Here is a 57,671-nt window from a genome sequence, read left to right on the forward strand (position 1 = left end):
CACAAAAAAGGCGCCAATAAACGACAGCAATAACTTTAGAAACAGCCAGCCAAACCAGGACAACAGGCCCAGAAAATAATCCGGTTGCTGTTCTAAAATCGCTAGGTTTGCATCAACACTTAAAGGAATGTGCAGCTGTTCAACCTGCGTGGTCAGGCCAAAAAAGCCATAGACAAAATCTTGCTGTACAAAAAAAGCAATAATGGAGGCAATGAACACCGTGCTGGAGGTTATACCCAGCAACATCAGATTGCGCTGGCGCTTTTTCAGCGCCAGCACACCGCTATTGATGTGCTCGGTCGGTACCGCATAATCATCTAAGGGCAATGTATTCTCCTTACGTTTGCAATACTCCCGAGCCAGAGTTTACTCAGGAAGGATTGGAACCGCTCGAACTTGATTCAAGCACCAGATGATTCAGGTTATCTTGCAGCACACGTAAACGCGTGGTTGCTTCGGCACGCTTTTGCATTCCCTCTTTTTGCACCTGAATCACATCATTGACTGTTTTAATGAGGGTGTTTTGCACATGTTCAAGCGTTTCAATATCAATCACTGAACGCTGGTTGGCTTTGGCGGTATCGACCGAGTTCTGATGCAGCAGGTCGGCATTACGGCGTAGCAGCTCATTGGTGGCATCATCAATACTGTTGGCCAGCTGCACACTGTTCTTTTGCTCATTTAAGGAAATTGCCAGACTAATCTGGTTTTTCCAGGCCGGTAAGGTAATGTTTTTAATCGCATAAAACTTGTCGACCAGCATCAGGTTATTGGACTGGATAATCCGGATCATCGGCAAGGTCTGCATGGCCGATTGCTGCAACACCTGTAAATCACTGACGCGTTTTTCCAGATTATTGGCCAGATGATTTAGATCATAAACTTTCTGGGTGGTACTCTGGTCCTGCTCCTGCGTGGTTAACTGGCCAATCTGCTGCTGAATTTCCTGCTGTTTGAGCTGACCAGCGGCAATATAAATCCCTAGCTGTTTATATTCTTCCTGCACGCCTTCAAACATTTTATCCAGGGTATCGACCCGGGTTTTTAAGCCGTTTTGCGAGGTTTCAATTTCCTTGACCAGTACATCAATCTGTTCTTTGGTGCTGTTAAAGTGCTGGTCAAAATTCTGCTTGGCACCTTTAAACTTGCTGATCAGGCTGCCAAAAAAACCGGAGCTTTTCGATTTGTTGAGAATACTGCTGGTATTTAACTGCTGCGCCACCTGTACCACCTGATTCAGCTTTTGCCCGGTCGCATCCAGATCTTTATTCTGCACCAGATGAAGCAGTTCATCAGTATAAGTCGAAGTTTTGGTGGCAATATTTTTCCCATATTCCGCCACCGAATTATGGCTTAAGTCGGCCAGTTCTTTACGCGCGGCCATGACCTCATTGAAATCGGATGGCTGCAAGCCAATTTCCTGTAAATTGAGCGCCTGGAATTTCTGCTGATTTTCTTCGGTTGTGGCTTCCACCACGGCATTTACCTGTTCAGGATGGGTCATACGTCACCTTATATTTGATTCTATTTAGAGCTGTTTTCGAGTGATTTTTTTAGCGTTTTAATCAGATTTTCCCGACTATTATCAAGCTTTTCCAGCTCACTTGTCGAGCTGCTTTGCTGACTTTGTTTGACATGATATTGCCAGGCCGGAATCAGCACCTGCTGCGCTTCCTTAAACCGGTCCAACAAGGTAAATGACAGCTGCTGGCTCAGCTGCATCTGGGTAATGGCAATATCATTACTCGCCTGCAGTGTGCGCAGTGTATTTATTTTTTTAGATAATCGTTCCGAGAAGTTATCTAAAGGATGTTGATGTTTCACAAAACTTGGATATTCAGTCAAAAATTCTTCAGCGGCGACAATATGCTGCGCCATCTGCTCTCTTAAGCCACGTAACTGCTGAAAACGCGCTTGAGATTTCTGAATTTCGATCTGTAATTTCTGGCTTAAATGATTGGCCTGATCGAGTAAGCGGTCCAGCTTTTTATAATATTCCACCTGACTGGAACCATATTCCAGATCAATCCCCAGCCATTTTTGCAGCGCATTAAATTTGCGTTTTTTCAGATATTTTTTGGAATCCGCCAGCATGCGGATCAATTCTTCAATGGTTTGACTGAGCTGCTGGGTCATGTGCGGATCAATCCCGTTTAACAGCACTGCCTGCGACTGAATGAGGGCATCGGCATAATGATTTAATTTGTACTGGTCATTTAATACCGGCACCAGCTCATGACGCTTGATCGAGAGAATGGTATCCCGGTTCAGCTCCAGCTCTGTTAATGGTTCTAACACATCTATTTGCGGCATAACATCATCAGCTTGATCAGTTCATTTTTTATACTAAGACTTTTATATAAAGCAAGCTGTAGCTTTTTGCAAATGCAGTAAAAGCGGAATATTTAAAATTAACAATATTTTACCGATCAATGACAGAGAGTGAATCCTCTCCTTTTCGCGCATGCGCATCAATTTTTTAAGCCAAACCGCAAAGATGCAAAAGCCCTCAACTGAGGGCTTTAATTTTTCACGCAGCGGAGATTATAAATAATCACCTTCACGTTCCGGCTGATACAACACTTTATCAATACGGACTTTCATAATATGGCCATCTGGTTGTGGCCATTCAATTTCCTGCCCTTCAGCCAGACCCAAAATGGCAGCTCCCACCGGCGCCAAAACATTGACCTGGCCTTTATCACCACGGAAGTCATGCGGATACACCAAAGTAATTTCGGTCGGTTCCGGGAAAGGTGCGATGGTCACCAGCACACGCGCATTCATGGTCACCACATTGCTTGGCACATCTTGCGGTGCAACCACTTCGGCACGCGCCAGCTCATCTTCCAGATGTTCCATGGTCGGGGTAAGTTTAGACTGATGTTCAAGCATGGTTTCTAAACGGTGCAAGTCTTGTTCAGACAAAATAATTGTCGGTTTATCCATTCTTTGTTCCTTTATCACTATCAGCCAAAAATAAAAATAATTGATCTATTTCACAAGTGCTATGCAACTGTTATAGCAGAATTTAATCCGGCTGAATAATTGCAATTTGTTTTTTAGCACCTATAAAAAAAGCTCCCTTGAGGGAGCTTTTTCTCAAGTGCGGGCTTATTTCGCGTAAACCGGGAATTTCGCGCAAACAGCTTCAACTTTTGCTTTGACATCAGCAATTACAGCTTCATTCCCTTTGCTGTCCAGGATGTCAGCGATCCAGCCAGCCAGTTCACGTACTTCAGCTTCGCCGAAACCACGTGTGGTTACTGCTGGTGTACCAATACGGATACCAGAAGTGACGAATGGAGAACGTGGATCGTTTGGTACAGAGTTTTTGTTCACAGTGATGTGAGCAGCACCTAACCAAGCATCCGCATCTTTACCGGTGATGTCCTGTTTAATTAAAGATAACAGGAACAAGTGGTTTTTCGTACCGCCAGATACCACATCGTAACCGCGTTCGATTAACACTTCAGCCATCGCTTGTGCGTTTTTCACCACTTGTTGTTGATAGGCTTTGTATTCAGGCGCCATTGCTTCTTTAAAGCAGATTGCTTTTGCAGCAATCGCGTGAACCAGTGGACCACCCTGGTTGCCTGGGAACACAGCAGATTGTAATTTCTTCTCGATTTCTTCGTTGGCTTTAGCCAGGATTAAACCAGAACGTGGACCACGTAGTGTTTTGTGGGTAGTGGTTGTAGTAACGTCAGCAATTTGTACCGGGTTCGGGTAAACGCCTGCAGCAACCAGACCAGCCACGTGTGCCATATCCACAAACAGGTAAGCGCCTACTTTGTCCGCGATGTCACGGAAACGCTGCCAATCTACGATTTGGCTGTATGCAGAGAAACCAGCAACGATCATGCGTGGTTTATGTTCTAAAGCCAGACGTTCAACTTCTTCATAGTCGATTTCGCCAGTTTCAGGGTTTAAACCGTACTGAACCGCGTTATATGTTTTACCAGAGAAGCTAACTTTTGCACCGTGAGTCAAGTGACCACCGTGAGCCAGGCTCATACCCAAAACCGTGTCGCCCGGGTTCAGTAATGCTAAGTAAACTGCAGAGTTTGCTTGAGAACCTGCGTGTGGCTGAACGTTAGCATAGTCAGCACCAAAGAGTTCTTTAGCACGGTCAATAGCCAATTGTTCAATAACGTCTACATATTCACAACCGCCGTAATAGCGTTTGCCTGGGTAGCCTTCTGCATATTTATTGGTCAGTTTTGAACCTTGAGCTTCCATTACTGCAGGTGAGCAATAGTTTTCTGAAGCGATTAGCTCAATATGTGCTTCTTGACGCGCATCTTCATTAGAGATTGCTTGAGCTAAATCTGGATCAAAGTCAGCAATAGAGATATTGGCAAACATTAGCGAGGTCCTATTCATGTAGGGCTTTTAAGCCGTGCTAAGATTGGCGCATATTGTAACATGAACTTTATATTTTTTACCCATCAACTTTAATCAGTTTTGCATAAAAATAGCTCATGTTTTTATAAAAACATGAGCTATATCATTAATTCTATCTTTACCGGAATTGAAAAAATTATTGGGTAGGCATGATCGATTTCACATCCGCCACAATCTCATCCCAATTATCGACATATACAGAGCCATGATCCCATTTCTGATCTATAGGTAAGTCCTGATCGGTGACATAATGAATTCTGGTTCCCTGCTGGCGTGCAGACTGCACCAGAAAATCAGTGACCTGTTTTGGAATGGTCGGGTCGGCAGAGCCTTGATAAATAAACACAGGCGTTGAAATCTTAACGGTTAATGGCTGTGATGCCTGAGTCAGGAAATCTTTAATTTCAGGAACCGTAGTCATAAAGTCGGTCTGGGTACGTGGATAAGCGGCCAAGTTGCCATAGGTCTGCGCATACTTCATCATTTCTCCACCGAATGCTGCGCCAAGATCAGCATTACACAGCGACTCGGCTTCTGCCGCGAGCAGGTCTGTCGGGTTCTTGAACACTTCAGAGTATTGCAGGGTTGGATGGCTATTTCTGAGACCTGCCGTAATTAATGCAGTGAAAGTATCTAATGGAGCCAGAATCTGTATTTTTTTGCTCAGATCCGGTTCTGCTGCTGCCTGCTGTTCTCCACCGCTAAGAATCATGCTCAGGGAAGATGCCGGCGCTATGGCTACCGCACCTTTATAATTTAATTGCGCCCGGGATGCATATTGCGCTGCACCTAAAGCCGCCTGTCCACCTTGGGAATGACCGACCACGGTCCAGCGTGTTTCAGCGCTATTGTTAAAATGTTGATGTGCCGCCACAACCGCATCGGTAATGGAGTAAGCCTGACTTTTTAAATTCAAGAACGGATGCAGCTCTTGTCCACTCGGTTCGCCCAGCCCTTCATAATCTGGAGCGACCACGGCATAACCTTCAGCCAGCAGGCGCGCAATAAAATATTCATTGCCTTTCAGGCCCTGACGGCTTGGTGCACAAATATCGGCGACGCCCGTGGTGCCATGTGCCCAGACCACAATGGGCCATCCACCAGCCGGTTTAGGCTGATTGGGTTCAAACAGCAAGGCCGTAGCTTGTGTTTCCTGCCCATTCACCCCCAGCATTTTATATGTCATCAAGGTTTGTGAAGCACTAACCGACTGTAAGACCATATTTGCATTTGAATCCTGGTCTAAATAAAGTTCAGCTTTTACTACTGGCTGGCTAATATTATGCTTCGGAATACCATCATCAATGATGACTGCGCTGTGGTCATTGTCATCATTACATGCCGTTAAAAATAAACTGCTGCTGGCCAACGCCACGCTAAGCCATATTTTTCTCATCTGATTATCCTTATACAGGTATTATTCTAAAGTTGCGTCCTTCGCAATTTTCACTTTTACGCTGTTTGCTGCGCTCAGGCAATATCAGTGCAATTAATATATAAGTGTATTGTATTAAAATAGAGTCACTTATCTTTAAAATAGATAAGCTGAACGGCCCACAAATGCCGATTATTCGCCCGACAGCCCTGTAACTTTCAACATGATAGTGTTAGATTGCTTTTTAAATCCCTTAACAAGCGAATGAGCACATGCACGCGATTATTCTCGACACTGAAACCCATACCCTGAATGGTTATCCGATCGAAGTTGCCTATGCGCCCATTCAATTACAACAGGGCAAAATCAGCCTGGATAAATCGCAAATTTTTGACCAGTTTTATCAGGTCGATGAACCGATTTCCTATGCCGCGATGGCCGTGCATCATATTCTGGAATCCGACCTGATTGATCAGCCGCATTACACCAGCTTCTGCCTACCTGAAGAAACGCTGTATATCATTGGTCACAATATTGATTATGACATTCGCGCTATTCAAAAATGCGGTGTTGATACTTCTCATATTAAGGCGATTTGTACCCTTGCTCTGGCGCGTCTGGTCTGGCCCGATGTTGAAGCACACAACATTTCTGCCTTAATTTACATGATTAGCAAAGGCAGCGAAAAAGCCCGCGATATGATTAAAAAAGCGCACCGGGCCGATATGGATATTATTTTGACCGCCAATATCCTGATGCATATTGTGCATCATCTGCAAATTGACAGTATTGAAGCCTTATATGCTGCATCTGAAGACGCCCGTATTCCACGCGTCATGAGTTTTGGTAAGCATCGTGGTACGGCCATTGCCGATTTACCAAATGATTATCTCCAATGGTTGCTGCGTCAGGATGAACTTGACCCTTATTTAAGAAAAGCCCTTGAGAACGCCAACATCGTCACACTCTAAGCCCAACAATGTCATAAACCCTTCATATTAGTGTAATTTTCATTCTTTATAGTCAGCCTTAATTTATTTGGGGAATAAATTAAGGCATGATTCATTATCATAAAACACAGTTGGGCATTGACGCCCTGCAACAACGCCAGCTGCAATTGAATGCACGTCAACGCCGTCTTCTGGTGCTAATTGGAACCGAAGATTTCGAGCAATTGGGCGACCAGTTTAAACAGCGTATTGCTACGCCAGAATTAATTGAACAATTGCTGGAGATGGGTTTAATCAGCTCTGCTGCGACCGAGCCAGCCGAAGCAGAAATTTTGGTGCCAGCTCAAGCCGAACCGCAAAGTGAAGCAGCCTCTACCCTACGTTCAGAAATTAAAACCACCTTAAATACGCCGGTACCAAAACTGGTGGAAAAATGGGTCGAACATATTATTGCCCCGTCTTCAGCGGCCAAAGTGGCTGAAGCCGAACCCGCCGCGATTGCTCCAGAAATTCCGGTCCTGGAAATTGAAGTACCACCAGAAGTGGAGCCAGAGCCAGAACCGCTGGTTGCCTTGAGCTTTGAAGACACCAAGCAATTAATGGCCAGCTTGTTGCAGCGCTATTGTGGACTAATGGCCAAGCAGCTTATTCTCCGCATTCAGGCCGCACCAGATATTCGTAGCCTGAAACTGTGTCAAATGCAGTGGATCACCGAATTACAGGAATCGCGTTTGCCACCAAAAGAACTGAACCATGCTTTACAGCAAATTAACTTTTCGCTGCAAAGCCTGCAAAGCACCTGAAGATTCATATAATTTTGCTTCGCTTTAAGTCTTTTTTCATCTAAGAATTTTCTTTATATACGCTAAAAACCTTTATAAATAGCGGTTATTGTTCAGCTTTTAGAAAAATAATTAAAAATAAGCAATCCTTTCTTAAAACACTAAGACTTAAGACCAATAGTGAGATTGGCCACAGCACGGCATAACAACAGCTCTGTATTCTGTTGGGAATGAAGCATGTCTGCCCTGCACTACCTGCAATTTGAACCCTTTGATAATCCGATGCAACTCAGCAAAGTCGGAAACTGGGTCATCACCTTTTTAAGTCCTAAAGACGAACTCAAGCAGATTCAGCTGGCCATTACCCATGTCATTCCACGTCAGGTTTCTGCACAGTTACAGCCCCGCCGTATCATCATTCACAGCACCGAACATGAACAGCGCTGGCTGATTCAGGCGATTGAATGCTTCGACAGCACCCGCAATCAGGAAATCATCCTGAACGCCGCAGATGAAACCGCCCAACAGATGCTGCGCAGCATTTTGCAGGAATTTCATAAATACGATGTGGATGTCAGCCTGATTTAAAGCGGTTAAAGTGAAATCATCACCTGTTTTGAAGTCCTTGAAGATCAAGCATCGCTTTTTACAACTTTATGCATGCAAAATGGGCACAAGTCTTTTAGAATCAGGTCACTTATAAATAAAGAGTAAAGACGTATGAGTCGGCATATCCCTAAGTCTGCGAACCTCACCGCCTTAACCATTTCTCATTTTTATCCGAGCTTGGATCAATGTTTGCATGCCTTGTTTCATTATCATCAAGGCCCACAATTAACGCTTAAAAATGATCCGGTATCTTCGCAGCATGTCTGTGTACAACAACGTACACAAGGTCGTTTGAAAAAAGAAATCCGCTTAAATAAAACAGAAGTTGAGCAGGCCAATAAAAATCGTCTGGCGCTTTATCAACTGTTGGCGCATGTGCTGAATCAGTTTGAAACCGCTTAGGCCAGCTTAAAACAAGAAACTTAGCAAATGCTAAGTTTCTTTCTATTCAATAATTTTATAAATATTATTGCTCTTCTGGCTTTCAAAAAATAATTCAATACTTGGCAGGATAATTTCATCCTCGACAATAATATGGTCAATTTTCTTAAATAACGGCAATTCAGCTGTTTTGGCATTTTCAGCAATCTGACGCAGCTGTGCTTTGGCATCATAACGGTGCTGATACTGATCTTCTACTTTAATATCAATTAATTGGCTCATGGTTATTTCCTCTTATCATTGGTTTTCTTGAAGACAATTTGTTATAGCATAGCTGATTCAAGTTTGACTAAACAGAGTTGTTAATTTGTTTGACAATGTTAATTCCATGCTTTATTAGGTCAGTATAATTAAAAATAAGTGATTGATTTTTATGGTTTAACATTTTATCCGATTTTTCTTATTCTTAACAATTTGCTCAATGTGACGCTCAATTCATCGTGATTTTAAGCAAGAAAAAGCTCGCATTGCTGCGAGCTTTTTTATGTTGGAAGGCTAGTGCTAGATCTATTGTTTGAACCGGAGTTACAAACTCAACAAGCTGTCATTGATCCGTCCAACTACATCGTAGCGTCTTTGTTTTGCGACCTACTGTAGGTTCACTATAGTCCCCTTCGGCTTGGATTGGCAAGCCTTCTAACATTTCTCAGCATTTGTATAGCAAAAAGACTATTGAACAAAACTTAATCATGCTTATTATATTGCTGTCGTGAAGTTCAGCCTTATTTTTTCAGCGCATCTGCTCTCATTTTCACCCTGCTCTATCGCTAGATTGATAGCAAACAATCGCCGGCAACAGAATGAAACATAAGTCTTTTTCTAAATTCTGCGTTATCCGTTATAGTGGACTTGAGACATTAAATTAAAAAGAGGAATTGAAGATGCAAAAATTTATTATTCTGTTTGCATTCTGCCTGTTTGCAGTTTTAGGTCTAGGTTTTATCGTGTATCAATTCTTGAGCAACATGCCAAGCGTCGAGTACTGGATTATGCTGTTAATTCCAGCCTTCGCAGTTCCTATTTTAACGGCCCTGATTGTGTATCAGGAACCGAATCATCCATAATGAATAAGCTAGATACGACTCATTGATCCCCTATTTATCAAAAGGACGCTCAATTCAGCGTCCTTTTTCTGTGATTATTTTTCTTGGATTATGTCTAGCTTTACTTGAGTTGCACCGGATCTTCGCTGGTCGATTCAATGATGTAATCAATATTTTCAACCAGGTCTTTATTAAACAGCCTGACTTTTGCCCGCGCATTGGCATATTCGAAAAACAGACCCTCTACAATTGCTTTTTCACGCGATTCTGTCATGCCAATTTCATGATCATTCGGCACAAAATAGACTTCTTCAGGAATTAATTTAACGATATAACCCATTGTTCTGACTCTTATGGTGTTTTAGTAATTTACCCTGCGACATTTATAGGCTGAAAAATCGCTTCCGGCTATGGCGAATTCATCCGACAGTTATGCTTATTTTTGATATGCCATCTCAATGCCAGTCATATAAAGAAAAAATATTTTAAAATCATATAGATTATTTAAATTTAGGTGCTTCTATATTTCACTAAACTGATCTGATGTAGTGACGAGATTTTTCTGATTAAACAGATTTTTTATTCAGCCTTTCTGTCCTCATGTAAAGCTTAAAGCGGATGTGTCTGTTTTGCCGGTGATGAGGCTGTAAAAACCTAAAAGTGATATTTTTTAATCAGAACAAAGATAAAAATACAAAGAAAATGCAGTCCTATGACTACTTTTTAACCACAGATAGAAAGGCAAACCAATAAGCACTGTCCTACGATGATGGTTCAGCATTCGTTATTCAAGCCAGATTATGGAAAGGATTTTGGTTCAAAACTGAAGTAAAGAGTTTTAAATGATTGAATCTTGGTAATTTTTATAGTTTTTTATTGATCAGAATTTGGTGCGCCCGGCGGGAATCGAACCCACGACCCCAAGCTTCGGAAACTTGTACTCTATCCAACTGAGCTACGAGCGCGCGTCGCACATCATAACAAAAAAATGCACAAGGTAAAGCAACTATATATAAGTTCTTTATTTTTATGCTTATGCTTTAAGCAATCGTTCCAAATATACGATGCAGAATTCCCGGTAGATTACTTGGTTTATTGGGCAATATCGCTCACAATAGCCTCTCCCTACACCATGCGAGATTTTCATGACTGATGCATTGACGTTAAGAGACTTGTCTAAAACCTATCGCAACGGGTTTCAGGCCTTAAAAGGTATCAATTTGACCGTACCTGAAGGTGAATTTTATGCGCTGCTGGGTCCCAACGGTGCAGGCAAATCTACAACGATCAGTATCATTAGCTCCTTAACCAAGAAAACCTCGGGCACCGTGGAAATTTTTGGCCACAATCTGGATACCCATCCTTCACAGGCCAAACAGTGTCTGGGCGTGGTGCCACAAGAATTTAACTTTGGTCACTTTGAAAAAACCTTTGATATTCTGGTGACCCAAGCCGGCTATTACGGTATTCCCAAAAAAGTGGCGCAGCAGCGTGCCGAACTGTATTTAGAAAAACTGGGGCTGTGGGATAAACGTGCCACGCAAGCGCGAATGCTGTCTGGCGGGATGAAACGCCGCTTGATGATTGCCCGCGCCATGATGCACGAACCGAAATTGCTGATTCTGGATGAACCGACCGCCGGGGTCGATATCGAACTGCGCCGCTCGATGTGGGATTTCCTGATTGAAATGAACAATAGTGGCACTTCCATTATTCTGACCACCCACTACCTGGAAGAAGCGGAAATGCTGTGCCGCCGGATTGCCATTATTGACCGCGGTGTGATTAAAGAAGACACCACCATGAAAGGCTTCCTGAACCAGCTGAATGAAGAAACCTTTATTTTCGATCTGGTTCAGCCGATTCAGCCCATTCATCTGGATATTATCGGGGTACGTTTTAATCTGGTCGATCCGCTGACCCTGGAAGTGACTATGGACAAGGCCCATACCGTGAATGAGCTGTTCCAGTTACTGGAATCACAAGGGGTACAGGTGCGCAGTATGCGCAACAAGGCCAATCGTCTTGAAGAATTATTTGTGAAGATGGTAGAGAAAAATCTTGCAGGAGTCGCGCAATGAACTTTAATCAATTAAGAGTTGCGCTGTATACGCTGGTTCATAAGGAAATCCGCCGTTTTATGCGGATCTGGCCACAAACCCTGTTACCACCGGCCATCACCATGAGTCTATATTTCGTGATTTTCGGTAATCTGGTCGGTTCACGTATTGGGGAAATGGGCGGCTTTAGCTATATGCAGTTTATTGTGCCCGGCCTGATCATGATGGCGGTCATTACCAATAGTTATGCCAACGTCTCCTCTAGTTTCTTTAGTGCCAAATTCCAGAAAAGCATTGAAGAACTGATCATGAGTCCGGTGCCATTACATGCCATTTTGTGGGGCTATGTGCTGGGTGGAGTGTGTCGTGGCGTACTGGTCGGCATTATTGTGACCTTAATGAGTCTGTTTTTCACCGACCTGTACATTACCAACTGGTTTGTGACCATTTATACCGTCCTGATCACTTCATTATTACTGTCTTTAGGCGGTTTTATTAATGCGGTCTATGCCAAATCATTTGATGACATTTCCATTATTCCAACCTTTGTGCTGACACCGCTCACCTATTTAGGTGGTGTGTTCTATGCAATTAGTGCATTATCGCCGTTCTGGCAAAACCTTTCTTTAATTAACCCTGTAGTGTATATGGTCAACGCCTTCCGTTATGGCATTTTAGGACATAGCGATGTCAACGTGACCGTTTCCTTAGGCGTGATTACATTATGCTGTGCTGTGTTATATGGCATTGCCTATCATTTACTCTCCCGTGGTTCAGGAATGCGTGAATAATGAGCGTAGAAAATTCTTTATTGGGTAAAGACACTCAGTACCCAACAACCTATCAACCTGATGTGCTGTTTCCGATTGCGCGTGCTGAAGCGCGGGAAAAATATGCGCATGTGGCTGGTGTTCAACAAGGTAAAGACTGGTGGCATGTCTTTGAGATGTCTTGGTTAAATGCAGCCGGCGTTCCGCAAGTTGCTATTGGCCGGATTCACTTGCCTGCCACCTCACCAAATTTAATCGAGTCGAAATCTTTAAAGCTGTATTTCAACAGTTTGAACTTTAGCACCTTTGCTTCAACAGACGCGCTGATCAATACCGTCGAGCAGGATTTATCAGCCGCGGCACAGGCACAGGTCAATCTGGAACTGTTATCTGTCGATGATCTGGCAATTAGCCATCCTGAAGGCATATGTATTGATGACTTAAGCCCGACCCGACTGGAAAATCATCCGGATGCGTCCTTATTACAGCACGATGCCGAGCAAGACGAACAGGTCGAAGTGCAACTGTATTCACATTTACTGAGAAGTAACTGTCCGGTCACCGGTCAACCTGACTGGGGCACAGTTTTTATCCGCTATCAGGGTAAAAAACCTTGTTATCGCAGTATTTTGGCTTATATTATTTCTTACCGTCAGCATAACGGTTTTCATGAGCAATGTGTTGAACAGATGTTTGCCGACATCTGGCAAAACCTGAATCCTGAAAAACTGATGGTGTATGCCACCTATACACGTCGTGGCGGATTAGACATTAATCCATGTCGTGTATCGGATTTAACATGGATGCCTCGCCCTATTCGTTTAGCGCGACAATAAAAAAACATTGAGGTTAACAGATGCCATTTTTTGGTTTTATTCCTTCCGAGGAACTTTTAAATACCATTCAAACTGCGCAGCAGAAAAAAAATTCAAGCGAACCGCTGTATCCATTACGTGATAAAACAGCATTAATGATTAATGATGAAATCATTGATGCCATTTTAACCGAGCTTGTCCGCCGTTTCCCGCCAAGTGACAAACGCGATACTGCGGAAAAACTGGCCGGTTATGTCAAATCCACCGTAGCGGTGTTACTCAAGCAATTGTTGAGTAAAGCCCCGAACGATGTGGTCAAGCAATCAATTGAATTTTCTGAACGCAGCCTATTTAAAGATGTAGACGGCAATACGCGTGTCGGTGAAAGTTTAGATGCCAGCCTGGTGACCAATCTAAAAAACACCTATGCCGAAATTAAAGCCGGCAATGACATTAACAAGTCTGCTTTGGCCGAGTTGTATAAACAGTTTGCTGAAGCTACTGTGCGTCATTTTATGAATGACTTTAATAAAACCCTCGATTTGGGCATGATCAAACGTAAAGCAGCTGATATTGGCTCAGCTGCGGTTATTAAAGCTGTACATATTGCGGTGGATAAAATTATTCCAAATCTGACCAAAGATGAACTGGTCGCGCTGGCGGAATATCACGACACCCTGTTTCATGCATAAGTAGAAACACCTTCAATAAACCTGACTCCGGTCAGGTTTTTTTATGCCACTTTTCCCGCAACATTTCTCTATAAAGAAGGGATGATGAAGCCTCGGTTGAACTTTGTTACAAACAGCGCACATTTTTTAGACAGGCTTTGTCACTTTTTGTATATGCGCTTGCCTGTAGCGCCAGAATGAATGTTATCTTAATTGCCTGTGTGAACTGTCTTTTTAAATCGACACTTTTGCTCAACCTGTTTTAATTTTTAAACACCATCTGCTTTTTGTCACTAAATTGATAATACATTGGGAAATTGAACCAATATGTTGAATCGTTATTTCTATAAAAAATTACAGCGTCTTTCTTTACTTGTTGGTGCTCTTTCCTTATCCAGTGTTGTTCAGGCCAATGACTTCCTCAGCCATCCGGACTATCCAAACTTTAAGCAAAAAACCATGCAGCAGTATGGGCTCAGTTCCGAGCAAATTGATCGCGCCATGAGCGGTGCCAAAAATCTGCCGAATATTATCAACATCATGAATCGTCCCGGTGAAAGCAAACCGTGGTATGCCTATAAAACCAATTTTCTGGCTGAAAGCACCATTCAACGTGGTGTGCGTTTCAAACAGCAATATGCCGATACCCTGAATCGTGCCGAACAGCAGTTTGGCGTGCCGCAAGCGATTATTCTGGGGATTTTAGGCGTTGAAACCGGTTTTGGTTCCAATAAAGGCTCTTTTATTACCCGGGATGCGCTGGCCACTTTAGGTTTTGGCTATCCACGCCGGGCCGAATATTTCCAGAGCGAACTGTCTGCACTAATTGCCTGGAGCTATAAAGATGGCGTTGCCACCCATTCTGTGGTCGGTTCCTATGCCGGTGCAATTGGCTATCCGCAGTTTATGCCAAGCAATATTCCTAAATTTGGCGTCGATTATGATGGCAACGGACATATTGATTTAAGAAATTCAGCAGTAGATGCGATTGGCTCGATTGCCAACTATTTGGCCCAGCATGGCTGGCAGCGTAATCAGCCGATTGCTTTTCCAGCTCGTTATAGCGGCTCAACTCCAGATGCAGTGATTGCCAAAGATCTAACCTTGCCTACCCCGTATGGTGTGCTGAAAAATCAGGGCATCAGTCCGCTGAACCCGATTGTGAAAATTGATGACCTCGATCTGGTCAATGTCATTCAATTACAAGAAAATTATGGTCCAATTTATTACATCACCTATCCAAACTTTCAGGTGATTACCACCTATAACCGCAGCCGTATGTATGCCACTGCACTCTGGTTATTGGGTACTGAAATTGTCAGTCGATAAGAACTTATTTTTACTCAAAAGTTACAAAGTCAAGATTTTTTTACGAGATTTTGCGCACAAAAACGACTTTTCACACACCTTGTTACAATATTGGTTATTTCTTAATCAAAAGAGGTAAAAGTTTGGTATTTTTTGTCATTATTTCCGTGTAAAGACTAGACACCTTTAGTAAACGATGAATATTATCCATTTCGTCAAATATGGTTGCAAAAGTGAAATAACAGGCATGATGTCTGCTATATCAACCACTTAGGGTTGATTCACGGCATCAAGCTGCAGGAGTTTTAAACATATGCATTCTTCAATTAAATATTTACTGGCGCTGTCGACGGTATTTACCTTAAGTCAGTCGCAAGCCGAAATGGTACAGTCATCATCGTTCAATAACGACAATGAAAGTTCTAGCCTGGCTGCCCGTGTGCTGAACAAAGAAGCACAAAGCTTTAATACTCACTTCTCTAATTTAAATAGCCTTTCAATTACAGAACGTTCTGGCGATAAAATCCGCCGCGAAACCATCGCTGCAAAAATTGAAATCCCAGAAGAAGAGCCTTCTGTCATTGAAAAGTTAAACACCGTAGCATCGAATACTGTTCGTAAGTTCAGCCAGACTGGTATGGCTTCCTGGTATGGTCGTCAGTTCCACGGTCGTAAAACTGCCAGCGGCGAAACATTCGACATGAATGCCATGACTGCAGCACACCGCAGCCTGCCACTGAACTGCTATATCCGTGTGACCAACAAGAACAATGGCAAAAGCGTAATCGTTAAGGTTAATGACCGTGGTCCATTCCATGGTAACCGTGTAGTTGACTTATCTTACGGTGCTGCGAAACGTTTAGGCATTACCAATGCCGGCGTAGCCAAAGTCAGCATTGAACGTGTAGATGGTCCAAACTCCTAATACCCGTTTAAGCTCCTGCACCATATGACCCAAAAGCCACCTCAGGTGGCTTTTTTAATGCCCAAATTCAGGGAAAGACGCTTACTTCCCTATCTATTTTTTGGATTTTAAATACGCTGATCTGGTCATCAAAGTGAATGATCTGTTCTAAAAATACAGATTTGCATTCATTTCCACGCTTAGCGTGCTTTTCATCCTTTTTGAATCTTAGGTAGCTTTTTATTTTTTTCTGCGCTTAAAACGCATCCTATGCGCATTTAGCCCTATTCCTTTATACAGGAATTTCCCTATTTCCCTCATTTTGAGATTTTCAGGTATTTTTGCCGGCCAATTTTGACCGTTTTCTGTTTCTCGTTTATAGTGAGAACATTCTTGAAAACTCAGAAAAATAATGCAAAAGGAGTGCTGCATGAAAACAATTTCAGAATGGCTGGATGAATATAGCGAAAGTCATCAAAACAAGACCAATAAACTGATTCACTGGGTCTGTGTACCGACCATCTATTTTTCCATTATTGGCATCATTGCGCATTTCAGCGCCCTGCTTACTGCCCTGTTACTGGTGCTGGCCTTTATTTTTTATGCACGCCTGGATCTGGTACTGGCCGTGGCCATGGCAGCACTGACTCTGGTGATGGCCTGGTTAATCTGGATTTTACCGGTTGGTGTTGGTTTTTATATTGCGCTGTTTGTTTTTGCCTGGATTGGACAGTTCTATGGCCACAAGGTCGAAGGCAAAAAACCATCGTTCTTTAAAGATCTGCAATTCCTGCTGATTGGACCGCTCTGGTGTATGGATGCCTATTTAGGCAAGATTTTACCATCCTGGAAATCTCGCCAGCACACCACGCATCTGGATGTCCAAACCTAAAGATGCTTACACATCAGGAAGCATTTTGCTCCAGTGCTGGAGGGCTTATTGATAGATGCTTCCCTGATGCTTTAACCAGCCATCAACATGGCGTTTTTGCGGATCATGATGGGTCCAGTGAATCACGCCACCTTTGTCGGTATATTCATATTCACCAAAGAACTCGACAGTATCGCCTTTTTGCAGACGGTCGATGTGTGGAGCCAAATCAATATTGTGGGCAACCAGCAAGGTTTGCCCATTGCCAAGTTCCAGAATAAAACGCTGATGGCGCGAACCTTCATTGTCATCACTTAACAGAGCCACTACTGTACCAGTAGCTTGTACCTGTACATCATTTTTTCGTTGCTGAAAGGCTTGGGCAATTTTGGCGGTATCATCCTGAACGGGAGCTTGAAGTGTGGTTTCAGACTGCTGTTGAGTGAAGGTATTTGAACCGGAGTTTTGCGGTTGTAGGTCGATACCTAAATAAGCCGCAACCAGCAGCGCAATTACTGCGCCAATGCCCATATTGGTTTTCTTCGACATTGTTCTTCCTGTTGTTGTCTTGGTCATAAAAAAAGCCCCGAAACGGGGCTTTTTCGCAAAATAAATTATTTTGCAGCAGCTTGAGCAGCAGCAACTTCTTCTGCGAAGCTCATTTCTGCTTTCTTCTCAATACCTTCACCTACTTCGAAGCGAACGAATTGAGCAACAGTTGTGTTAGCAGCTTTCAATGCATCAGCAACTTTCTTCTCGTTGTCGATTACGTACATTTGACGCTCAAGAACAACTTCGTTCAGGTATTTTTCAACTGAACCAGTTACCATTTTTTCAACGATGTTCGCTGGCTTACCAGATTCGATTGCTTTTGCTTCAGCAATTTCTTTCTCTTTCGCGATCAGCTCAGCAGGAACCTGTTCAGCAGTTACTGCAACCGGGTTGAACGCAGCAACGTGCATTGCAATACCTTTACCAGTTTCAGCTTCACCTGTGTAAGCAACAACAACACCGATTTTCAGACCGTGTTTGTAAACTGCAAGGTTTTCACCTTCAATAATTTGCGCACGACGAACCTGGATGTTTTCCCCAATTTTTTGAACAAGAGCAATACGCGCTTCTTCAACAGTTTGGCCATCTTCAAGTTTCAGTTCAGCAATTTTTGCAGCGTCAGTTTCGCCAGCAGCAAGTGCAGCAGCAGCAACTTTCGCAGAGAAGCCAGCAAAGTTTTCGTCTTTAGCAACGAAGTCAGTTTGGCAGTTTACTTCTAGAAGGATTGCTTTGTTACCTTCTTGAGCGATTGTGATCGCACCGTCAGCAGCAATGTTACCTGCTTTTTTAGCAGCTTTTGCTTGACCAGATTTACGAAGGTTGTCAATCGCTAATTCGATGTCACCACCCGCTTCTGTCAAAGCTTTTTTACATTCCATCATTGCTAAACCAGTACGGTCACGCAATTCTTTAACCATGCTTGCAGTAATAGCAGTCATGTGAATCTCCTAATTCGGTAGAAAATGAATTCTTTTTAGAACAGAAACGGCCCAGAGGATACTCATGGGCCGCCTGCATACATGACGCTTACTTTGCCACCATCACATGTCGCAAAAATGACAAGCTTGCGTCAAAAACGCATTAAGCCTCAGAAGCTGGAGCTTCTTCGCCTTTCGCTTGAGCATTTGCTTGGGTTTGAGCGTACTCTTTACCAGCAATGATCGCATCAGCCATAGCAGAAGCGTAAAGTGTTACTGCACGGATCGCATCGTCGTTACCCGGAATAACGTAGTCTACGTTGTCTGGGTTAGAGTTTGTATCAACGATACCGATTACAGGAATACCTAGGTTTTTCGCTTCTTTGATCGCGATTGCTTCGTGGTCAACGTCAATTACGAATAATGCGTCAGGTAAACCACCCATGTTTTTAACGCCGCCTAAAGCACGTTCAAGTTTTTCCATCTCACGGCTACGCTCTAAAGCTTCACGTTTAGTCAGCTTAGCGAAAGTACCGTCAGTAGATTGAGTTTGAAGATCTTTTAAACGGTTGATAGATTGGCGAAGTGTTTTCCAGTTCGTCAACATACCACCTAACCAACGGTGATCTACGTATGGTTGACCAGCGCGTTGAGCTTGTTCACGGATGATGTTAGAAGCAGCACGTTTAGTACCAACGAACAAAACTTTGTTCTTTTTGCTTGCTAATTGGTTAGCGAAGTTCAAAGCATCATTTAACGCAGGAACAGTGTGCTCAAGGTTGATGATGTGAATTTTGTTGCGCGCGCCAAAGATGTATTGACGCATTTTTGGGTTCCAGAAACGAGTTTGGTGACCAAAGTGCGCGCCAGCTTGTAGAAGGTCGCGCATGCTTACGTTGTAATCTGCCATTTTCTTTACCTTAAAGTTTGGGTTAGGCCTCCATATATCCGCATTCTCCACCCCAAAGGGCACCCAGAGTAATGTGACGATATATGTGCGGATTTTGTTGCCCCATCGTACAATGCCCGCGAAATTTATTCACGAAAAAGCATTTGATAAAATGGGCGGCTATTTATACCATAGTCACATATAAATTTCCAAAAGTTTTTAGAGATCATGAACAGTACTTATCAAGCGCCTCGTCGATTAATTAAAACCGCAGATGAAATTGAGAAAATGCGGGTAGCGGGACGACTGGCAGCGGAAGTTTTGGATATGATCAAGCCACATATCAAACCGGGTGTAACCACACTTGAGCTTGATACGATTTGTCACGATTATATTGTCAATGTACAAAATGCCATTCCAGCCTGCCTGGGCTATGGTGCAGCCCCAGGTCGTCCAGCCTTCCAGCATACCATCTGTACTTCGGTAAACCACGTGGTGTGTCACGGTATTCCATCTGAAAACAAGACATTAAAAAAAGGCGATATCCTGAATATTGATGTCACGGTCATTAAAGATGGTTACCACGGCGATACCAACATGATGTACATCGTTGGTGGTGAAACTTCTATTCTTGCCAACCGTCTATGCAAAGTAGCACAGGAAGCTATGTACCGCGGTATGGAAGTTGTAAAACCGGGCGCGACCATTGGTGATATTGGCCATGCCATTCAGAAATATGTCGAATCTGAGCGCTTTAGTGTGGTGCGCGAATATTGCGGTCACGGCATTGGAACAACCTTCCATGATGAACCGCAAGTGCTGCATTATGGCCAGCCAGATACCGGCATGATTTTAGAAGAAGGCATGACCTTTACCATTGAACCAATGGTAAACGCGGGTGTTTGGCAAACCAAATTACTTGGCGATAAATGGACCGTGGTGACCAAAGATCACAAACTTTCAGCGCAATATGAACACACTATTTTAGTGACTAAAGGCGGTCTGGAAGTCCTGACTGCACGTCCTGAAGAAGACCTGTCACGTTTCCAGTCTTAAGCTGTCATTGGCGTAAAAACTAAAAAAATTGTCAGAAAGGTCACATTGATGTGGCCTTTTTTATCGCCTAAAACTTCAACTTAAAATAAATAAATCAAATACTTATATCAATATTCAGGTTTCATCCCTAAAAACCGTATTACCATTTCTAGCTACACAAGTCATAAATAAGTCACAGAGCAGCAAAGTTATTTCAAGAATGTTACAAATGTAATAAAACAATCTTCTTCAAAAACAACAGTCTTGCTTTATCTAACTATTAAATAATGGCCCTTATAAAAACGAGCAACAAATTGGACATGGAGTCCCTTATATGAAGAAGACCTTATTATTTGCCAGCACGCTGTTGGCCTTACCTGCTGTTTCTTATGCCTCACCGTATTTTAGCCTGCAAGATGGTGATGGTTTTAAACGTTTTTCTGTTTCAGTCGGGGCATTGCATGTCATGCCACAAGGCAAGGCACAACCCTTTCAGGTTAATACCGCGGTAAAAGAAGGTGAAACTGCAAGAGTGGGTGATATTTCAATTGATGCAGTTAAAAGTAATATCGACCCCAATATGGACCCAAATCTCTCATCAACCTTTGTTAATCTCTTAGATCAGCTTAACATCGAGACATTGCCTGCAGCCATGAGTGGTACAGCGGAGATTCATGGTCTGGAAAGCTGGAATAACCCGGGTACCGGCCTGGAAGCCGATGATGTGACTACCCTCGGGATTATGACCAACTACTTCTTTACCGATAATGTCTCTTTTGAAGTTAAAGCCGGAATTCCACCGAAAGTCGATTTACAGGGTAAAGGCAAGATTTATGCACCCTTCTCTGCCGTTGCCACCCCGAGTATCGATTTAATTGAACAAATACCGGGCGGTATCGACTTACCGGCAATCTCAATGAAAAATGATCTATTAATTACCGATCTAGAAGCGCATGGTCCTGCTGCCTCGGCACGTGCCTGGACACCAGCATTTGAGTTTCAGTATCACTTCGGTAAAACCGGTGTAAATAAATTCCGTCCTTATGTCGGCCTAGGTTTAATGTATGCCTACTTTAACGAACTGGAAATTAACCCGCGTACCGAACAGGATCTGATTGCCGCCGGTCATATGATTGCCAATATCAAACAGGGTCAAGCCGGTGCATCCCTGGAAGGTACACCAAGTAATGCCAATCCGAAAGTTGAACTTGAAGCATCCGACGCATTCGCACCGGTAGCCACAGTCGGTTTCACCTATGACTTTAATGAAAAATGGTTTGTGGTTGGTTCGCTGTCCTATGCACATCTGCAAAATGACACCACCATTACCGTGACCGATGCCACACATGGCGAACTTATTCGTTCTAAGGCCGATATTGAAGTGAATCCGATTCTGGCCTATGCCGGTATTGGTATCCGTTTCTAGGCTTCAATTTTTTAGTCCATCATCAGGCAGCCTTTCGGGCTGTCTTTTTTGATGCAGCCATAAAAAAATTTTATCTTTTATTTAATTTTTATTCTATCGCCTCCCGCGCGGCAATCTACTAACATAAGCAGGTCTTTCCTGGCTGCCGGACTTTTTATGTCAGATACCCGTTTTTCCAAAGCCCTGATTTATATGCTGATGGGAAGTGCCATTATTCTGGCGCTGTCATTGGGGGTACGACATGCCTTTGGCCTGTATCTGGTGCCAATGAGCCATGAATTTGGCTGGGGGCACAATGTCTTTAGTCTGGCCATTGCCATGCAAAACCTGATCTGGGGTGCGGTACAACCAGTTACCGGTGCCTTTGCCGACAAATATGGCAGTAAAATTGTGGTCGCCGTTGGTGGTGCCTTATATGCACTGGGTTTATTGCTGATGGCGGTCAGCTCGACTGGCTGGCTGCTGAATTTAAGTGCCGGTTTAATTTTAGGTCTGGCGCTCTCTGCCACCTCTTTTCCGATTTTACTGTCTGCAGTTGGCCGGGCTGCACATCCTTCAAAACGTAGTCTGGCGATGGGAATTGCCAGTGCAGCGGGTTCTTTCGGTCAGTTTATTATGCTGCCGACCACACTGCTGTTATTGCAGAATTTAGGCTGGAAAGGTGCACTGGTGGTTAGCGCCATTCTAATGACCTTGCTGATTCCTTTGGCATGGACTTTAAAAGCACCGATGTATACCGACCCGAATGCAGCGACCACCAAACCGCAGCCGGCGTTAACATTTAAGCAGATTCTGGTGATTGCCAAAAACCACAAGCCGTTCTGGTTTTTATCGTTGGGCTTTTTTGTCTGCGGCTTTCAGGTGGTGTTTATTGGTATTCATTTGCCGGGTTATTTAATTGATCATGGGTTTAACGCCACCACCGGCACCATCTTCCTGGCTTTAGTCGGTTTATTCAATATTGTCGGCACCTATACGGCTGGCTGGCTGGGTGGCAAATATTCCAAACCGCATTTACTGATGTGGCTGTATGGCTTGCGTGGTCTTGCCATTATCGCCTTTTTACTGTTACCGCTCAGTACTTGGACAATTTATGGCTTTGGTGTCATTATGGGACTGTTATGGTTATCGACCGTGCCACTGACCAATGGCATTGTAGCCAATATGTTCGGGGTGAAATATCTGACCATGCTCAGTGGGATTGTATTCTTCACCCATCAGGTTGGTTCGTTCCTCGGTGGCTGGCTGGGTGGCCTGAACCATGACTTAACCGGTAACTATAATGCCATCTGGATGTTCTCGATTGCGCTAAGTGCTTTTGGCGTCTGGGTACATTTCTTTGTGAATGAACAGGCGGTGGTGCATGACTAATTCAATGTCGCTGTTAAAAATTCTGATTGGCCTGTGCATCATCAGCTTTTTTATTTTATCGCTGCTGTTATGGATGAAAACCCCGCAGCTGTTTGAATACTTTAATCAGGCGTTTTGTGCACATTGATGTTTAAAAACTCGCAGCATCAACAGCAAATCCCGAAACAGCAAATTCAGTTATTTAGTTTGCTGTTTTAATTAAAAGAATATAAATCATATATTTAATTATTTTTATAGCCTTTTCATAAGTTTAGCATTTCTTCTGATTTTATTTGGCCTGCGGTTTTTTCTAAATTTTCTTGAGGCAATAACACTGAGAGAAAAATTTAAACATGACCAGTCTGACCCCACTTTCCCAAGCCATTCATGATGCACCGCGCTGGCATCAGGCCGATCAATTTCAGGACGGCAGCGAAATCCGTATTGTTCCACACACTGACCAGGCTCTTGGTGCGGTGGTGTATGGATTAGATGCGCGCAAGGCTCAATCGGGTGAAACCATTTTCCGGCTGAAACAGGCCTTGGCAGAACATTTAGTTTTAATTTTCAAACAGCAACAGCTGGATGATTTACAGTATCTGGCCTTTGCCACCTATTTCGGTTCAATTTTCCGTCCCGCTGCCGACACGCCTGTACTGGCCGCGCAGGATGATAGCGGTGTACCACCCGATATCGTGCCTGTTTCCAATGCAGTAGGACAAGGCGATTATACTGGTCATGGTGAATTAAGCCCGCATGCCGATCATCAATGGACACCGCTGCCCTCCTTTGGCTCTTTGCTCTATGCTATTGAACTGCCACAAAATGGTGGCCAGACCAGCTGGATTAATACCATCAAAGCTTATAATGCCCTAGATGCCGACACTCAGGCACATATCAACCAGCTACAATTAATTACTTACAACCCTTTTGTTCGCCGGCAGAAAACCCAAGCCTCGTCGCAAGACGGCGTTTATGGCAACAGTCCGCTGTATCGCTTTAAAGATCAACCGGTTTTAAGCCATGCCTATCCACATCCTTTGGTGCGCACCCATCCAGAATCCGGGCGTAAAGCCTTGTGGCTCAATACCCATACCGAAGTGGAACTGGAAAACTATGACGATCAGGCTGGTAGCGAACTGATTGCCCAGTTACGTGCCCATCTGCTTCAACCAGAATTTGCCTATGAGCATCAGTGGGAAGTCGGTGATATTGTGTTCTGGGATAATCAGGCCACCCTGCATTCCCGCCGTCCATTTCCAGCCGAGCAGCGCCGTCTGTTAAAACGTATCAGCCTTGCCGGAAGCCGACCTTTTTAAGCAGGAACTGAACTAGAGATACTGAATATGCACCCGTGTTCAGGACTTTGACTGCAGGATATTTATCCTTTTCATCCAACCATAAAAAAACCCGCAAACTGTGTTTACGGGTTTTTCAGTATGAGCAACCGCTTAGAACAGACGGTTCATACCATTTAAGGTCGCCACACGATAGGCTTCTGCCATCGTTGGATAGTTAAATGTGGTTTCCACAAAATATTTGATGGTATTGTTCGGGCTGTTCATTACCGCCTGACCAATGTGAATAATTTCTGCCGCGTTATTCCCGAAGCAATGTACACCTAATACTTCTAAAGTTTCACGGTGGAACAGAATTTTCAGTTCACCAACCGTATCACCGGTAATTTGCGCACGTGCCAGATGACGGAAAGAAGCCTGACCCACTTCGTACGGAATTTTTTCTTCAGTCAGTTCCTGCTCGGTCTTACCAATTGAAGAAATTTCCGGAATGGTATAAATACCGGTTGGAATATCAGTCACCGGTGCCACATTTTCTTCGCCACTCATGTTGGCCCCTGCACAGCGACCCTGGTCATAGGCAGCAGACGCCAGAGATGGCCAGCCAATCACGTCACCAGCAGCGAAAATATTTTCTACTTCAGTCTGATATTGCTCATTTACCGTCAGCTGACCGCGGCTGTTTGGTTTTAAGCCAACATTTTCCAGGCCTAAACCATCGGTATTGCCTGAACGGCCGTTACACCACAAGATGGCATCGGCTTTGATTTTCTTGCCACTTTGCAAATGCAGTACCACGTGATCATCAAAGGTTTCTAAATGATCAATCTGCTCATTGTGACGAATCAACACACCCTGTTCACGCAAGTGATAGGACAAGGCATCGGAGATTTCATCATCCAGATAGCTGAGCAATTTATGCTGGGTGTTAATCAGGTCGACTTTATGGTCCAGACCAATGAAGATCGAGGCATATTCACAGCCAATGACACCGGCACCATAAATGATGATTTTCTGAATCGAGAAATCCAGATCCAGAATCTTGTCTGAATCGAATACACGTGGATGGTTAAAGTCTAAAATTTCTGGACGATACGGACGTGAACCGGTTGCAATCACCAGCTGTTTAAAAATCAGGGTTTCCTTAATGCCTTCCGGACTGAATACCAGCACGGTATTTTTGTCCTGCACATAGGCACGACCATGATAGATATCAATTTTATTGCGGTCATAGAAGCGCGAGTGGGTATCGACCTGCTGCTGAATCACTTTATGTGCATTACGCAGCACCTGTTTCATGGTGAACTGTTTCCAGTCGCCCACTTTCTGGAACATCGGATCACGCTGGTAACGGATAATACTGGATACCGTCTGACGCAGCGCCTTACTTGGGATTGTGCCCACGTGAGTACAGTTACCGCCGAGTTGCTCACGCATATCCACCACAGCAACACGCATGCCTGATTTGGCAAGTTTCATTGCTGCGCCTTCACCTGCAGGACCAGAACCTAGGACCACCGCATCATATTTAACGAAAGTTCCGGCAACCACCTCTTTTTTACGTGGCATTCAACGCTCCTTAAACTAATCTATTCTGTTTATATCTCATATGCATATTATGACTGAAAACATCATGATTTTCTGTATTTACCTAGCATATATTGCGTGATAGCCACATTTTTTAAATGAATATCGTTTTTTTCCTATTTGCACCCAAGTCCGTTATAATGGAGGCGCTATTTTTCGAATATCTCCCCCGTCAAAACAGTGGAAAAGTTGAATATGTCTGAAAACCGTAAACCAGAACAGGGTGTTAAACTTCGTGGCGCAGAAAAGGTCGCTCGTATTCCTGTAAAAGTTGTGCCTACGGTTGAAACGCCGCGCAAACCGGACTGGATTCGGGTCAAGATGGCGGCGCCAGAAGAAGTTCAACGGATCAAATCGACACTGCGTCAGCAAAAACTACATACCGTCTGTGAAGAAGCAGCCTGTCCGAACCTGCCAGAATGTTTTGGTGGTGGTACTGCAACCTTTATGATTATGGGTGATATTTGTACCCGTCGCTGTCCGTTCTGTGACGTTGCCCATGGTCGTCCGAATGCACTTGATCCGGATGAACCGCGTCATATGGCTGAAACCATTGCCAACTTGGGTCTGAAATATGCGGTCATTACCTCGGTAGACCGTGATGACCTGCTTGATGGCGGTGCACAGCATTTTGTTGACTGTATTAAAGAAGCCCGTGCCTTAAGTCCGAATACCCTGCTGGAAATTCTGGTTCCGGATTTCCGTGGCCGTATGGATATTGCGCTGCGCATTATGACTGAATGTCCGCCAGATGTGTTTAACCACAATATTGAAACCGTGCCACGTTTATATAAAGCCATGCGTCCAGGTTCAGACTATCAGCACTCTTTAAACCTGCTGAAAATGTTTAAAGAATACTGCCCAGAAATTCCAACCAAGTGTGGCCTGATGGTGGGTATTGGTGAAACTGAAGAAGAAGTGATTTCATTATTGGATGATCTGAGAGCACATGATGTAGATTATGTGACCATTGGCCAATATTTACAGCCATCAAAACAGCACGCACCAATTGACCGCTTTGTAACACCAGAAGAATTTGAGCGTTATGCAGAACATGGCCGCAAACTGGGCTTTAAAAATATCTGGTCTGCACCAATGGTGCGTTCAAGTTATTTTGCAGACCGTCAATACTACGGCGAGCCAGTTCCAGCAGTACGTCGCAAGACTGATCCTGCCAAGAAAATTAGTGTACAAACCATCGAAGCATAAGCTGAGAAAACTAAGCTTAGAAAACAAGGCCCCGGATTCGGGGCTTTTTTACAAGGTCATCTTTTACTTAAATTTTTACATCGTCCTCGGATCAGAATTTTTAGCCCAGAGAGATCATCTGTTTCCTCTTAGATCCAAAGACGGCTCATCTTTAAAAAACACCCCATTTAAACCAGAAGTAAATTTCTATCATTCTTTTACCTAGCTGCTAAACCCTTACTTATCTTCACATTTCGTTGCGCGTTTTTACTTGAATATCGATCATTTTTCAACCAATCTTCATCCATAGAGTTTGTTTTTAGCAATCGTTTTGATGGTCTTGATATTTAAAAAAACGATACCGAAGTTCCAAGAACAGCCTTCACCGGATGACTTCAGACAAAATGAAGCAGCATTTCTTTCATTTTTCCTTGCAGGCACGGTGATGCTGTAGCAGCCGGGAGAAATACAATAATGCTTTTTATACTCAGTATCGTCATTCTTGTTTTTACACTGTGGGCGATTTTCTATTTTCAGCTGTCTCGCAACAGCGGTGCCATGACCCTGATCGCGGTCAGTATTGTCTCTGCCTTTATTAATCCCTGGTCCTTAATTTTAGGCATTCCGTTAATTGTGCTGAGCATAATTGTGATGGTGGATGCCTTGCGCATGAAAATCATCACCCAACCCGCGTATAAGGCTTTGTCACAAGCCATGCCAAGCATGAGCAGCACCGAACGTGAAGCACTGGATGCCGGCACCAGCTGGTGGGAAAAAGAGCTGTTTATGGGTGCGCCCAACTGGGATACCTTTGAGCAATATCCCTATCCTACGCTCAGTGCGGAGGAACAATCCTTTTTAGACAATGAAGTGGAACAGCTGTGCAACATGCTGGATGAATGGGAAATCCATCATAAGCACAAAGATTTATCTCCTGAAACCTGGCAGTTTATTAAAACCCATGGGTTTTTGGGCCTGATTATTCCCAAGGAATACGGCGGCAAGGCTTTCAGTTCTTTTGCGCAAAGCCGGATTATGAGCAAAATTGCCTCACGCTCCCTAACCGCCGCGGTCAGCTGTATGGTGCCCAATTCCTTAGGCCCAGGTGAGTTGCTGCTGCACTACGGTACCGATGAGCAGAAAAAACGTTACTTGCCCGGTCTGGCCAAAGGCGAAGAAATTCCCTGCTTTGGGCTGACCAGCCCGGAAGCCGGCTCCGATGCCGGTGCCATCCCCGATACTGGCGTGGTCTGCTATGGCCAGTTTGAAGGCCGGCACGTACTGGGTCTGAAAATGAATTTCTCCAAACGATGGATTACATTGGCACCCATTGCCACCGTGATTGGTCTGGCTTTTAAACTGTATGATCCGGAAGGCTTACTCGGCGATAAGACTAAAACCGACTACGGCATTACCTGTGCGCTGCTGCCGGCCAATCACGCCGGAGTGAAAGTCGGGCCGCGCCATCATCCCGGTTCACCATTTATGAATGGCACGGTCGAAGGTCAGAATGTGTTTATTCCGCTCGACTGGATTATTGGTGGTGTGGAAAATGCCGGTAAAGGCTGGCGCATGTTAATGGAATGTCTGGCCGTCGGTCGCGGGATTTCCTTACCGGCACTGTCAACCGCTGCCGGGGAAATGACCTATTTAAATGTCGGTGCTTTTGCGCGAATCCGCCAGCAATTCAAGTTGTCGGTGGGGAAATTTGAAGGCGTACAGGAAGTCACCAGTGATATTGCCAGTGAAACCTATATGCTGGAAGCCTTTCGCTATCTGGTGACCTGTGGACTGAATCAGGGCGGCAAACCTGCCGTGATGACCGCGATGGCCAAGTACTATGCCACAGAGTCTATGCGCCGTGTGGTTAATCATGGTATGGATGTGGTCGGTGGCCGCGCCATCCAGTTGGGTCCACGGAACTTTCTGGCGCTGACCTATCAGGCCATTCCAGTTTCCATTACCGTTGAAGGGGCCAATATTTTAAGCCGCTCGCTGATGATTTTTGGCCAGGGTTCGATGCGTTGCCATCCGTATTTGTATGAAGAATTACAACTGCTACAAGCCCCTGATAAAGATGCCGCGCTGACACAATTTAATGAACTGTTCTACCATCATCTCGGTTATACCTTTAACCGGACTGCGCGCGCATTTGCCTTTGGCTGGTTTGGCGGTTCATCCGATGCTCCGCAACAAGCCGATGAATTTAGCCGGCCTTATTACAAAACCATCAACCGTTTTAGTGCGGCCTTTGCCCTGACTGCCGATATGTGTCTGGGTTTATTGGCCGGTGATATTAAACGCAAGGAAATGCTGTCCGGACGCCTGGCCGATATTCATGCGCAGCTGTTTATTGCCACCGCCATCTTAAAATACTATGCACATGGGCAAAAAACCGCAGATGAGCAACTGCATGCGCAACTGGCTTTAGACAAAGCACTGTTTAATGCACAAGAAGCCTTCTTTGGACTGTTCAATAATTTCCCTATGCAGCTGGCGGCTGGCGTCGTGAAATTGATCTGCTTCCCGTGGGGCCGTGCCTTGCAGCCACCAAGCGATCAGCTGAAACGTGATGTGGCCATGAGCATGATGCAGGACAATGCTTTTCGCCAGCAGCTGAAACAGCATGTTTTCTATAACACGGACCCGGATGATGTCTTTGGCCGGATGGAAAGTACCTTCCAGAGCTTAACCGAGATTGAACCGCTGTGGGATCGCTTTAAAAAAGCTGAAGCCAAAGGCAGTTTTGATGGCCTCAGTTTTGAAGAACACATTGCCGATGCCCTAAATACCGGCGCGATTCAACCCGAAGAAGCTAGCCAGCTACTCAGTTATAACGCGCAGCGCTTTGACAGTATTCTGACCGATATTTTCGATATGCAGCTGGAACAGACCCTGCCACTAGACAATCCGCATTTAATTGAACCTTTAGGTGTCGATACGGAAGCTCATCCTCCGGCAGCATCGGCAGAACCGAAAACCGGTGGCACCGCACAACTGGCCACAGATCATCATAAAGAGGATCCGGAACCGTTTATCCGTTTTTAGTTATATGCTGAATATTGAATAAAGTGGCTTTCGGGCCACTTTTTTTATGGACTGGAGACGAGGCTTCTAACAGACATTCTACGACCATCTTCCAATGGTATAGACTGCATAAGCCGTTAAGCTACATCGAAAACAATATTGAGGGAAACAAGATGTCACAACAAGATTATGACAATGGTTTAAAAGTACGTACAGAAGTCATGGGTGAAAGTTTTGTGAAACGTGCGCAGGACAATACCGTGCCGTTTACCCAGCCTTTGCAGGACTGGATTAATGAACATGCCTGGGGTTCTACCTGGCAACGTGAAGATGTATTGCCGCGCAAATATCGTTCACTGGTGACAATTGCCTTTTTAACTGCGCTCAAAAGCCCGACTGAATTAAAAGGTCATGTACGCGGGGCTTTAAATAATGGCGCGACAGTGGAAGAAATTCAGGAAGTGCTGCTACATAGCCTGCCCTATTGCGGCGCACCGGCTACGCAAGAGGCCTTCCGTGCGGCGTTAGAAGTCATTCAGGACTATCAGGCCAACTCGTAAATTTCGGACGAGTTTAAATCCAGTACACATTAAAGCTGTAAAAGAATTCACTGACTTCAAAACGTACCTGATAACCAAGCTGGGTCAGTTCGGCAGAGAGATTGCGAATTTCTTCCAAAGGCAAATGTTTGGGCAATACCGTAAATACTGCAGTGTTGCCCTGCTTGGCATTCTCTTCAATTAAACTGGCTAAACGCGCTTTATACAGGTTGATGTCCAGATTGGCATGCGCCGAAAGCACTTTTGCATCTTCTGCGGTTAGAAAGTTCACCATTTTTTTCTTCTCTTTTTTTGTTCCGTTGTATGGGTCTAACTTAAAAAATGCTACGGCTCCGCTCAACTCTATTTTTGTAAGTAATTTAAATTAAAGATGAATTGGTTTACATCGACTGCTGTTATCCATCCTCTGATAAATCAAAAACTCCCTTATCCTGGTTTTCTCTCTAAGTCATAACAGACGCAAACAAGGAATATTTAATCTTCATTTTATAATTAACGCATGATCAGGTTCTGAGAGGTAAAAGAGATTAAATAACTTAGGCTATTTTGATATATGGGTTCCGTTAAACTTCCATCGTTATTACCTAACTCTCTCCTGCTCAATTTTATATTTCAAAGCGGATATTTGATTGTTCTATCTATGAGCCATAAAAAACGGAGCCGATTTGCTCCGTTTTTCTCTTGAGTTTTATAGGTTCAAGACCATTATTTTTTAGCCTTCCATGCACTTTGTACCTGGCTGGCAACTTTTGGATAATCCAGAATAAAACGCATATGCGACTCTACCCCGGTTTTTAAGGTTTTATCATCGACAATAAAGTACGGGTTATGGTTCGGTGCGGCTTTACTCATATCCTGATCAGCTGGTGTCGCACCCAGGAATACAAATAAAGATGGCATCAGCTGGCCATAATAAGAAAAGTCTTCACTGGCGCTCTGGTTATGTTCTAAAACATGCGCCTTACCTTCACCCGCGGCCTGAATTAAAGATGGCGCCATCAATTCAGTTAAGGTTTTATCATTGGTGGTGACCGGCGCATACGGTGAAATTTCCACTTTGGCTTTTACATCATTGGCTTGCGCGGTGTGATCAATCATGGTTGGCAGGTTTTTGTAGATGCTTTGACGGATATCTTCATGATTGGAACGAATGGTTCCGATCATCGAAACCTGTTCAGGCAAGATATTACCACTGGTACCACCCTGAATCTGCCCGATACTGACCACGCCCATGCCTTTACTCAAGTCGGCACGGCGCGACACCATGGTCTGTAAATTCTGGATAATATCAGCCGCGGCGACAATAGAATCACGTCCTTTCCACGGCATTGAACCATGTACCTGCTGACCGGTTAAAGTCACTCGAATATTGTCGGCACTGTTTAAAGCCACACCATCTTTATAGAAAATATTGCCACTTGGCATACCTGCCATCACGTGCATCCCAAAAATCACTTCAGGTTTTGGATTATTCAGCGCGCCATCGGCAATCATTTTACGTGCACCGACCTGATCACCATTCAGGAAGTTATCAATATCGGCACCACCTTCTTCCGCAGGCTGAAATACAAAGACCACGGTACCGGCAATTTTATCTTTATTCTCTGCCAATGCTTTAGCCGCACCTAATAGCATGGCAGTGTGGGTATCATGTCCGCAGGCATGTGCGACCGGTGTTTCTGCACCCTGATAAATACCTTTGGCTTTACTGGCAAAAGGCACTTGGGCTTTTTCTTCCATCGGCAAGGCATCCATATCGGCACGTAAGGCCATAATTGGACCCGGTTTTGCACCTTTTAATACGCCAATCACACCGGTTTTGGCAAAGCCTTTTTTCACTTCAATGCCGTAAGAACGTAATTCTTTTTGCACCAGTTCCGACGTTTTAAATTCCATATTGCCAAGTTCAGGATTGGCGTGAATATGATGACGCAATTGAATGGTATGCTGCTCGACTTTTGTAGCGGCATCATCCACCCAATCTGCAAAAGCAAACTGAGAGATACTCATGGCTAACCCCAAGCTAAGACAGGTTTTAGTGAGCTGCATGGAAACTCCATTTTTATAACCGTTTAAAATCTTATCTTCGGAGAATTTAGGGTTAAAATACAAGGCTATTGTTGTAATTTTATATAGTCATTTGCACTATACTTGATATTTTAAAAGTTGAAAATTACCACAATTTAGCGAGCAATTTTGCGCTATGACTCAAAACATTTCATTTCAGATTGGCTTTTTTCCGGCAGACCTTTTAGGCTTATAGCAAATATTTTCTGGATATGACCATGTCGGACGCCATCACAGTTCCTCCCGCCCTGATTAACCGTGCGCTTGCAGGCCAAGCCGATGCCCAGTTTGAGCTGGCTGAATTGTATATGCAAAGCGAGTATGAAGATGACAATCTGCTGGCTGAAGAATGGGCCTTAAAAGCCGCTGAAAATGGTCATTTGGAAGCCATGTACTGGTTGGGCGAAGGCTACACCGTTTATGCCAAAGACGTGCAGGAAGATGATCCTGAAGATTCCAAAACTCACTTTGAGTTAGCCTATTACTGGTTGAAACAAGCAAGCGAACAGAAACATGCAGGCGCAATTCTGGAGCTGGCTGGCTATTATCGTCGTGGGAATGTGGTAGAAAAAGATATTCCGACCTCGGTAAATTTGGTTCAGCAAGCGGCTGAACTCGGTGATGCACAGGCCATGCGCGATTTGGCTTGTATTTATGAACATGGCCTGGGGGTCGAGATTAATGAAGCACAGGCAGATTACTGGGCCGAAAAAGCCAAAGCTGCCGATTAACCCATTCAACCCGATCAAAACCTCATCAGATGATGGGCTTTTTTATATTGATGCATGGAGATAGGCGCTGGATTAGCCGGAATTTTTAATTGTTTTGGAGATCAAAGAACACTACAGTGAGAAACCGGAACAGTTTAGCCAGATATTCAACAATTTCAGATTGGAACTCTGGGCAATTTCCAAGTACAATACTGCGCTAGTCGAGGGATGCTGCGACGTTTTACAGGTACGAAATGTAAAAGCGCTAGGCTCGACCATCGGTCAAACATCCGCTTTGATCAACAACGGCATCCGCGAACTGAATGATCAATTGTTTTTATTAAGGAGATCGTGATGAACGCGGTTAATGCTTCATTTACTGATTACAAAGTAGCAGACATCACTTTAGCAGACTTCGGTCGTAAAGAAATCAAACTTGCAGAAGCTGAAATGCCAGCCCTGATGGGTCTGCGTAAACGCTACTCTGCGGCTAAACCACTTGCTGGCGCTAAAATCCTGGGTTGTATCCACATGACAATCCAAACAGCAGTTCTGATCGAAACTTTGGTTGAACTTGGCGCTGAAGTACGCTGGACCTCTTGTAACATCTTCTCGACTCAAGACCACGCTGCTGCTGCCATTGCTGCGTCTGGTGTTCCTGTGTTCGCTTGGAAAGGTGAAACTGAAGAAGAATACGTGTGGTGCTTAGAGCAACAAATTAACGTAAATGGCACGCCTTGGGATGCCAACATGATTCTGGACGATGGCGGTGACTTAACTGCACTTGTTCACGAAAAATACCCAGAAGTTTTGGCGAAAATCCACGGTATTACTGAAGAAACCACCACAGGTGTACAACGTCTGCTTGAAATGTGGAAAGACGGTTCTCTGAAAGTACCTGCAATCAATGTAAACGATTCAGTAACCAAGTCTAAAAACGACAACAAATACGGTTGCCGTCACTCACTCAACGATGCCATCAAACGTGCAACCGATATGCTTTTATCTGGTCGTCGTGCGCTGGTCATTGGTTACGGTGACGTAGGTAAAGGTTCTGCGCAATCACTTCGTCAAGAAGGCATGATCGTACGTGTTTCTGAAATCGATCCTATCTGTGCAATGCAAGCCTGCATGGACGGTTATGAAGTGGTTTCTCCATACAAAAATGGTGTTCAAACCGGCAAGAAAGAAGACGTTAACGCTGACCTTCTTTTAAACACTGACCTGATCGTAACAACAACGGGTAACTACCACGTTTGTGACGCTGCCATGCTGGATACATTAAAAGCAGGTGCTGTTGTATGTAACATCGGTCACTTTGACACTGAAATCGACACCAACTACCTACGTGGTTACAAGTGGGTTGAAGTGAAACCTCAAGTTCACCAGGTGTATCGTTCAGAAAATGAAAACGATTACCTGATCCTGCTGTCTGAAGGTCGTTTAGTGAACCTGGGTAACGCAACAGGTCACCCATCACGCGTGATGGACGGTTCATTTGCCAACCAGGTTTTAGGTCAAATGCACTTGTTCGCTGAGAAATTTGCTGATCTTCCTGAAGATCAAAAACAAGCCGCGATTCGCGTTGAACTGCTTCCGAAGAAATTGGACGAAGAAGTTGCAGCTGCAATGGTTGCAGGTTTTGGCGGCGTTCTGACGCAATTGACGCAAGAACAAGCGGACTACTTAGGTGTAGCGGTTGAAGGTCCGTTTAAATCGGATGCTTATAAATATTAATTAGCCCTCACCCCATCCCTCTCCCATAGGGAGAGGGTGAACTCTCAAATCATTTACATTACGAGTTTTACTTGTGAAATTTAAGTAATTTGAGCCAAGACTCTGCGTTATTCAGTAATGAATACTCCTCTCCCTTTGGGAGAGGTCAGGGAGAGGGTGAATAAAAAGTATTTATAAAAAGGATTTCAACATGTCAAAACAGATTCCGATTTCATTCGAGTTCTTCCCAACCAAAACTGATGCCGGTGCAGAAAAACTCAAGACCGTACACCAAGAGCTTCAGCTTTTAAATCCAGAATTTTTCTCGGTGACCTATGGCGCTGGTGGTTCAACTCGTGAACGTACCTTATCGACCATTAACGACTTCAATGGCAAAGGCACACCGGTTGCGCCTCACCTGTCTTGTATTGGTGATGATAAAGCCCGTATTGCCGAATTGCTGGACCTGTACAAATCACAAGGTATTGACCGTATTGTGGCACTGCGTGGTGACTTGCCATCCGGTCAGGTTGGCTTGGGTGAATTGCCATATGCACAGGATCTAGTCCGCTTTATTCGTGAACATTCCGGTGATCATTTCCATATTGAAGTGGCTGCCTATCCGGAAATGCACCCACAAGCGGAAAGCTTTGATAAAGATATTCAGCATTTTGTTGAAAAAGTAAATGCCGGCGCCAATGCAGCCTTAACGCAATTCTTTTTCAATCCGGATGCCTACTTCTACTTTGTTGAGCGTATTCAGCAAGCCGGTGTCAATATTCCGGTGGCGCCGGGTATTATGCCAATTACCAATGCCAGCAACCTGATTCGCTTTGCCGATAGTACTGGTGCTGAAATTCCACGCTGGATTCGCAAGCAACTGGCGACATATGGTGATGACACGGCATCGATTAAAGCCTTCGGTCATGAAGTGGTGCTGAAATTCTGTGAACGCCTGATTGCAGGTGGTGCGCCAAGTCTGCACTTCTACACCATGAACAATACCGAGCCTACCCGTCAGCTTGTGACTGATCTTGGTTTAGCCTAATTTTCTTTTTGCGAGTTGTACTTTATGCCACGTTTTTATATTGAAGCTGAATTAACGGTTGAGACGCAGCTCGCGCTGACCGAAACCGTGTTTCACCATTGGTGTAAAGTACTGCGCGCACAAGTGGGCGACACAGCCACCCTGTTCAATGGACAAGGTGGCGAATATGAAGTGACCCTTACCGACGTCCAGAAAAAAACAGCAACGGTGATGGTCAACAGCTTTAATCCGGGCAACCGTACACCTAAATTCAAGGCCCTGCTCGGTCAGGTCATGAGTAAGGGCGACCGGATGGATTATGCCATTCAAAAAGCGGTGGAACTCGGCGTTTCCGAGATTCAGCTCCTCACCTCTGAACGCTGCGAAATGCGTCTGAAATACGACCGTGACCAGAAAAAACTGGATCACTGGCAAGGTATCGCCATTGCTGCTTGTGAGCAATGTGGTCTGAATATTGTGCCTAAAATTCTCCCGCCGATGTCGCTGGAAAAATGGCTCGACACCAATCTGCCAGCCACCAAACTGGTATTAGCACCCAACAAAGATGAAGTGAATGTCTTACACAATGCCACGCCAGAACTTGCCCTGTTAATTGGGCCTGAAGGCGGCCTGAGCGAGGCTGAAATCAGTAGCGCAAATACGAAAGGTTTTGTGAACTGGTGTATAGGCGAGCGCGTGTTAAGAACTGAAACTGCGCCTGTGGTCGCACTTTCTATTTTAAATTTTAACTTCAGCGTGTAATTCGTCTTATTTTTAGCTGAATGCTGAGTCAGATGATTGCTTTTTTAAAGTTTACTGACTAATCTCAAAATATTATTTTACAATTTCACCTAATATCAGGTTATTCATAAAATAAAATGGATTTTTACATACTCTGTAATTTATAGGGTTTTGGGGATATATGTCAGACCATCAGGATGAGCTCATGGAGCAGTATTTGTATGCTGCCCAAATCACCAATACAATCCGGCTGATGCGCTTCTTTTTGCTGAGCATCCTCATTCTCTGTTTTTATATTTATTTTATTTTTCACTACTCTTTTAATTTTTCAACTTTCGCATTTAATGCCTGGTTCCTGCTGAGTGAACTGGGGCTGGCCGGCTGCCTGTTCTTTAATGAAATGCGCTTTAAGCCCGGTCAATACAGTATTCAAATGGCACATCGCTGGATCAAGCTGGTATGCCTGCTGGTTGGTATTAGCCTTGGTATTGGCATTGCCCTGCTGTACTATTTCCTGCCGAAGTACAGTCTGGAGATGAGCACCTATCAGGCCATTATTCTGGCGGCTTTGCTGGTGATTATTAGCCAGACCTTTGCCCTCACCTTTTTAACCCAGCGCCTGAGCTATTTTTCGCTGGTATTTATTCCGGCCATTGTGCCGTATTTAATTTCCCCGCTGTTCTTTAACAGCAACACCGAACCGCTGTTTTATCTGGCCACCAACTTTGCCTTAATCTGTCTGCTGATTTGTGCCAATACCTCCATGCACATGCATCGCCGGCTATCTAGCGTCTATTTCAAGAATAATCAGCTGAAAAAACAGGCCGAACAGCAAGTGGCCTGGACCGACCAGCTATGCCAGCAACTGCAAACGGAAATGAACCGCTCCAAAGACATTGAGCAGCAGTTGCAGTTTAATAACCAGATGCTGGAACAGAAAGTGAAAGAGCGGACCTTTGATCTGGAGCAAATCCATAAAGCCCTGCAAGATCAACAGGCCAATCTGGTGCTGGCGCATGAAGTGGCCGGGTTAAAACCATGGGATTGGGACATCAAGCATCGCCTGATTACCCTGACCAATGAACACCAGCAGCTGAAAATGTCCGGCTCCAAAGCCCATCATCACAAACTGCAGCAACTGATTCACCCGGATGATCTGGCGCATTTTCGTAACACCATGAAGCAGCATCTGCGTGGCCAGACCGACCGCTATGAAGTGACCTACCGGGTACAGCAAAGCAATGGCAAATGGGTCTGGGTACATGATGTTGGCCGTGTGATTGAGCGTGACCCCGAAACCCGGCGTCCATTACGCATGGTCGGTATCCGCCGTGACATCCATCAGGAAAAAACTGATCAGGAACGCCTGAAACTGACCGCCAGCGTACTACAGCAGGCAGCAGAAGGGATTTTTATTCTGAATGAGGACCTGCGTTATATTGAGGTCAATCCGTGCTTTGAACAGCTGACCGGCTTTAGTCGCGAGCAGATTATTGGCAAACATCTGTTTGATATTGCCAGCAATTACAAATCACGGCAGCGCAGTATGCACAATGCCATTGTCAAGCAACTGCTCAAAGAAGGCGAATATGATGGCGAAATGGATGAAAAATACCTGTCGGGCAAAGAGCTGACCATCCGCCTGCACATGAATACCGTCAGCAATGAGCAGAACCGCTCTACCCATTATGTCGGGATTGTCTCGGATTTAACCGAGCGCCGCCGGCAGGAACAGCGCCTGTCCTATCTGGAAAATTATGACACGCTGACCGATCTGCCTAACCGGTTTTATTATAACTATCAGCTGCATCAGTATCTGGTGTCCCATCAGGATTCGATTAAACAACTGGCGGTGATTCGTCTGAACATCGACCGGTTCCGGGTGCTGAATGAATATTTAAGCCATAATGGCGGCGATGAACTGCTAAGACAGGTGGCACAGCGTTTACGCCTCATTAATGCCGAAGCGCTGTTGGTGGCGCATTTAAATGGCGATGACTTTGCCATTATTTATGAGCTGTCACATATTCGCCCATCGGTGCAGCAGCATTGCGAACGTATTACCAAAGCCTTCTCGGCGCCGTTTAATATCCAGGGTCAGGACCATATTATTACCCTGTCGATGGGCGTGTCTTTATATCCTGAACATGGCCGGCAGCTGGATTATTTAAACAACTGTGCCGAACAGGCGCTGTCGGAAGCCAAGCGTCTGGGCGGTAATACCACCAAATACTATTCGCTGGAAACCACCAAGCTGTTAGAGCAGGACGTGCACATTGAGCGCGATTTACGTCAGGCCATTAAAAATGATGAGCTGATCGTCTATTACCAGCCAAAAATCAATTTCCATGATCAGCAGGTCTCCGGTTTTGAAGCCTTGGTACGCTGGAACCATCCGGAAAAAGGCCTGATTCCACCCGGCTTATTTATTCCAATTGCCGAGCAAACCAGCCTGATTTCAGAGATTGGCCATATCGTAATTCAGCAAACCGCCAAGCAGATTCGGGACTGGCAGGCACTGGGCTTTGATAACATCCGGGTTTCGGTCAATATTGTGGCGCAGCAGCTACAACGCGGACATTTGCTGGAAGATATTGATGAGGCGCTCAATACCTATCATATTTCCGGTGAAAGCCTGGAACTGGAAATTACTGAATCGTCGTTGCTGGAAAATACCGACGAGGTCAAATATATTCTGGAAGAAATCAAGAAGCGCCATATTCATATTTCGCTGGATGATTTTGGTACCGGTTATTCTTCCCTCTCTTACTTAACCGATTTTCCTATAGATGTTTTAAAGATCGACCGCAGCTTTGTGTCCAAGATTGGCCACAGCAAGCAGGAAGCCATTGTCAGTGCCATGATTGCCATGGGCAAAGCCATGGGCATGACCATTGTCGCTGAAGGTATTGAAACTGAACATCAACTTCAGTACCTCAGAAAGCTCGATTGCGACATCGCCCAGGGCTTTTTATTCTCCAAACCGCTGCCACAACAGGATGCGACCCGCTTCCTGAGTGAAAAAATGCAGACACCACTTATTGTTAGTGAATCTTAATCTATAGCTTAAACTTCTAAGTTTGTTCTAAAAATGCGCAGCTTTGACTGTGCTTAGTGCGTAAGTAATGGTATATTCGAGCAGATTTAGCACAAACCGCCAGCATCGCTGGACACAGTAACATACGAGATTCAGATGGACGATCAATCATTAAAACAGCAGGCTTTGTATTATCACGAATTTCCTACTCCAGGTAAAATCAGCGTTACCCCAAGTAAGCAGCTGGTCAACCAACGTGACTTAGCGCTTGCATACTCACCTGGTGTCGCGGCACCATGTTTAGAGATTGAACGAGATCCTTCTACTGCAGCACTGTATACAGCACGTGGCAACCTGGTTGCCGTGGTGAGTAACGGTACCGCTGTACTAGGTTTAGGGAACATCGGTCCTTTAGCGTCTAAACCGGTTATGGAAGGTAAAGGCGTTCTATTCAAGAAATTCGCCGGCGTCGATGTATTTGACATTGAAATCGCTGAAAATGATCCAGACAAAATCGTTGATATCGTTGCTGCACTCGAACCAACCTTTGGCGGGATTAACCTTGAAGACATCAAGGCACCAGAATGCTTCTACATTGAGCAAAAACTGCGTGAACGCATGAACATTCCGGTGTTCCATGATGACCAGCATGGTACGTCAATTATCGTCGGTTCTGCGCTGCTGAATGCGCTACAACTGAACGGCAAAAACATTGCCGAAATCAAGATTGTGGCTTCAGGTGCCGGTGCTGCTGCCCTGTCGTGCCTGGACCTGCTTTGTGCCCTGGGTGCGAAAAAAGAAAATATTATTGTGGCGGACTCACGCGGTCTATTGACCACCAAACGTGAAGGTCTGGACGAGTCGAAAAAACGCTACGTACAGGATATTGAAGCAACCCAACTGGCCGATGTAATTGCCGGTGCCGATATGTTCCTCGGTCTCTCTGCTGCCGGTATTCTGACCAAAGAAATGGTCAAGCAGATGGCGGCTAATCCAATCATCTTCGCTCTGGCTAACCCGGATCCGGAAATTCTGCCTGAACATGCCCACGAAGTACGTGATGATGTGATTATGGCAACTGGACGTTCTGACTATCCGAACCAGGTGAATAACGCGCTGTGCTTCCCGTACATCTTCCGTGGTGCGCTAGATGTCGGTGCAACCACCATTAACGAAGAAATGAAAATTGCCTGCGTACACGCGATTGCACGTATGGCGCACATAGAAGCAGATGCGGCATCCTATGGTGAGAAATCTGCTTCATTTGGTCGTGACTATTTAATTCCACGTCCGCTTGATCAGCGTCTGATTCTTGAAATTGCTCCAGCGGTTGCCAAAGCAGCGATGGATTCAGGCGTGGCAACACGTCCAATTCAGGACTTCTCGGCTTATCATCAACGTCTGTCAGAGTTTGTATATAACTCTGCGTTTATGATGAAACCAATTTTTGCGCAGGCGAAAACCGATCCGAAACGCATTGCCTATGCAGAAGGCGAAGACTTACGCGTTTTACGTGCAGTACAAATTGCAGTGGACGAAGGTCTGGCACAACCGATTCTGGTGGGTCGTACCGCGGTTATTGAAGCGAATATCAAGAAACTGGGCTTACGTCTGGAACATGGTGTGAATATCACTATTGTTGATCAGGAGAAAAACCCGGATTACGAAAAATTCGCTGATGATTACTACAGCATCATGCAGCGTAAAGGTGTAACGCCTGAATATGCGCAGCGTGAAGCACGTCGCCGTTCGACTCTAATTGCCGCAATGCTGGTGAAACATGGTCTGGCTGACGGTATGTTATGTGGTACTTATTCAAGCTACGACATTCACTTAGACTTCGTCAGCAATATTATTGGTCTGAAAGAAGGTCACAATACTTTCTTCACTCTGAATGCGCTGATGCTGGAAGATCGTAACCTGTTTATTGCCGACACTTACATCAACCGTAATCCGACAGCTGAACAGCTGGCTGAAATGACCATTCTGGCCGCTGAAGAAGTACGCCGTTTTGGTGTAACACCACGTATTGCCCTGCTGTCGCATTCAAGCTTTGGTTCAGACCAGAACGATGCCAGCGCGCAAAAAATGCGTAAAGTGTTTGATATTCTGTCTGAGATTGCACCAGAACTTGAAGTGGAAGGTGAAATGCATGGTGATGCGGCACTGGACGAAAATATTCGCCATTTCGCATTCCCGAACTCACGCTTCAAAGGTTCAGCTAACCTGCTGATTATGCCGAACCTGGATGCAGCCAATATTTCGTTTAACCTGTTGAAATCGACTTCAGGCAGCAACGTGACCATTGGTCCAATTTTGCTGGGCGCAGCGAAACCGGTACATATTTTAACGCCAACAGCGACCACCCGTCGTGTGGTGAATATGACTGCGTTAACCGTGGCAGAAATTCAGCAAGCGGAACAAGACGCGCTATAAAAACTGAATGCCGAGTGAAAAGCTCGGCATTCTGACTTGAGAAAACCTCTATTCTGTTGCATGATGACCTCAAGAATAGAGGTTTTTTCATGCAAGTTTATTTAGTAGGCGGTGCGGTGCGAGATCATTTGCTGGGGCACCCCTATCACGAAAAAGATTATGTGGTTGTCGGGGCAACACCCGAACAGCTTCTGGCCCAAGGCTATCAGCCCGTGGGCAAAGACTTCCCTGTGTTTTTACATCCTGAATCAAAAGAAGAATATGCACTGGCCCGTACCGAACGTAAAGCCGGTCAGGGCTATCATGGTTTCGAGTTTTATACTGCACCCAATGTCACGCTGGAAGAAGATTTAATCCGTCGTGACCTGACCATTAATGCCATGGCCATGGATGAAAACGGCCAGGTCTATGATCCTTATGGTGGACAGCAGGATCTGGCGCAAAAAGTGCTGCGTCATGTTTCCGACGCCTTTGTTGAAGATCCATTACGTGTGCTCAGAATTGCCCGTTTTGCCGCGCGTTATAAAGCGCTGGGCTTTCGTGTGGCCGATGAAACCCTGGCCCTGATGCGCACGCTGGCAGCGTCTGGCGAGCTGGACACCTTAACCCCGGAACGGGTCTGGAAAGAAACTGCACGTGCCTTGCAGGAAGATCATGCCGATGAATACTTTGAAGTGCTGCGTCGCTGCGGTGCCTTAAAAGCCTTGTTCCCGGAAATTGATGCCCTGTTTGGGATTCCACAGCGCCCGGAATATCATCCGGAAATTGACTGCGGCGTGCATACCTTAATGTCCCTGCAACAGGCCTGCCGCCAGAATTACAGTCTGGATGTGCGTTTTGCCGTGCTGGTGCACGACTTGGGCAAGGCCCTGACCCCAGCCGATGAATTACCGCGTCATATCATGCATGAAGAACGTGGTATTCAGCCGGTTACTGACCTGTGTGACCGCCTGAAAGTGCCGACCTATACCAAACAGCTGGCACTGGCGGTGTGCAAGGAACATTTAAAATGCCATCAGGCCCTGACCTTGAAACCGGGCACCTTATGGCGTCTGCTACAGCGTCTGGATGTATTGCGTCGCCCGGAACGGGTAGAAGCCTTTGTTCAGGCCTGTGAATGTGATTCGCGTGGCCGTTTAGGCATGGAAGATCGGGACTATCCGCAGGCCGATTATGTGCTCAAAGCCATGCAGGTGGTGCGCGGCATTAAAGCGCAGGATTTACCGCCTGAGATTAAAGGCCCCGATATTGGTGAAATGCTGATTCAGCGCCGCATTAAAGCGATTGAAGTGCTGAAAGCAGAATATACCGCTGCAAGCTAAAATTGAGTCATAAAATTAAAAATACCCGTGCTATACACGGGTATTTTTATTTCCTAGGGATGAACCATCCCCTGCGCTGATCTGGATCAACCTGCCTTAAGACTGCTCGGCCGGAAAAGTAATTACCTGTTCCAAACGCATCTGCTGGGTGGCAACCATCAATAAACGGTCAATACCCAGCGCAATACCTGAACATGGCGGCATCTGAGGCAAGGCACTGAGCAGATATTCATCAAGTGGCATCACATGCAAGCCCAGTTTTTCCCGCTCCTGATTGTCGGCTTCAAAACGGCCACGGAGCACCTCGGCATCAGCCAGTTCATCATAGGCATTGGCCAGTTCCAGCCCTTCAATGTACAGCTCAAAACGGGCGGCAACCAGTTCGCCATCTTCATCGACACGAGTTTTGGCCAGTGAGGCCAGTTCCGGCGGGAAATCGGTCAGGAATACCGGCGTATCAAAGCCCAGACTAGGCTCAACCATATGCGAGAACAACAGGTCGATATAGCCCAGACGATCATCACCTAAATCGAGGCTTAGCCCGACACGCTGACAGCAGGCTTTCAGTTCCTGCAATGTCGCTTGCAGCGGATTCAGATCCAGCCGATCCATAAAAGCATGTTTATAACTCAGTACCGTTGGACGTACTTCACCAAAACGCTGTGCCAAGGTCAGATTGAGTAAATCGGTGACTTCAAACATCAGCTCTTTCAGGCTAAAACCCGGGCGATACCATTCCAGCATGGTAAATTCGCTATTGTGTTTGCGGCCATGCTCATCATCACGAAACACCTTGCAGATCTGGTAAATCGGGCCACTGCCACTGGCCAGCAGGCGTTTCATGGCAAATTCAGGCGAAGTTTGCAGATAATGCGTCTGCTGCTGGCCCAATACATGACGCTTGGCCTGTACCGAGCTTAAATGTACATCGGTGACACCGGCCTGCGACAAAATAGGCGTTTCCACTTCCAGCACTTCGCGCTCAGCAAAAAACTGGCGAATCTGGGCGTACATCTTGGCGCGGGCGCGCATGGCCTCAAGGCTACAGGTCGGCTGATAGTTCAGGCTCATGCGGCCGGCCCTCCATGCGCAGCCCATTCACGGCGCAGCGGATAAGTCTTGCGTAAATGGTCAAAGGCCTGCTGATCGACCTTGCCGTCTTTTAAGCAGGCACGTAATTTGGCATCATCGGCGGCAATATCATACATCTGTGGCAGATGCTGTTGCATTGCGGCTTTTAACGGCTGACCACTAAAATAATCGTTGCACGGCGGCAACTGGCTTTCAAAACGTTTGTGCGCCACTTGTCCAAAGACTTCACAAAAAGCGGCATAAATCATTTGTGTGCCGCGGGCTTTGCCTTCCAGACTGTAACCGGCAATATGCGGCGTTACCAACGTGACCAGATTTAATAATTCGGCAGAAATTTCCGGTTCATGCTCAAATACATCCAGCACCACCGCACGCCCGGTCTGCTGGATATCGGCCATTAATGCCTGCTCTGCCACCACCGGACCACGCGCTGAATTAATTAAAATTGCCTCCGGCTTCATCTGGGCCAGGGTTTCGGCATTGAACAGATGATAGGTCGGATACGGACCGGTTTTGGTCAGCGGCACATGAATCGAAATGGCATCGGCCTGAGCCAATACGTCTGCCAATGCCAGTTGCTGCACACTTTCACGTTGCACCAAAGGATCATAAGCCACCACTTTCCAGCCCAGCAGTTCCGCCATTACCGCCAGACGCGAACCGACATTGCCCAGTCCGATAATGCCCAGACAGAACTGCTGGCCTGCTTCCAGTAAGGCTGGACGCACATGCAGTAAGGCGGTAATCACATATTCGGCAACCGCCTGTGCATTACAGCCGGCGGCATTGGACCAGCGAATCTGCTGCTGTTCCAGCGCGGCAATATCCAGATGATCGGTACCAATGGTGGCACTGCCCACAAAACGCAGCTTGCTGTGCTGGATCAGTTCGGCATTGACCTTGGTTACCGAGCGCACCAGTAAGGCTTCGGTATCGTGCAGGTCCTGCGCAGTTAAGGTCCGGCCCGGACGATGGGAGATTTCACCAAACTCGGCAAAAAAATAATCGGTAAAGGCCAGATTTTCATCGGCAATAATTTTCATAAGGCAATCCAATGCTTTGATCTGTCCATGATAACGCCTGAAGGCCCTGCGGATGAAGCGCTATTGCAGTAAATACACTGAATATTAACCGCAGCAAAGCCGGCCCATCAGGCTTCACCCAAATACAACTTGCCGAAGCCGAATAAAACAATATATGTTTTTATAATATGTTATAGTCAAGGCCAGTCTTAATCTTCTCCCCCGTTTATTTTTAACCAATGAAGGGCCTGCATATGACACCTCGCTTTAGCAATCCATGGGATGAACGCTACCACAGCACCGATCATTTATATGGCGAAGCGGCCAACGTTTTTATTCAGCAGATGGCCCAGCAGTTAGCGATTTCTGGCGCTACGCTGGGCATTGCTGAAGGTGAAGGCCGTAACCTGATTTATCTGGCCGAGCGCGCCCGTGAACAGCAACTGCCGTTTGCCGGACTACTCTGGGATTATTCGACTGTTGCGCTTGAAAAAGCCCAAAAACATGCCCAGGCCAAACAGCTGACCTTGGACACCGCCGCGGTGGATTTAAGTCAGGTAGAATGGCCGGAAAACCAGTTTCAGCATGCGATTTGCGTGTTTGGTCATGTCAATCAGCCGACCCAGCAGAAATTACTGCACGGCGTGCGTCATAGCCTGAAATCCGGTGGCTGGTTCATTGGCGAGGTCTATTCCAAAGCACAACTGGCCTATGCCACCGGTGGCCCGGGCAATCCTGACATGCTGTATGATCCACGTGATTTTCTAGAGATCTTCCAGCAAGATCATCTGCTGCATTTCTTTGTCGGTGAAGTGGAACGTCATGAAGGACAGCTGCATCAGGGGAAGTCGCATGTGATTCAGTTTGCCATTCAAATCCGTAAATAAAGCATAAAAAAGGAGGATGAATCTGCATTGATTCATCCTCCTGCAATTCGATTCCTGCTGCTTACTGGCTTATCCGCCTTTTTCAATCTGGTCCAGAATGGCACATTCCGCGCTGTGATTGCCCTGACAATGCTGCGCAGATTGCTGCAACAAATTGACCATGTCCTGTAAACGCTGGATTTTCTGGTTCAGCTCATCAATATGTTTTAAGGTCAGCGCTTTCACTTCTGCACTCTGGCGGCCGCTATTTTTCCACAGCGAAATTAGTTCTTTCATTTGCTCGGTAGAAAAGCCCAGCTCGCGGGCATGACGAATAAAATTCAGGGTTTTTAAATCCTGCTCGGAATAGACCCGATAACCGGCAGCACTGCGCTGGGCAGCCGTGAGCAGGCCGATACTTTCATAATAACGGATCATTTTGGCAGAGATGCCCGACTGCTTTGCGGCTTGACCAATATTCACATGCTTCTCGCTCAATACGGCGGTTTAAGACCTGCCTCCGATCTTAAACCGAAAATGTCCTGACGCCAACGGCTATTGCAGCGGCGCGGCAAAGCGCTTCAGGCGTAAAGCATTGCCCAGCACAAACACGGATGACAGTGCCATTGCGCCTGCAGCAAACATCGGCGACAGTAAAATGCCCCACAGCGGATACAGCACGCCGGCGGCAATCGGAATTAAGGCCACGTTATAAACAAAGGCCCAAAACAGGTTCTGGCGGATATTGCGGATAGTGGCCTGACTTAAAGCAATCGCATTGGGAATGCCTTTTAAACTGCCGGACATCAGCACCACATCGGCGGCTTCAATGGCTACATCGGTACCGGTGCCAATGGCCAGCCCGACATCGGCCTGTGCCAGCGCCGGGGCATCATTAATCCCATCGCCGACAAAGGCCAGACGGCCATATTGCTGCTGCAATTCACGTACGCTATCGACTTTGCCTTCCGGCAGAACTTCGGCAACCACAGTATCAATTTTTAGCTGCCGGGCAATCGCTTCGGCGGTATGCCGGTTATCGCCGGTGATCATTGCCACTTTTACGCCCAACTGATGCAAGGCTTCAATCGCGGCAAAGGTGCTGTCTTTGATTGGATCGGCCACGGCAATGATGGCCGCCAGTTGATCCTCTACCGCCACATACAGCGGTGTTTTTCCCTCCTGCCCCAAACGTACCGCAACCTGATCAAAGGCTGTGGTACTTAAACCCAGCTGATGCATATAACGGTCGGCCCCGATATGCAGCCATTGACCATTGACCTGCCCTTTCACGCCGGACCCGACAATCGAATCAAAATCGCTCACAGCTGGTAAAGATAAGCCTTGTTGCTGGGCGGCTTCGACAATAGCAAAGGCAATCGGATGCTCCGACTTGGCTTCTACCGCCGCCACCCAGCTTAATAATTGCGTCTGCTCAAAACCGGCCTGTACATGAAAATCGGTCAGTTGCGGCTTGCCTTCGGTTAAGGTGCCGGTTTTATCTACCGCCACCACCTGCGCTTCCTGTAACAGCTGCAAGGCTTCGCCTTTACGGAACAGAATGCCCATTTCTGCCCCACGTCCAGTGCCGACCATAATCGAGGTTGGAGTGGCCAGCCCCATAGCACATGGACAGGCAATAATCAGCACCGCTACAGCATTGACCAGACCAAAGGTCAGCGCCGGTTCAGGACCAAAAATCAGCCAGACCAGAAAGGTCAGCACAGCCATTAGCATTACGGCTGGCACAAACCACATGGTGACTTTATCGACCAGCGCCTGAATGGGCAGTTTGGAGCCTTGCGCCTGCTCGACCATGCGGATAATTTGCGCCAGCACCGAATCTGCCCCCACCGCAGTTGCGCGGATGCTCAGGCTGCCATTCTGGTTGATGGTGCCGCCCACCACGGCGCTGCCTGCCATTTTTTCTACTGGCAGCGGCTCTCCGCTAATCATCGATTCATCGACATAACTGCGGCCGTCCAGCACTTCCCCATCCACCGGAATCCGCTCTCCTGGGCGGATATCGACCTGCATACCCGAGCTGACTTCAGCCAGCGGCACTTCCACACTTTGGCCATTACGTACAATGCGGGCGGTTTTTGGCTGCATGCCGATCAGGTGCTGAATTGCCTGCGAGGTGCGGCCTTTGGCTTTGGCTTCAAAATAGCGTCCCAGCAAAATCAGGCTGACAATCACCGCGGCAGCTTCAAAATAGACATTGACCGTGCCTTCCGGTAACAGCTGTGGCATAAAAGTCGCCACCACCGAAAAGCTGTATGCGGCCAGGGTTCCGACTGCCACCAGCGAGTTCATATCCGGCGCGAAACGCAGCAAGGCCGGAATGCCTTTTTGATAAAAACGCCGGCCCGGAAATAGCAATACCAGCGTGGTCAACACGAACTGCAACAGCCAGCTCGGCATCTGCCCGATCTGATGCATGACCCACATATGAAAAGCCGGAATTAAATGCGAGCCCATTTCCAGCACAAATACCGGAATGGCCAGCACCAGGGAAATTAACAGATCACGTTTTAGTTGCTGCTGCTCGCTGGCTTTCTGATCCGCCTGTTCAGTGGTGGTCGTGGTCTGCAGCTGGGCATCATAACCAGCCTTACGGATGGCCTGAATCAGTTTATCGGCACTGACCGTAGTATCAGCTTCGACCCAGGCCTGCTCAGTGGCCAGATTGACATTGGCTTGCTGCACACCCGGCACTTTTTTCAGGGCTTTTTCTACCCGCGCCACGCAGGAGGCACAGGTCATACCGTCAATTGACAATTCGATGGGTGCCGCGACGACCACATCATAACCGGCACGCTCAATGGCTTTGACCAAAGCGGCCCGGTCAAGTGGTGCGGAAGATTCCACCACGGCCTGTTCGGTGGCCAGATTGACATTGGCCTGCTCGACCCCATCCACTTTTTTTAAGGCTTTTTCCACCCGGCCTACGCATGAAGCACAGGTCATGCCCTGAATAGACAATGTTTCACGAAAAACAGCAGATGAATTTGAGATGCTCATGCCCTACCTCGGCCAATACCCGGATTTCCCTACAGCATACAGATTGACATCATGGGAAGGTCAAGTCTCTGCGCATAAAAATTTGGCTTGACCTTCCCATCATGACAAGCTTTAAACTGAAAGCATCTTCACATGACTCATGGAGCATCTTAATGAAACTGCATATTGCCAATATGACTTGCGGCGGCTGCGCCCGCGGTGTGACAGCCACCATTCAGGATGTGGACCCGAATGCCAAAGTTGACATTGATCTGGACAGTAAAATCGTGACCGTTGACAGCAGTGCCAGCGTAGATCAGCTGGTGGCGGCGCTGAATGAAGATGGTTTCCCGCCAGAAGTGCAATAATTTCCAGGCACTCTCAAAACCGCTACTGTCCAATACACTGCTAGCGTCAAATAAAATCGCCTCCGTGATGCGGGCATCAGGGAGGCGGCAAAAGACGAATGACCTATAACGGACAACGGGACATGCAATAGGTCATTCTAAACCGGACAAAAAAACAAAACACGCTTAAACTTAAATATGCTTAAACAGCGCCGAACGGGCCGAACCGGATGCCCCATCGGCCGCACTCAGGAAGCGCTCGGTGTGGATGTCACGTTCAAACAGGCGGCTTTGCATTAAGGTTGAAATCGCGGCATCAATCATCACCGGTGGACCGCATAAATAGGCTTTGTGACCACTGCATTTGTGTTCAAAATAATCCGCCACTGCTTCATGTACATAGCCGTTAAAGCCAGTCCATTGATCTTCCGCCTGCGCGGCATTCAGCGCCGGAATATAACGGAAGTTCGGATAGTCCTTGACCAGCTGCTCAAACAGTTCGCGGTTATACAGTTCGCTTAAATCTCGCGCGCCCTGGAACAGGTAAATAATCCGGCTATCGCCCTGTTCCAGCAAGTCCAGAATCATGGATTGTGGGCTGGATAAACCCGAACCGCCAGCAATAAAGATTACATCCTGATCATCGGATTTACGTACAAAGAATTGTCCATACGGCCCGGACAATTGCAGTTCTTCACCCACACTCAGTTCCTCATGCACATAACTGGTGGCGGTGCCACCTTCGACCTTACGGATATGCAGTTCGATAATACCGGCTTCACTTGGCGCATTGGCAATCGAGAAAGCGCGCGTGCCCTCAACACCCGGAAACTGGATATTGATGTATTGCCCGGCCTGAAACTGCATTGGACGGTCAATCTGCAAACGCAGACCTTTAATAGTCGGTGACAGGTCTTTTATTTCCAGCACCGTGGCCTGATAATCTTCCACCAGATAGCCCATGAAATCTTCATCTTCATCGACATCGGCTTCAATAATCATGTCAGATTCCGGTTTGCAGCAGCAGGCCAGCACCTTGTTTTCTTCACGTTCGATATCCATTAAGGCAAACGGCGATGCCTCTCCAACATCATAAAAACCGTCCGTGACCTGGACTTTGCAGGTGCCGCAGGTGCCATGCCCGCAGGCAAAGGGTAACCACACGCCTTGACGTAAAGCGGCATCGAGAATGGTCTGGTCTTCTTCCACGTCAATGGTGGTGCCAATCGGTTCAATGGTAACTTGATAACTCATGCGCATTCTCCTTAAACGTGGGCATCCTGATAGCCTTTTAGTTCCGGGCTGACAAAACGCAGCAGGGATTTGTGGTCAAAGCCTAGCTCGGCCAGTGTTTTGGAAAAATCGGTCTGTAAAGGTTCATGGTTTAACACAAACTGCACCGTTGACCAGTCCAGCTGCTCAAAGTCGGGATGCTGATGAAAACCGGCCTGAATCTGCTGATCGATCAGATCCTGCAAGGTCTGCTGCGGTGACACCACAAAGGCATGAGCCGCACAATATAAGGTGTGATGATCCCAGCCAATATACAACAGCATGTTGTCGCCATAGTGATGCTGGGCATCGCGCGGTTCGAATTGATAATGGTCTTGAATTGCACGTACAGTCATGAGAAATCTCCTAATTCCTTGAGCGGGTCATTGGCAGCAATGACCCAATTCCATTTTTTATGCGGCGTCGCCTTTCCATTTTTTCCAGCGCTGCTGATCTGGCGAGCCTTCAATGTCCAGGTTGTCTGCACCGACATTGAAGTGATAATAATCACGCAGGATGCTCTCCAGATCTGGCCCGCCACAGTTGCCCTGTAAAATCTGGTTCACTGGCAGCCAGGCCTGAATATATTTTTCCGGTTCACGTTCAAAGATGTCGTGGCAGCCATCGGAACAGGTGTGATAACGCTCGCCCTGATAGATGCTGTCGCGATAGCTGAACATGGTCGGGTCGCCGCCCATTTCAGTAAAGGTCATTGGAATCTGGCAGACCTGACACAATTGAGGTAAACCGGCGCTATAGAAGCGTTTGCCTTCGGCTTCCATCTTGCGGGCCAGTTCCCAGCGTGGACGATAATATTTGTCAAAGGTGTCCGGATATTTGGCCGACAGCCAGTCCATTTCCTCATCGGTTGGAATCCAGGTGTGGAAACCGGCTGCATGACCAAAGTTATAAAAAATCCACCAGGCCTGATGCGACACATGCTCTTTTTCTTTCTCGATCACTTCCGAATATTTCGGCATACGGATGCCATAACGGCCCAGGTCTTTAAACAGTGCCCCGCCCGCTTCTTCAAAGTAGGTTTCCCAAGCTTCTTTCCAGGACATGACTTTATTTGGCAGCATGTAGTCCATCATCATGCCAACAATTGATAATAAGCGTGTGCCGCGCCAGAACCATTTATCAATCCATTCCTGCACAATTGGCACGTTATCTTCATGCTGTTCCAGCAGGAATTTGACAATTTCCAGGCCCAGGGTCATGTGACGTGCTTCATCGGACTGGGCACTAAAACCAAAAGTCACGGTGGCCATATCACCGTTATAGGCCGCGCCAGACATAAACGGCACAAACAGCAGGTTGGTTAGCACATATTCAAAGGCAAAGCTGATCGCCAACAGGAATTCAAATGGCCCGGCTGAACGCGCATCTTCAAAGAATGATTTAGGCACAGATAAATACCAGACCCGATCATGCATATGCGCCCAGTCCTGAAAGCCATCAAAGAACTTGTTGTAATGGCTCATGGCATGAATCTGGGTCTGTACATGACGCAGCTCATCAATCGACTGCATTTGCGAAGCAATCCGCGCACCAATGCCACTGAACTGACGGCCGACATGGGCATAACCCTGATAGGCCTGATATTCTAGCGGTGTAACCGCAGTTAAAAACAGTTTAATGGCATTTAAATAACGTTCATTGGAGACATTCATCTGACCGTTGTTCTGCGCGAATGCATCAAAAATGGCATAGAGTTTTTTCTCTTTTTCGGCCTGATATTTCCAGTAGGCATCCATGGTTAAACGGAACGGATCTTCCCATTTTGACCAGTCGGTAATTTTAATGCCTTCAAATTCTTCATACGGAAATGCGGCTTTACGGTCGGCATAGGAAAAATCCCAGTCCAGATCACGGGTCAGCATCCGGTAACGGTCTTTGGCATTCAGTTTTTTCTGTGCAGTTTTGGCTTGTGTATTCATCTTGATCATCCTGTTCAATTTTCCCAGTGCAGGCACTCAGGCCTTGGCATGTTGTCTGTTTAATTCCATTTCAGCTGGAAGCTGTCATCATCTTCCTCGACATTGCCGCCCAGAGTAATCATGTTGAGCTGTAATTCCTGGATGTCCCAATCCTGACCCAGTTTTTCCGACACGGTTTCAGCCCGTACAATCAGACCGGTTTCGCTTTCAATGCGGATCATGGCCGGTAAATACTGGATGCTGGCATCCGGGTTATCCTGTTCAATCGCTTCGACGATATAGCGTGAAGTGTCGTTATCTTGCAGGGCTAAATAAACTTTTGAGCTCATGAGGCATCTCCTTATGCGGCTGAGGCGTGTTGAATCTGTAAACCGGCTTTCTTGCAACGTTCCTGAATCAGGTTCATGGCAGATTCCACCGATGCACTACCCAGTGCGAGCGTGGCCCAGCTAGAAAAGGCCTGTTCCACTTGGGGCAGCAGTTCTTCAATCCAGCCCTGAATCAGCTGCTGGTTATGCTCCGATTCTGCGACTGCAGTTTTAAACACACTGTCAGACCATTTACGTAAATCGTTCAGGCAGTCCTGCATAAACTCGGTCAGCATGGCAATATCGCGTGCGCCCTGCTCGACCAGCCATTGATCCAGCTCGCCATACACCAGCTGCTGCAACATGCTGTCGATCATCAGGTTTTGTAATAAAAACAGTTTGAACCAGTCCTGCTCGGTCAGGCTGACTTCACATAAACGGCGCAGCGGCTGCCAGGCGGCATCTTCCATCCAGGCAGTTTTGGCGTGCTGCAAAGCCTCACCACGATTGCCATCGAGCAGCAAACCAATTCGTGACAGATACTGCGCCATGCCCAAACGGTCCATTGCGGCAAAAATACAGGCCTGGGTGATAACCGTGCCATAGCCATAGGCACTGCCCGACATCATGTGCAGATTGGCAGTCTGTTCGACATAACGAAATGGCAACAGGCACTGCATCAGTTTTTGCTGGACTGCCTCGGACAGGTTCGCCACCAGTTCGCGCTTTTCAAAAAAGGCATAATTGCTTTCGGCAATATCCTGCAAACGCGCGCGATGCTGCACATAGGCGCCATAATAAAACTGGCGCGGATCTTTAAAGGCATACCAGTCCTGCATCAGCAGTGCGGTATGGGTTGGATCATTTAAGGTTTTTTCCGGTTTCCATAGCGGACGATAATGGAAATTGGCCGCCGCCTGCACATCAAAGCTGACTTCCTGATAACGTGTGGCCGGCTTGTTGCCAAAACGGCGTTCAATATAGGCATAGGTCTGGCGGATGGGTTCAACGCTGGACGTTTTAATTTCTAAAGTCATCATTATCTCCTTATCGACTTAAGACTGATCTTCTTGATCTGACAGATACTGTGTCGGGCGCACCATGCTCGGTTCTACGCCATAACGCCATTTATCTTCCTGGGCATCATTCCAGGCCTGTTGTGCGGCGCTCATTTCCACCACCTGATGCATGGCACAAAATTCCTGGAAAGCCTGCTGGGGCAGAACCAGCTCGACAAATAGCGTCGGGTCCTGAATGGCAAAATCAAATTCGACAAATTTGGCCTGTGGATCACCGGTAATCCGGATGTATTTGGTCAATGCCGTTGGGCGTGCAGTGTGCGTCATCATGACCTTCCTTTTTCATTGCCACCAAAATCATTTCAGTGTGGCAAGCACGGAGCTTGCAGCTTTATTTACTTAAAGCATTTCAAAAGGCGTGCCAACTTTTATAAATAATTGATATTTATATTTTTATTTAAATTGGCTTAAAAATACAGAGATGAGATGGACGAGAAATTTCATGTTTTGCTGAAAGATATTTTGCTGAATTTCAGCATTTGATGAACTTAAATGCATACTGAAGTTTTAGACATTTGTATATTGCTAAAATTTCAACCTATTGATTTATAATCACTATATTTAAAAGGTATAAGATTATGCACTTTAAATCCTCACCTCGATGGTCGGAATTGGTTAAGATCAACCCATGCTTGTGACTTGCCAAAATGGATGATTGGCTATGCCCCATACCCAGGACCTTAAACACTACAAACAGCTGCTGGAACACAATCAGGACATTCAGGATCTGCTCGACAAAATCCAGTTTGATACCGAACACGGTCAGATCTGGTTTGAAGAAAACCGGATGCTGCTGATTCATAGCGGCATCATGGGCTATTTGCGCAAAGACCTGTATCAGATGCTGGGCTATGAACGCACCAAACACTTTTTTATCCGCTGCGGCTATCAGGCCGGGATGCGCGATGCCGAAGTCACCTCACGACTGCGCCCGAACTTAAATGAAGTGGAAGCCTTTATGGCCGGCCCGCAGATGCACGGTATTCGCGGCATGGTCCAGGTTACAGTCAATGACCTGCGTTTAAGTCATGACCAGCATCAGTTTTATGCCGATTTTAACTGGCTTAACTCTTTTGAAGCCGAAGTGCATTTATCTGAATTTGGCGCAGCCGATGAACCGGCCTGCTGGATGCTGCTCGGTTATGCCTGCGGCTATAGCAGCTATGTGATGGGTCAAACCATTATTTATCAGGAAACCCATTGCGTGGCCAAAGGCGATGACTGCTGCCGGATTATCGGCAAACCGCTGGCCGACTGGGAAAATGCCAATGAACTGATCCGCTTTATGTCACCCGATCCGGTGTCGGACAAGATTATTGCCTTGCAGGCAGAGCTGAACCAGCTGAAACAGACCATCTACACCGATGCTGAAGCCGACTACACCATGTTTAATGCTATCGGTGAATCGGCGGCCTATCGCAAGGTCTGCGACCTCCTGAAAAAGGCCGCAGGCAGTAAAGTCGCAGTCCTGCTACAGGGCGAAACCGGTGTCGGTAAAGAAGCCTTTGCCCGCGGGATTCATCAGGCCAGCCAGCGCCGCCAGCAACCGTTTGTCGCAGTCAACTGTGCCTGTATTCCTCCCGACCTGATTGAAGCCGAACTGTTCGGGGTGGAAAAAGGTGCCTATACCGGCGCCAACCAGTCACGTGCAGGCAAGTTTGAACGCGCAGATGGCGGCACCATTTTTCTGGATGAAGTGATTGAGCTGTCACCGCGGGCGCAGGCCGCTCTGTTACGCATGTTACAGGAAGGCGAATTTGAACGGGTTGGTGATTATCAGACCCGCAAAGTAGATGTGCGTATTGTCGCCGCCACCAACGAAGATCTGGAACAGGCAGTCAAAGCCGGACGTTTCCGTGCCGATTTATTCTATCGGCTGAATATTTTTCCGGTACAGATTCCGCCACTGCGCGAGCGCCGTGAAGATATTCCGCTACTGGTCAATCATTTTCTGAAACGCTTTGAAAACCTGTATGGCAAAACCCTGCCTGGCCTGAGTGACAAAGCCAAAAATTATGTGATGAGTTATGAGTGGCCCGGTAATATCCGTGAACTGGAAAACCTGCTAGAACGCGCCACCTTACTGACCGATGACCAGCAGGAAATTAAACTAAGCTGCCTGTTTCCGCAGTTAAAGCAGCAGGCTGAAAATTCAACCTCCCCCCATTCAATTGAGACCCTGTTGACCGAGGATTTTTCTTTGGAACGGCATGAACAGGAAATTATTCTAACCGCCATGCAGCGCAGCCAGCAGAATATTTCTGAAGCGGCACGTTTACTGGGGATTAGTCGGGCAACGCTGGATTACCGGTTAAAGAAATATCAGATGGTTTAAAGTTTTTACCTCGTCCTAACCAAAATTTTATTTTAGTTATACTCTTAGAATCTAAGTACTTTATAAAAAGTAAGCCGATATATTGATGGTACGACTAATCAGTTTACTTTAGAAATAAAGTGAATATCAGTTAAATATTGATATTTAATAAAATATGATAAATATATTCTCACTTTTAAACCAACTTATCAATAAAAATCATATTCACTCTATTAAGAAAAAATTAAAAAAAAAATAAGAAAAACTCAATCACCTTTATAATCTCTCAAAAAACTATAAGTTTTCTCCATTAGAGAAAGTTTAGTTAAATTACCAACTCCACTATTATAGTGCACTAAAGTTTTATCCAGATTATTCATAAAATCATAAAATGACCTAGCAAACACCATAGCCTCATTATTTTCAATTAATTCAATATTTAAATTACTGTTATGTAGAGCAATATTCAGAAATGGTTGATCACCATATCTCCTTTCAAGAAACCTGTAATTAATTACTCTTTCAAAAATAGGTTTT

At 46.0% G+C, this 57,671-nt stretch carries 55 protein-coding genes and 1 tRNA gene (2 of these 56 only partly in view); 30 read left to right on the forward strand and 26 right to left on the reverse strand.

The genetic code is table 11. From position 1 onward, the window contains the following. The 6 genes from FTU54_RS01075 to FTU54_RS01100 all read right to left on the reverse strand — a co-directional run. Window positions 1-327: the 5' portion of a hypothetical protein gene (locus tag FTU54_RS01075; RefSeq protein WP_180074303.1), read on the reverse strand. 588 nt of this gene lie to the left of the window's left edge; the window shows 327 of its 915 coding nt (coding positions 1-327); the start codon lies at window positions 325-327; its stop codon lies beyond the left edge, outside the window. 43 nt (window positions 328-370) lie between these two features. Next, on the reverse strand, window positions 371-1,504 hold the full coding sequence (locus tag FTU54_RS01080) for a toxic anion resistance protein (RefSeq protein WP_045794839.1): 1,134 nt from the start codon (window positions 1,502-1,504) through the stop codon (window positions 371-373). Between the two features lie 20 nt (window positions 1,505-1,524). After that, complete coding sequence (locus FTU54_RS01085) at window positions 1,525-2,313, reverse strand: tellurium resistance protein (RefSeq protein WP_104470294.1); 789 nt, start codon at window positions 2,311-2,313, stop codon at window positions 1,525-1,527. A gap of 231 nt (window positions 2,314-2,544) precedes the next feature. Beyond that, a complete protein-coding gene (gene rnk / locus FTU54_RS01090) occupies window positions 2,545-2,949 on the reverse strand; it encodes a nucleoside diphosphate kinase regulator (protein WP_005179090.1) in 405 nt (134 codons plus the stop codon). Between the two features lie 165 nt (window positions 2,950-3,114). Continuing rightward, entirely contained in the window at window positions 3,115-4,368 is a 1,254-nt protein-coding gene (gene glyA, locus FTU54_RS01095) for a serine hydroxymethyltransferase (RefSeq protein WP_180074304.1), read from the reverse strand. A gap of 175 nt (window positions 4,369-4,543) precedes the next feature. Next, on the reverse strand, window positions 4,544-5,803 hold the full coding sequence (locus FTU54_RS01100) for an alpha/beta fold hydrolase (protein ID WP_180074305.1): 1,260 nt from the start codon (window positions 5,801-5,803) through the stop codon (window positions 4,544-4,546). A gap of 251 nt (window positions 5,804-6,054) precedes the next feature. Here FTU54_RS01100 and FTU54_RS01105 point away from each other — a divergent pair, with 251 nt between their 5' ends. From FTU54_RS01105 to FTU54_RS01120, 4 genes are all read left to right on the forward strand, one after another. Next, window positions 6,055-6,753, forward strand: a complete 699-nt coding sequence (locus FTU54_RS01105; protein ID WP_180074307.1) for a putative quorum-sensing-regulated virulence factor — start codon at window positions 6,055-6,057, stop codon at window positions 6,751-6,753. A gap of 86 nt (window positions 6,754-6,839) precedes the next feature. Then, a complete protein-coding gene (locus FTU54_RS01110; protein ID WP_075166958.1) occupies window positions 6,840-7,535 on the forward strand; it encodes a hypothetical protein in 696 nt (231 codons plus the stop codon). 216 nt (window positions 7,536-7,751) lie between these two features. Next, window positions 7,752-8,102 (forward strand): hypothetical protein, encoded by a 351-nt coding sequence (locus tag FTU54_RS01115; RefSeq protein WP_016659196.1) that lies wholly within the window; start codon window positions 7,752-7,754, stop codon window positions 8,100-8,102. A gap of 132 nt (window positions 8,103-8,234) precedes the next feature. After that, window positions 8,235-8,525: a hypothetical protein gene (locus FTU54_RS01120; protein ID WP_005179099.1), complete on the forward strand. Its 291-nt coding sequence runs from the start codon at window positions 8,235-8,237 to the stop codon at window positions 8,523-8,525. Window positions 8,526-8,567: 42 nt separating this feature from the next. Here FTU54_RS01120 and FTU54_RS01125 read toward each other — a convergent pair whose 3' ends face one another. Next, a complete protein-coding gene (locus tag FTU54_RS01125) occupies window positions 8,568-8,786 on the reverse strand; it encodes a hypothetical protein (protein ID WP_005179101.1) in 219 nt (72 codons plus the stop codon). 659 nt (window positions 8,787-9,445) lie between these two features. Here FTU54_RS01125 and FTU54_RS01130 point away from each other — a divergent pair. Further along, the gene (locus FTU54_RS01130; protein ID WP_005179103.1) at window positions 9,446-9,628 is read left to right on the forward strand and encodes a hypothetical protein; all 183 of its coding nucleotides are present in this window, start codon (window positions 9,446-9,448) and stop codon (window positions 9,626-9,628) included. A 100-nt stretch (window positions 9,629-9,728) separates the two neighbouring features. Here FTU54_RS01130 and FTU54_RS01135 read toward each other — a convergent pair whose 3' ends face one another. Next, window positions 9,729-9,947, reverse strand: a complete 219-nt coding sequence (locus FTU54_RS01135; RefSeq protein ID WP_005179105.1) for a hypothetical protein — start codon at window positions 9,945-9,947, stop codon at window positions 9,729-9,731. Between the two features lie 548 nt (window positions 9,948-10,495). Beyond that, window positions 10,496-10,572, reverse strand: a tRNA-Arg gene (locus FTU54_RS01140). 180 nt (window positions 10,573-10,752) lie between these two features. Here FTU54_RS01140 and FTU54_RS01145 point away from each other — a divergent pair. The 7 genes from FTU54_RS01145 (at window position 10,753) to FTU54_RS01175 (ending at window position 17,027) form a co-directional block, all read left to right on the forward strand. Continuing rightward, entirely contained in the window at window positions 10,753-11,688 is a 936-nt protein-coding gene (locus tag FTU54_RS01145; RefSeq protein ID WP_005179107.1) for an ABC transporter ATP-binding protein, read from the forward strand. Next, window positions 11,685-12,458: an ABC transporter permease gene (locus tag FTU54_RS01150; RefSeq protein ID WP_005179108.1), complete on the forward strand. Its 774-nt coding sequence runs from the start codon at window positions 11,685-11,687 to the stop codon at window positions 12,456-12,458. Before FTU54_RS01145 ends, FTU54_RS01150 begins: the two co-directional genes overlap by 4 nt. Then, the gene (gene queF, locus FTU54_RS01155) at window positions 12,458-13,273 is read left to right on the forward strand and encodes an NADPH-dependent 7-cyano-7-deazaguanine reductase QueF (protein WP_127799578.1); all 816 of its coding nucleotides are present in this window, start codon (window positions 12,458-12,460) and stop codon (window positions 13,271-13,273) included. Before FTU54_RS01150 ends, queF begins: the two co-directional genes overlap by 1 nt. Window positions 13,274-13,293: 20 nt before the next feature. Beyond that, window positions 13,294-13,944 carry a hypothetical protein gene (locus FTU54_RS01160; RefSeq protein ID WP_163145606.1) on the forward strand — a complete coding sequence of 217 codons (651 nt, stop codon included), beginning with the start codon at window positions 13,294-13,296 and terminating at the stop codon, window positions 13,942-13,944. Window positions 13,945-14,250: 306 nt separating this feature from the next. Continuing rightward, window positions 14,251-15,252: a lytic murein transglycosylase B gene (gene mltB / locus FTU54_RS01165; protein ID WP_005179112.1), complete on the forward strand. Its 1,002-nt coding sequence runs from the start codon at window positions 14,251-14,253 to the stop codon at window positions 15,250-15,252. Between the two features lie 292 nt (window positions 15,253-15,544). Further along, window positions 15,545-16,156, forward strand: a complete 612-nt coding sequence (locus tag FTU54_RS01170) for a septal ring lytic transglycosylase RlpA family protein (RefSeq protein WP_005179113.1) — start codon at window positions 15,545-15,547, stop codon at window positions 16,154-16,156. Between the two features lie 409 nt (window positions 16,157-16,565). Further along, window positions 16,566-17,027 (forward strand): DUF962 domain-containing protein, encoded by a 462-nt coding sequence (locus FTU54_RS01175; protein ID WP_016659199.1) that lies wholly within the window; start codon window positions 16,566-16,568, stop codon window positions 17,025-17,027. A 45-nt stretch (window positions 17,028-17,072) separates the two neighbouring features. Here the strand turns inward: FTU54_RS01175 and FTU54_RS01180 are convergent, their stop codons facing one another. The 3 genes from FTU54_RS01180 to rpsB form a co-directional block, all read right to left on the reverse strand. Continuing rightward, window positions 17,073-17,555 carry a DUF3465 domain-containing protein gene (locus FTU54_RS01180; protein WP_160242983.1) on the reverse strand — a complete coding sequence of 161 codons (483 nt, stop codon included), beginning with the start codon at window positions 17,553-17,555 and terminating at the stop codon, window positions 17,073-17,075. Window positions 17,556-17,620: 65 nt separating this feature from the next. Beyond that, window positions 17,621-18,496 (reverse strand): translation elongation factor Ts, encoded by an 876-nt coding sequence (tsf, locus tag FTU54_RS01185; RefSeq protein ID WP_005179118.1) that lies wholly within the window; start codon window positions 18,494-18,496, stop codon window positions 17,621-17,623. Between the two features lie 142 nt (window positions 18,497-18,638). Then, window positions 18,639-19,385 carry a 30S ribosomal protein S2 gene (gene rpsB, locus FTU54_RS01190; protein ID WP_005179120.1) on the reverse strand — a complete coding sequence of 249 codons (747 nt, stop codon included), beginning with the start codon at window positions 19,383-19,385 and terminating at the stop codon, window positions 18,639-18,641. Between the two features lie 207 nt (window positions 19,386-19,592). Here rpsB and map point away from each other — a divergent pair, with 207 nt between their 5' ends. The 5 genes from map to FTU54_RS01210 all read left to right on the forward strand — a co-directional run bounded on the left by map (window position 19,593) and on the right by FTU54_RS01210 (window position 24,494). Continuing rightward, window positions 19,593-20,420: a type I methionyl aminopeptidase gene (gene map, locus FTU54_RS01195; RefSeq protein WP_180074309.1), complete on the forward strand. Its 828-nt coding sequence runs from the start codon at window positions 19,593-19,595 to the stop codon at window positions 20,418-20,420. A 313-nt stretch (window positions 20,421-20,733) separates the two neighbouring features. Then, window positions 20,734-21,825, forward strand: coding sequence for an OmpW family protein (locus FTU54_RS01200; protein WP_168405767.1), 1,092 nt, complete (start codon window positions 20,734-20,736; stop codon window positions 21,823-21,825). Window positions 21,826-21,981: 156 nt separating this feature from the next. Next, window positions 21,982-23,196 carry an MFS transporter gene (locus tag FTU54_RS01205; RefSeq protein WP_168395926.1) on the forward strand — a complete coding sequence of 405 codons (1,215 nt, stop codon included), beginning with the start codon at window positions 21,982-21,984 and terminating at the stop codon, window positions 23,194-23,196. Then, window positions 23,189-23,323 (forward strand): hypothetical protein, encoded by a 135-nt coding sequence (locus FTU54_RS15245; RefSeq protein WP_005179131.1) that lies wholly within the window; start codon window positions 23,189-23,191, stop codon window positions 23,321-23,323. The genes FTU54_RS01205 and FTU54_RS15245 overlap by 8 nt, the downstream gene beginning before the upstream one ends. A 205-nt stretch (window positions 23,324-23,528) precedes the next feature. Next, complete coding sequence (locus FTU54_RS01210; protein ID WP_180074311.1) at window positions 23,529-24,494, forward strand: TauD/TfdA family dioxygenase; 966 nt, start codon at window positions 23,529-23,531, stop codon at window positions 24,492-24,494. A gap of 132 nt (window positions 24,495-24,626) precedes the next feature. Here the strand turns inward: FTU54_RS01210 and sthA are convergent, their stop codons facing one another. Continuing rightward, a complete protein-coding gene (gene sthA, locus FTU54_RS01215) occupies window positions 24,627-26,042 on the reverse strand; it encodes a Si-specific NAD(P)(+) transhydrogenase (RefSeq protein WP_005179136.1) in 1,416 nt (471 codons plus the stop codon). Window positions 26,043-26,255: 213 nt separating this feature from the next. On the opposite strand from sthA, the gene lipA reads away from it, so the two are divergent. From lipA to FTU54_RS01230, 3 genes are all read left to right on the forward strand, one after another. Next, a complete protein-coding gene (lipA, locus tag FTU54_RS01220) occupies window positions 26,256-27,269 on the forward strand; it encodes a lipoyl synthase (protein WP_005179140.1) in 1,014 nt (337 codons plus the stop codon). Between the two features lie 453 nt (window positions 27,270-27,722). Then, the gene (locus FTU54_RS01225; protein ID WP_180074312.1) at window positions 27,723-30,296 is read left to right on the forward strand and encodes an acyl-CoA dehydrogenase; all 2,574 of its coding nucleotides are present in this window, start codon (window positions 27,723-27,725) and stop codon (window positions 30,294-30,296) included. 152 nt (window positions 30,297-30,448) lie between these two features. Continuing rightward, window positions 30,449-30,835, forward strand: a complete 387-nt coding sequence (locus FTU54_RS01230; RefSeq protein ID WP_104484600.1) for a carboxymuconolactone decarboxylase family protein — start codon at window positions 30,449-30,451, stop codon at window positions 30,833-30,835. Between the two features lie 13 nt (window positions 30,836-30,848). Here FTU54_RS01230 and FTU54_RS01235 read toward each other — a convergent pair whose 3' ends face one another. Continuing rightward, window positions 30,849-31,109, reverse strand: coding sequence for a hypothetical protein (locus tag FTU54_RS01235; protein WP_005179143.1), 261 nt, complete (start codon window positions 31,107-31,109; stop codon window positions 30,849-30,851). A gap of 431 nt (window positions 31,110-31,540) precedes the next feature. After that, complete coding sequence (locus FTU54_RS01240) at window positions 31,541-32,884, reverse strand: amidohydrolase (protein WP_160241160.1); 1,344 nt, start codon at window positions 32,882-32,884, stop codon at window positions 31,541-31,543. A 236-nt stretch (window positions 32,885-33,120) separates the two neighbouring features. On the opposite strand from FTU54_RS01240, the gene FTU54_RS01245 reads away from it, so the two are divergent. From FTU54_RS01245 to FTU54_RS01275, 7 genes are all read left to right on the forward strand, one after another. Next, window positions 33,121-33,633: a tetratricopeptide repeat protein gene (locus FTU54_RS01245; RefSeq protein ID WP_005179148.1), complete on the forward strand. Its 513-nt coding sequence runs from the start codon at window positions 33,121-33,123 to the stop codon at window positions 33,631-33,633. 333 nt (window positions 33,634-33,966) lie between these two features. Continuing rightward, window positions 33,967-35,349, forward strand: coding sequence for an adenosylhomocysteinase (ahcY, locus tag FTU54_RS01250; RefSeq protein WP_005179150.1), 1,383 nt, complete (start codon window positions 33,967-33,969; stop codon window positions 35,347-35,349). Between the two features lie 190 nt (window positions 35,350-35,539). After that, window positions 35,540-36,376: a methylenetetrahydrofolate reductase [NAD(P)H] gene (gene metF, locus FTU54_RS01255; RefSeq protein ID WP_016659212.1), complete on the forward strand. Its 837-nt coding sequence runs from the start codon at window positions 35,540-35,542 to the stop codon at window positions 36,374-36,376. Between the two features lie 24 nt (window positions 36,377-36,400). Further along, complete coding sequence (locus tag FTU54_RS01260) at window positions 36,401-37,117, forward strand: 16S rRNA (uracil(1498)-N(3))-methyltransferase (protein WP_168395923.1); 717 nt, start codon at window positions 36,401-36,403, stop codon at window positions 37,115-37,117. 160 nt (window positions 37,118-37,277) lie between these two features. Beyond that, window positions 37,278-40,154, forward strand: a complete 2,877-nt coding sequence (locus tag FTU54_RS01265; protein ID WP_035363240.1) for an EAL domain-containing protein — start codon at window positions 37,278-37,280, stop codon at window positions 40,152-40,154. Between the two features lie 135 nt (window positions 40,155-40,289). After that, window positions 40,290-42,569 carry an NADP-dependent malic enzyme gene (locus FTU54_RS01270; RefSeq protein ID WP_104488292.1) on the forward strand — a complete coding sequence of 760 codons (2,280 nt, stop codon included), beginning with the start codon at window positions 40,290-40,292 and terminating at the stop codon, window positions 42,567-42,569. A gap of 89 nt (window positions 42,570-42,658) precedes the next feature. Beyond that, entirely contained in the window at window positions 42,659-43,891 is a 1,233-nt protein-coding gene (locus tag FTU54_RS01275) for a multifunctional CCA addition/repair protein (protein ID WP_075168179.1), read from the forward strand. A 96-nt stretch (window positions 43,892-43,987) separates the two neighbouring features. Here the strand turns inward: FTU54_RS01275 and epmA are convergent, their stop codons facing one another. Next, window positions 43,988-44,962 carry an EF-P lysine aminoacylase EpmA gene (epmA, locus tag FTU54_RS01280; RefSeq protein ID WP_075168178.1) on the reverse strand — a complete coding sequence of 325 codons (975 nt, stop codon included), beginning with the start codon at window positions 44,960-44,962 and terminating at the stop codon, window positions 43,988-43,990. Then, on the reverse strand, window positions 44,959-46,026 hold the full coding sequence (locus tag FTU54_RS01285; protein ID WP_180074314.1) for a 4-phosphoerythronate dehydrogenase: 1,068 nt from the start codon (window positions 46,024-46,026) through the stop codon (window positions 44,959-44,961). The genes epmA and FTU54_RS01285 overlap by 4 nt, the downstream gene beginning before the upstream one ends. Before the next feature lie 233 nt (window positions 46,027-46,259). On the opposite strand from FTU54_RS01285, the gene FTU54_RS01290 reads away from it, so the two are divergent. Beyond that, a complete protein-coding gene (locus tag FTU54_RS01290) occupies window positions 46,260-46,892 on the forward strand; it encodes a class I SAM-dependent methyltransferase (RefSeq protein ID WP_005179171.1) in 633 nt (210 codons plus the stop codon). A gap of 69 nt (window positions 46,893-46,961) precedes the next feature. Here FTU54_RS01290 and cueR read toward each other — a convergent pair whose 3' ends face one another. Both cueR and FTU54_RS01300 read right to left on the reverse strand, forming a co-directional pair. Next, window positions 46,962-47,354 carry a Cu(I)-responsive transcriptional regulator gene (gene cueR, locus FTU54_RS01295; protein ID WP_005179173.1) on the reverse strand — a complete coding sequence of 131 codons (393 nt, stop codon included), beginning with the start codon at window positions 47,352-47,354 and terminating at the stop codon, window positions 46,962-46,964. Window positions 47,355-47,426: 72 nt separating this feature from the next. Next, entirely contained in the window at window positions 47,427-49,895 is a 2,469-nt protein-coding gene (locus tag FTU54_RS01300; protein WP_005179175.1) for a heavy metal translocating P-type ATPase, read from the reverse strand. Between the two features lie 152 nt (window positions 49,896-50,047). Between FTU54_RS01300 and FTU54_RS01305 the strand changes: the two genes are divergently transcribed. After that, window positions 50,048-50,242 (forward strand): heavy-metal-associated domain-containing protein, encoded by a 195-nt coding sequence (locus FTU54_RS01305; RefSeq protein ID WP_005179178.1) that lies wholly within the window; start codon window positions 50,048-50,050, stop codon window positions 50,240-50,242. Between the two features lie 171 nt (window positions 50,243-50,413). Here FTU54_RS01305 and FTU54_RS01310 read toward each other — a convergent pair whose 3' ends face one another. The 6 genes from FTU54_RS01310 to FTU54_RS01335 are packed head-to-tail and all read right to left on the reverse strand — an operon-like array spanning window position 50,414 to window position 55,087. Then, window positions 50,414-51,475 carry an NADH:ubiquinone reductase (Na(+)-transporting) subunit F gene (locus FTU54_RS01310; protein ID WP_168384576.1) on the reverse strand — a complete coding sequence of 354 codons (1,062 nt, stop codon included), beginning with the start codon at window positions 51,473-51,475 and terminating at the stop codon, window positions 50,414-50,416. An 11-nt stretch (window positions 51,476-51,486) separates the two neighbouring features. Continuing rightward, window positions 51,487-51,849 (reverse strand): phenol hydroxylase subunit P4, encoded by a 363-nt coding sequence (locus FTU54_RS01315; RefSeq protein WP_104511304.1) that lies wholly within the window; start codon window positions 51,847-51,849, stop codon window positions 51,487-51,489. 57 nt (window positions 51,850-51,906) lie between these two features. Beyond that, window positions 51,907-53,433, reverse strand: a complete 1,527-nt coding sequence (locus FTU54_RS01320) for an aromatic/alkene/methane monooxygenase hydroxylase/oxygenase subunit alpha (RefSeq protein WP_075168172.1) — start codon at window positions 53,431-53,433, stop codon at window positions 51,907-51,909. 59 nt (window positions 53,434-53,492) lie between these two features. Further along, window positions 53,493-53,762 (reverse strand): MmoB/DmpM family protein, encoded by a 270-nt coding sequence (locus FTU54_RS01325; RefSeq protein WP_075168171.1) that lies wholly within the window; start codon window positions 53,760-53,762, stop codon window positions 53,493-53,495. A gap of 11 nt (window positions 53,763-53,773) precedes the next feature. Further along, window positions 53,774-54,778 (reverse strand): aromatic/alkene monooxygenase hydroxylase subunit beta, encoded by a 1,005-nt coding sequence (locus FTU54_RS01330; protein ID WP_163170272.1) that lies wholly within the window; start codon window positions 54,776-54,778, stop codon window positions 53,774-53,776. A gap of 18 nt (window positions 54,779-54,796) precedes the next feature. Continuing rightward, window positions 54,797-55,087 (reverse strand): phenol hydroxylase subunit, encoded by a 291-nt coding sequence (locus FTU54_RS01335; protein ID WP_104489758.1) that lies wholly within the window; start codon window positions 55,085-55,087, stop codon window positions 54,797-54,799. A gap of 394 nt (window positions 55,088-55,481) precedes the next feature. Here FTU54_RS01335 and mobR point away from each other — a divergent pair, with 394 nt between their 5' ends. Then, window positions 55,482-57,155, forward strand: coding sequence for a phenol degradation transcriptional regulator MobR (mobR, locus tag FTU54_RS01340; RefSeq protein WP_180074316.1), 1,674 nt, complete (start codon window positions 55,482-55,484; stop codon window positions 57,153-57,155). A gap of 245 nt (window positions 57,156-57,400) precedes the next feature. On the opposite strand, the gene FTU54_RS01345 is transcribed toward mobR, so the two are convergent. Continuing rightward, window positions 57,401-57,671, reverse strand: partial view of a glycosyltransferase gene (locus FTU54_RS01345; RefSeq protein WP_180074318.1) — the 3' portion only. 926 nt of this gene lie beyond the right edge of the window; 271 of the gene's 1,197 nt are visible here — the last part of the coding sequence; its start codon lies beyond the right edge, outside the window — the gene reads right to left on this strand; it ends in the stop codon at window positions 57,401-57,403.

This window comes from Acinetobacter sp. YH12116, from assembly GCF_013418895.1.
GTDB lineage: Bacteria > Pseudomonadota > Gammaproteobacteria > Pseudomonadales > Moraxellaceae > Acinetobacter > Acinetobacter indicus.

Excerpts from the sequence above, each read along its gene's own strand:
- FTU54_RS01080 (WP_045794839.1), bottom strand. The coding sequence starts at position 1,504 with ATGACCCATCCTGAACAGGTAAATGCCGTGGTGGAAGCCACAACCGAA.
- FTU54_RS01085 (WP_104470294.1), bottom strand. The coding sequence starts at position 2,313 with ATGCCGCAAATAGATGTGTTAGAACCATTAACAGAGCTGGAGCTGAAC.
- rnk (WP_005179090.1), bottom strand. The coding sequence starts at position 2,949 with ATGGATAAACCGACAATTATTTTGTCTGAACAAGACTTGCACCGTTTA.
- glyA (WP_180074304.1), bottom strand. The coding sequence starts at position 4,368 with ATGTTTGCCAATATCTCTATTGCTGACTTTGATCCAGATTTAGCTCAA.
- FTU54_RS01100 (WP_180074305.1), bottom strand. The coding sequence starts at position 5,803 with ATGAGAAAAATATGGCTTAGCGTGGCGTTGGCCAGCAGCAGTTTATTT.
- FTU54_RS01105 (WP_180074307.1), top strand. The coding sequence starts at position 6,055 with ATGCACGCGATTATTCTCGACACTGAAACCCATACCCTGAATGGTTAT.
- FTU54_RS01110 (WP_075166958.1), top strand. The coding sequence starts at position 6,840 with ATGATTCATTATCATAAAACACAGTTGGGCATTGACGCCCTGCAACAA.
- FTU54_RS01115 (WP_016659196.1), top strand. The coding sequence starts at position 7,752 with ATGTCTGCCCTGCACTACCTGCAATTTGAACCCTTTGATAATCCGATG.
- FTU54_RS01120 (WP_005179099.1), top strand. The coding sequence starts at position 8,235 with ATGAGTCGGCATATCCCTAAGTCTGCGAACCTCACCGCCTTAACCATT.
- FTU54_RS01125 (WP_005179101.1), bottom strand. The coding sequence starts at position 8,786 with ATGAGCCAATTAATTGATATTAAAGTAGAAGATCAGTATCAGCACCGT.
- FTU54_RS01130 (WP_005179103.1), top strand. The coding sequence starts at position 9,446 with ATGCAAAAATTTATTATTCTGTTTGCATTCTGCCTGTTTGCAGTTTTA.
- FTU54_RS01135 (WP_005179105.1), bottom strand. The coding sequence starts at position 9,947 with ATGGGTTATATCGTTAAATTAATTCCTGAAGAAGTCTATTTTGTGCCG.
- FTU54_RS01145 (WP_005179107.1), top strand. The coding sequence starts at position 10,753 with ATGACTGATGCATTGACGTTAAGAGACTTGTCTAAAACCTATCGCAAC.
- FTU54_RS01150 (WP_005179108.1), top strand. The coding sequence starts at position 11,685 with ATGAACTTTAATCAATTAAGAGTTGCGCTGTATACGCTGGTTCATAAG.
- queF (WP_127799578.1), top strand. The coding sequence starts at position 12,458 with ATGAGCGTAGAAAATTCTTTATTGGGTAAAGACACTCAGTACCCAACA.
- FTU54_RS01160 (WP_163145606.1), top strand. The coding sequence starts at position 13,294 with ATGCCATTTTTTGGTTTTATTCCTTCCGAGGAACTTTTAAATACCATT.
- mltB (WP_005179112.1), top strand. The coding sequence starts at position 14,251 with ATGTTGAATCGTTATTTCTATAAAAAATTACAGCGTCTTTCTTTACTT.
- FTU54_RS01170 (WP_005179113.1), top strand. The coding sequence starts at position 15,545 with ATGCATTCTTCAATTAAATATTTACTGGCGCTGTCGACGGTATTTACC.
- FTU54_RS01175 (WP_016659199.1), top strand. The coding sequence starts at position 16,566 with ATGAAAACAATTTCAGAATGGCTGGATGAATATAGCGAAAGTCATCAA.
- FTU54_RS01180 (WP_160242983.1), bottom strand. The coding sequence starts at position 17,555 with ATGTCGAAGAAAACCAATATGGGCATTGGCGCAGTAATTGCGCTGCTG.
- tsf (WP_005179118.1), bottom strand. The coding sequence starts at position 18,496 with ATGACTGCTATTACTGCAAGCATGGTTAAAGAATTGCGTGACCGTACT.
- rpsB (WP_005179120.1), bottom strand. The coding sequence starts at position 19,385 with ATGGCAGATTACAACGTAAGCATGCGCGACCTTCTACAAGCTGGCGCG.
- map (WP_180074309.1), top strand. The coding sequence starts at position 19,593 with ATGAACAGTACTTATCAAGCGCCTCGTCGATTAATTAAAACCGCAGAT.
- FTU54_RS01200 (WP_168405767.1), top strand. The coding sequence starts at position 20,734 with ATGAAGAAGACCTTATTATTTGCCAGCACGCTGTTGGCCTTACCTGCT.
- FTU54_RS01205 (WP_168395926.1), top strand. The coding sequence starts at position 21,982 with ATGTCAGATACCCGTTTTTCCAAAGCCCTGATTTATATGCTGATGGGA.
- FTU54_RS15245 (WP_005179131.1), top strand. The coding sequence starts at position 23,189 with ATGACTAATTCAATGTCGCTGTTAAAAATTCTGATTGGCCTGTGCATC.
- FTU54_RS01210 (WP_180074311.1), top strand. The coding sequence starts at position 23,529 with ATGACCAGTCTGACCCCACTTTCCCAAGCCATTCATGATGCACCGCGC.
- sthA (WP_005179136.1), bottom strand. The coding sequence starts at position 26,042 with ATGCCACGTAAAAAAGAGGTGGTTGCCGGAACTTTCGTTAAATATGAT.
- lipA (WP_005179140.1), top strand. The coding sequence starts at position 26,256 with ATGTCTGAAAACCGTAAACCAGAACAGGGTGTTAAACTTCGTGGCGCA.
- FTU54_RS01225 (WP_180074312.1), top strand. The coding sequence starts at position 27,723 with ATGCTTTTTATACTCAGTATCGTCATTCTTGTTTTTACACTGTGGGCG.
- FTU54_RS01230 (WP_104484600.1), top strand. The coding sequence starts at position 30,449 with ATGTCACAACAAGATTATGACAATGGTTTAAAAGTACGTACAGAAGTC.
- FTU54_RS01235 (WP_005179143.1), bottom strand. The coding sequence starts at position 31,109 with ATGGTGAACTTTCTAACCGCAGAAGATGCAAAAGTGCTTTCGGCGCAT.
- FTU54_RS01240 (WP_160241160.1), bottom strand. The coding sequence starts at position 32,884 with ATGCAGCTCACTAAAACCTGTCTTAGCTTGGGGTTAGCCATGAGTATC.
- FTU54_RS01245 (WP_005179148.1), top strand. The coding sequence starts at position 33,121 with ATGTCGGACGCCATCACAGTTCCTCCCGCCCTGATTAACCGTGCGCTT.
- ahcY (WP_005179150.1), top strand. The coding sequence starts at position 33,967 with ATGAACGCGGTTAATGCTTCATTTACTGATTACAAAGTAGCAGACATC.
- metF (WP_016659212.1), top strand. The coding sequence starts at position 35,540 with ATGTCAAAACAGATTCCGATTTCATTCGAGTTCTTCCCAACCAAAACT.
- FTU54_RS01260 (WP_168395923.1), top strand. The coding sequence starts at position 36,401 with ATGCCACGTTTTTATATTGAAGCTGAATTAACGGTTGAGACGCAGCTC.
- FTU54_RS01265 (WP_035363240.1), top strand. The coding sequence starts at position 37,278 with ATGTCAGACCATCAGGATGAGCTCATGGAGCAGTATTTGTATGCTGCC.
- FTU54_RS01270 (WP_104488292.1), top strand. The coding sequence starts at position 40,290 with ATGGACGATCAATCATTAAAACAGCAGGCTTTGTATTATCACGAATTT.
- FTU54_RS01275 (WP_075168179.1), top strand. The coding sequence starts at position 42,659 with ATGCAAGTTTATTTAGTAGGCGGTGCGGTGCGAGATCATTTGCTGGGG.
- epmA (WP_075168178.1), bottom strand. The coding sequence starts at position 44,962 with ATGAGCCTGAACTATCAGCCGACCTGTAGCCTTGAGGCCATGCGCGCC.
- FTU54_RS01285 (WP_180074314.1), bottom strand. The coding sequence starts at position 46,026 with ATGAAAATTATTGCCGATGAAAATCTGGCCTTTACCGATTATTTTTTT.
- FTU54_RS01290 (WP_005179171.1), top strand. The coding sequence starts at position 46,260 with ATGACACCTCGCTTTAGCAATCCATGGGATGAACGCTACCACAGCACC.
- FTU54_RS01300 (WP_005179175.1), bottom strand. The coding sequence starts at position 49,895 with ATGAGCATCTCAAATTCATCTGCTGTTTTTCGTGAAACATTGTCTATT.
- FTU54_RS01305 (WP_005179178.1), top strand. The coding sequence starts at position 50,048 with ATGAAACTGCATATTGCCAATATGACTTGCGGCGGCTGCGCCCGCGGT.
- FTU54_RS01310 (WP_168384576.1), bottom strand. The coding sequence starts at position 51,475 with ATGAGTTATCAAGTTACCATTGAACCGATTGGCACCACCATTGACGTG.
- FTU54_RS01315 (WP_104511304.1), bottom strand. The coding sequence starts at position 51,849 with ATGACTGTACGTGCAATTCAAGACCATTATCAATTCGAACCGCGCGAT.
- FTU54_RS01320 (WP_075168172.1), bottom strand. The coding sequence starts at position 53,433 with ATGAATACACAAGCCAAAACTGCACAGAAAAAACTGAATGCCAAAGAC.
- FTU54_RS01325 (WP_075168171.1), bottom strand. The coding sequence starts at position 53,762 with ATGAGCTCAAAAGTTTATTTAGCCCTGCAAGATAACGACACTTCACGC.
- FTU54_RS01330 (WP_163170272.1), bottom strand. The coding sequence starts at position 54,778 with ATGACTTTAGAAATTAAAACGTCCAGCGTTGAACCCATCCGCCAGACC.
- FTU54_RS01335 (WP_104489758.1), bottom strand. The coding sequence starts at position 55,087 with ATGACGCACACTGCACGCCCAACGGCATTGACCAAATACATCCGGATT.
- mobR (WP_180074316.1), top strand. The coding sequence starts at position 55,482 with ATGCCCCATACCCAGGACCTTAAACACTACAAACAGCTGCTGGAACAC.